Genomic DNA, 43,534 nt, shown 5'->3' with positions numbered 1-43,534 from the left:
GCGATGCTGATAATCTTGCGACTTCAGTCTTACAGCACAAGCACCCACACGAATTGCTTGATTCAGTTGTTAAAGAGCAGGTGGTTAAGATCTTTCGTCTCAACCGAGGCGCGCATTCTACAGCGTCTCTCGTATCTGTCAAGCGGTTATTTTAAGAAGTTTTCAAAGTTTCCTGATCAACTTCAACCACTTGCGCTTCGTTCGACTTGGCGTCTCACGTCAGCGGGAGGCGAATTCTACAGCGTTACAACCTGCTGTCAACAGCCTTTTTCACCGCTGTCGATTCAAGCATCTGAACCGAAGCATTCCTCGCTGCTTACTTCGTCCAACTCTTTGATTATCAAGGAGTTTTCCGTTTCGTCTGCGCCGGAAGTGGGGCGAATTATAGACAGATCCAGAGGGGCGTCAAGCACTTATTTGAACTTATATCGCAATCACTGATATTTGGCGCCTTTGCTGCTTAACAGACCGTTAGCCGTGGGGTCTTATAGGGAGCGCGAGCCTCGTGACCCGCTGCGCATGCGGCTCCGAATCGCGAGCTACAGCACTGCCATCGACGCGATACACGATGTCACTGGCATTTGTCTCACTATTGAGCGATGTTTAGCCCGTGCGCCTTAACATGGTGCCCCTGCCCCACATGGACGTGAAGGTCGGCGGCGGCATGCGAATTCTGGATAGTCACTGACCGCAATGTGCCGGTCAGGTAAGGATATGAATGAAGTACTTTTTGATGGCACTGGCAGCATTGGCTGTCGCTGGTTGCGCAGCGACGTCTAAACCGGTCATGGGCAAACGCGGGATTCATATCAACTGCTCGGGGCTTTCGTCCTCATGGGAGCAGTGCTATGACATGGCGACCAACTCCTGCGTGTCCAAGCAGTACCGGGTGATCGCCAAATCCGGTGACGGCGCCGAAGACACTGGAGGCTACCCGCTCGGTCTCAATCCTGCGGGGTACACCAGTCGCAGCATGATCATCGTGTGCAAAAAACCGACGAATCCCTAGTCGGCCACCGGCATACCGGCATCTGATGACCCGGCGGTGTTTGAAAGGCGTCTATATAGATAGAGGACGCCAGGCGCAGGCCCGTAAGTGATGCCACCGCCTACGCAACGGTGGCAGCGGCATCAGACCGCTTGAGTACGACCGTTCAGCCAGGCCAACGCGGCGCCCTCCACTAATGGAGTGAGGCGCTGTCTGACCTGAGCGTGGTATTCATTAAGCCATTCACGCTCCTCATGCGTGAGCAAACCGATTTCAAGGCAGCGCGTGTCTATCGGGCACAGCGTGAGGGTCTCGAACTTGAGAAACTCGCCGAACTCGGTCTTGCCCGCCTCTTGGTTAATCACCAGATTTTCAATACGGACCCCCCACTGTCCCGGCCGATACGTACCCGGCTCGATCGACGTAATCATCCCCGGCTGCATTGCGGTCTGCGGCGTGGCAGCAGCCTGATAGGCAATGACCTGCGGGCCTTCGTGCACGTTAAGGAAATAGCCGACGCCGTGACCGGTGCCGTGGCCATAGTTGACGCCGTCGGCCCAGATCGGCGCGCGAGCAATTGAGTCAAGCAATGGCGAAAGAATGCCCCGGGGGAAGTGCGCGCGGGACAGCGCGATGACGCCCTTCAGGACACGCGTGCAGTCACGCTTCTGCTCAGCCGTCGGCGTGCCCACGGGCACCATGCGGGTGATGTCGGTCGTGCCGCCCAGGTATTGGCCGCCGGAATCGATCAGCAGCAAGCCGTCACCTTCGATTTGCGCGTGCTCTTCTTCGGTGGCGCGGTAATGAGGCATGGCCCCGTTGCCGTTAAAGCCGGCGATGGTGGCGAAGCTCTGGGACACATAGCCCGGCCGACGGGCCCGCGCCGCGCTGAGTTTCTCGTCAATCGTCAGTTCGCTGACGGGCTCTTTGCCCAGCGCTGAATCCAGCCAGGCGAAGAATTCGCACAGCGCTGCGCCATCCTGCTCCATCGCCTGGCGGATATGCCGGGTGTCGGCGGCGCTTTTCTGCGATTTGAACAGCGTGGTCGGGTTGAGGCCTTCGACCAGCGTCACTTCGCTGTCGAGATAATCAAGCAGGCCACAGGTGACGCGTGCCGGATCGACCAGCAGCTTCGCATCTTTAGGCACGTTGCGCAGCGCGCTGCCGATGCGCGTGTATTCATGCAGGGTGATGCCCTCCTGTTCGAGGGTACTGCGTAGCGCGGCGTCGACTTTCTCTGACGCGACAAACAGGTTGACACTGTTCGGGCCGATCAGGGCGAAAGAAATGAACACCGGGTTGTAGGAGACATCGGCCCCGCGCAGGTTAAACAGCCAGGCGATGTCGTCCAGCGTGGCGATGAAATGCCAGTCCGTGCCACGCTCGGCCATCACTGCGCGCAGTCGAGTGAGTTTGTCGGCACGGGTTTCGCCAGCGTGGGGCGTTGAGTGCTCATAAACAGCCTGAGCCGGCAACGCAGGCCGGTCGTCCCACAGTTCAGTCAAGGGGTCGAGGTCCGTGCGCAGCCGTGCGCCTTTCTCGTACAGATTCGCAGCCAGCGTACGCGACGACGCCACGGCCAATACCGCGCCATCCACTGCGACGACGGAATCCGTCCTGGCTTGCTCGGCGAGCCAGTCAAGTGGGCCGGTCTGACCCGGCTGCAGTTTGACCAGCTCGATGCCGCTGCCTGCCAGCTCCTTGCTCGCCTGCTCCCAATAACGACTGTCAGCCCAGACACCGGCGAAGTCCTGGGTGATGATCAAAGTGCCGACGGAGCCGTGGAAGCCGGACAGCCACTGCCGCCCTTGCCAGTAACCCGGCAGATATTCAGAGAGATGAGGGTCGGCCGACGGCACCAGCCAGGCGTCGATGCCTTCACGGCTCATCAGGGCGCGCGCTTGCGCAAGGCGTTGCATCGCCACTCCAGTGGTTTTCGACTGCGTATTCATTGAATCTCCTGGTGACCCGAATTGTTTGCATCGCAGACCCGGATAATGGAGCAGCGATCAAGGCTGAGCAACCGCAGCGCCGCATCCACCCAACGCATGGGAATTGAGCGCTCGGACAACGGCATCGAGCACCTGCGTAATCCTCGGGCCTGTCACCCACTCAGCCACATTGATTTATATATAACCCAACACTGTTCTTTGTATAAAACTGCAACACCGCCGTGATCAGTTGATGGGGCAATTCAAACTCAGGTGGTTAGTTAACTCGACGCATAATGACCACTGAATGCGCCATTCAAAAATCGAGCGCCATAAAACCGTTGCCCCCGGTCCACGCCCAAGTTCTGACGTTGGAAATACGTCTTCCCTGTCATTTCTGGTTGTCAAAGCGCCGGTCTTGGCGAGCGCCTAAAAAGCGTCGCGCACCAGGACAGGGCAGTGATGTTTTATTGACTGTTATTAAAATCAATTACTTAGAGAGACTGATCGCCCGCTGATCAAAAAATTAACAGAATGATGGCGAAATAATTTGACAGAAAGTCCGCCTCCGTCGATATATACGCATGTCCAATGTTTTCCCGTTTTTGCAGCGCGACCTTAGAGCCGTGCGCCGAGAGCATTCCGACTTAATTACCCTGCGGCTGCCCATGAAATTAACGATTCCAACGGTGTGAAATCAGCGCCGGTGGGCAGTTTTTGGTTTAAAGAAAGCTTTTCCGAATTACTGAATATGCTCGGTGGGGCGGTAGCTTTGCCCAACGGTTTAGTCAGCCAGTGATGTATGAAGCAACCGTTTGAATGCACATATTAATGAATACAACGGCAGGATCTGCAGATTCGGGCGGTAGCGTGCCTGAAGCGTAATTCTCTCCCCTCCCCTGCACTCCTCACTCCCTACGAGGGCCTGATGCAATGCCTTTATCTTTCGACATGGATGAGCAGTTGGTTCAGCGACTGGCTGACGAAATCGATACCAACGGCTTTGCAAAACTGAACGCGGCCGTGCCTGACACGGACCTGCAGCAGTTGCGGGCCTGGACTGACGAACAGGCGCAGAAACACCAGGGCGAATACTTTGCCTACCACGGTGAGGCGGCCCTGAGCGAAAGCCTGCTGGCGAGCTACTGGTCCGACCCGCGCTTCAAGACACTGCTGGGTCGCCTCTATCACCATGCGGCCCGCCGCGACGCCGCCAGTGACCGCATCTTTCCGGTGCTGCGCTGCGTGCAGGGCAACCAGGGCAAGCGCGAGTCCAACAGCTTTCATTACGACGCCAGCCTGGTGACTGCACTGATCCCGGTGTTCATTCCCAGTGAAGGAGAAGGACGCGGCGATCTGATGCTGTTTCCGAACATCCGCCGGGTGCGCTCATGGGTGGTGTTCAACGTGATCGAGAAAGCCCTGCTGCAGAACAAGATCTCCCGCAGCTGGATCATCAAAGGCATGCAGCGCAACTGGCTCAAGCCGTACGTCCTGCGCCTGGAGCCGGGCAGCGTTTATTTCTTCTGGGGTTATCGGAGCCTGCACGCCAACCAGGCCTGCCGGCCAGACGTGAAGCGCGCCACCGCGCTCTTCCACTTCGGCGATCCCCATGCAGGCAGCCTGGCCACCCGATTGATCCTGAAAATCAATCAGGGCCGCGCCCGGCGGATGAGCACCAAGGCAGGCAACCCGCCGCCGGCCTCCACCCCCAGCTGATTTCGCTCGAACCTGGCGTTGATGGCCCGGCGCCACACCGGCGCCACCGCATCACGGTCCGGAAAGCCTTTTAAAAGCTGTGCATCTGAAATGGAGAATTCGATGATCAACGTCACCAAGACCTACCTGGGCGATATCGACAAGTTCAAAGGATACGTCGAGGGCATTTATGCACGCGGCTGGCTGACCAACCACGGGCCGCTGGTGTGCGAGCTCGAACAACGCCTGAAAGATTATCTGGGCGTCAAACACGTCATCCTCACCAACAACGGCACCCTGGCCCTGCAAGTCGCCTACCGCGCGCTGGGCCTGAGCGGCAGCGCCGTGACCACGCCGTTCAGCTTCGTGGCCACCAGCAGTTCGTTGCAGTGGGAAGGCATTCGCCCGATCTTCGCCGACATCGACGCCCAGACCTGGAACATTTCGCCCGAGCACATCGAAAGCCGCATCGTCTCCGACACCACCGCCATTGTCGGCACCCATGTGTTCGGCAACCCGTGCGCGGTTGAGCGCATCGAAGAGATCGCCCGTCGGCGCAATCTGAAAGTCGTGTACGACGGCGCCCATGCCTTCGCCGTACGCCACGCCGGCCAGTCGGTGCTCAATTGGGGTGACATCAGCACGCTGAGCTTTCACGCCACCAAGTTGTTTCACACCATCGAAGGCGGCGCGATCATCACCAACGATGACGAAACCGCGCGCCGTGCTCACCTGCTGTGCAACTTCGGCATCGCCGACGTCGACAAGATCGACGGGATCGGCATCAACGCCAAGCTCAACGAATTCTCCGCCGCGATGGGCCTGTGCATTCTCGACGACATCGAGAACATTCTTCAGGAACGCGCTGAAATCGCTGACCGCTACACCACCCGCCTGGGGGATTATGTCGACCTGCAGCGGCCGGAAAACAACAGCGAACTCAACCACAGCTATTACCCGATCGCCCTGCGCGACGAACAACAACTGCTGCGTTTGCGTTCGGCGCTGAACACCAACGGGATCAACCCGCGCCGTTACTTCTACCCGTCCCTGGACACCCTCGAGTACCTGCAGCCGCAAGCGGCACAAACCGCTTCGCGTTCCTTGAGCGAGCGCGTGCTGTGCCTGCCGATTTACCCGGGCCTGCTGCACGACGATCAGGATCGGGTGATCAACACGGTGATCGCCGAAACCAGCGCCGCCCACTCGCCGTACCGTGTGCCGTCCCTGGCGAAGGTCATGTAACCCCGCCGCGCCATTCATCCCGTTACGCCGGAAGGACTTTCGATGTCAACCAAGCGCTCAGTCATACGCAACACTGCGTTGAGCTATGCAGGCCAGGCCTACACGCTGCTCGTGGGGATCCTGATCATGCCGTTCTACCTCGGCCACATGGGCGCCGAGGCATACGGGCTGATCGGATTCTTCTCGGTGCTGCAGGCCTGGCTGCAATTGCTGGACGCAGGGATGTCGCCGAGTCTGGTCAGGGCGGTGGCCCATCGTCAGGGCAGCGATGGACTGGATCGCTACACCGGGCGCCTGCTGCGTTCGTTCGAAATCATCTTCCTGCCACTGGCGGGCCTCTGCTGCGTGGCGATGTATGCCGGCAGCGGATGGATCGCGGTGCACTGGCTCAATGCCCAGGAACTGACGACTGAGACGCTGGTGCAGTGCATCGGGCTGATGGGCATCGTCATCGCCCTGCGCTTGTTTTCAACGCTGTACAAAAGCGGGATTCAAGGCCTTGAACAGCATGCATGGCTGAACATCGCTAACGTGATGATCGCCACGCTGCGCTACTTCGGCGGCCTGCTGCTGGTGAGCACGATTTCCAACGACCCGGTGCACTTCTTCGAATTCCAGGCGCTGGTGGGCTTGATCGAAGCGTTGATCTTCGCGGGCCGTGCCTATCAGCAGATGCCGACGCCGTCGGCGCTGACCGGTTTCGACTGGGAGCTGGTCAAGCCGATCATCCCGTTCGCGGCCAGCATGTCCGGCACTGCGGTGCTGTGGATCGTGCTCACCCAGATCGACAAAGTGTTGCTCTCCGAGCTGCTGCCGCTCAATGAATACGGCTACTTCTCGCTGGTGGCGTTGATCACCACCGGGATCATGATGCTCTCCAACCCGCTGGCGCAGACGCTGCTGCCGCGCCTCACCGTGTTGATGGCTGAAGGGCGCCGGGACGACATGCACCAGCTGTATCTCGCGGCCAACCGGTTTGTGTGCACGTTCCTGTTTCCCCTCGCGGCACTGATCGCGCTGCACGCCGACGAGATGGTGTTTGCCTGGTCGGGCGACCGGCCTGCCGCCGACTGGAGCCGGACGATTCTGCCGTGGTACTCGCTGGGCAGCGCCATCATGGCGGTCAGCGCGTTCCAGTTTTACCTGCAATACGCCTATGGGCGCATGCACCTGCACGTCTGGTACAGCGTTGTTTCAGCGCTGATCACGGTGCCGGTGATGTTTCTGGCGATTCGCGGCTACGGCGCTTACGGCGCGGCGATCGCCTGGTTCGTATTGCGCGTCGTGTCCTTCGCCATCTGGCCTGTGATCGTGCACCAGCGTCTGGCCCCGGGGATTCACAGCCAATGGCTGCGCGACATCATCCGCATCAGCGTGATGACCGGCGTGGGCCTTGCGATCACCGAGCCGCTGCTGCGCCTGATCGCCAATGAGAACCGCATCAGCATCTTCCTGGGTCTGGCCGTCTGCGGCCTGCTCACGCTGCTGATGGTGGCCGCCAGCTACAAGCCGCTGGTGATGAAGATTTCCGTTTTGTTCAGCAAACCCAGTGTTTAACTCCGAGTACTCAAGCCATGGATGCTACTAGCAATAAGACGAGCGCCTCGCCGTGCGCCGCGCCCCTGGTCAGCATCGTCTGCCCAGCCTACAACCAGGAGGCCTATGTCGCGCAGACGCTGGAAGGCTTCCTGATGCAGCAAACCACGTTCGCATTCGAAATCCTGGTGAACGACGATGCCTCCACGGACGGCACCGCCCGCATCATTGCCGATTACGTCAAACGCTTCCCGACGCTGATACGCCCCTTCTACCACGAGACAAATCAGTACTCGCAGAACAACCCGCCGGTGCCGCGTCTGTTCGGCGAAGCACGGGGCCGCTACATCGCCTACTGCGAAGGCGACGACTACTGGACGGACCCGCGCAAGCTGCAGATCCAGGTGGATTTTCTCGAGAACAATCCGGATTACGTGCTGACCTACCACGACGCGATCCCCTTCGACATCAGCGGCCAGTACCCGATCCAGCTGCAAGGCAAGCTGCGCGGGGACGCCACGGCGCTGGAGCTGCAGAAGGCGCGGCCGGTGTCGACGCTGACCACGGTGTTCCGCAACGTGTTCGAGTCGTTGCCCCCCGAGCTGCGCGCCGCGCCGCTCAATGATCTGGTCTGGTGGTCGCTGCTCGGCGCCTACGGCAAGGGCAAATTCATGGGCGAGGTCAAGCCGGCCATGTACCGATTGCACCCGGGCGGCGTGTTTTCCATGCGCTCCAACAAACGCAAGCTGCACATGGCGCTGCAGACCTCGGGCGCCCTGGCCAACTACTACAACCGGCTCGGTCATCAAGAGCTGTATGAGCATTTCCTGATGGAGCTGGTCGAGTACTCGCTGTCGGCGATTACCCCCAAACGCAAGATGCAGACACTCCTGGCCGTTGGGCAGAACTTCACCGCAAACATCAGCAAGAGACTGATGACGACCCTCAGCAAAGGTCATGTTCAGTAACGTCCTGGTGGTCTGCGTCGGCAATATCTGTCGCAGCCCCATGGCCGAAGCCATGTTCCGACAACGGGTGCCGAACGCGCGCGTCCAGATCTCGTCGGCCGGCACCCACGCCATGCTCAGTTCCACCATCGACCCGCTGGCTCAGGCCGTGCTGCACGTCAACGGTGTCCCCGCCCACAAACATCGAAGCCGTCAGATCGATCGGCAGATGCTCCACGAAGCTGAGCTGATCCTGGTCATGGAGCATCGTCAGACCCAGAGCGTCCTCAAGCTGGCCCCCGAGGTACGCGGCAAGACGTTTCTGATTGGCAAATGGCAACAAGCGCTGGAAATCGCCGACCCCTACCGGCGCCCGAAACTAGCCTTTGAACAGACCTACGAGCAGCTTTCGCGTTGTGTCGACGACTGGCTTCCTTATCTTCAGTCAGGAGATCCAAGATAAATGACCGCTATGAACCGTACATCTCTGGACGAGGTCCAGGACTCCCGGATCGATTTGGCGACTATCTTGCGCACACTTTTCGATCACAAAGGATTGATTGCGTCGATTGTCGGCATCTGCGTCCTGCTCGGCGCCACCTACGCCATTCTGGCCACGCCGATCTTCCAGGCCAACGCGATGATTCAGATCGAGCCGCGCAAAGTCGGCATCGAAGGCCGCACCGAAATTTCCAGCAAGCCGCTGTCGGTGTCCCAGGCGACCACCGAAATCGAGCTGATCAAATCCCGCGCAGTGCTGGGCAAGGTCGTCGATGACCTCAAGCTGTACATCGTGCAGAAGCCCAAGTACATCCCGGGGCTGGGCAGCTACATGGCGCGCCGGTTCAAGCCGGAGCGTGAAGGCGCAGTGGCCGATCCAATGTTCGGCTTGAATAGCTACGCCTGGGGTGGCGAGAAAATCGACGTGTTCCAGCTGGACGTGCCGGACGCGCTGCTGGGTGAAAAGATGACCATGGTGGCGGGTAAGCCTGGCACCTTTACCCTCTATGACGAAGACCGCAACAAGCTGCTCAGCGGCCCGGTCGGCCAGACTGTGGAAGGCAGCGGCATCAAAATTCAGGTGGCGGCGCTCAATGCCCGTCCGGGCACCGAGTTCACCGTGGCGCGTCAACGCACCCTGACCACCGCGCTGGATTATCAGGACCGTCTGAAAATCATGGAAGCGGGCAAGGACTCCGGGATCGTCTATCTGTCGATCCAAGACCCCGACCCGGCACTGGCCAAACGCATCCTCAACGAAGTCAGCCGCCTGTATGTGCGTCAGAACGTCGAGCGCAGTTCGGCCGAAGCCGCCCAGCGTCTGGAGTTCCTGCGTTCGCAACTGCCTGCCGTGCGCAAGCAGCTGGAGCAGTCGGAAATCGCGCTGAACAACTTCCAGATGGGCGCCAAGTCGGTTGACCTGAGCGTTGAAACCAAGTCCGTTCTGGATCAGGTGGTCAAGCTGGAAGGCACCCTGTCAGACCTGAAAATGAAGCGCGTCGACGTCGAGCGTCTGTACACGCCGGAGCATCCGACCTACCGCGCCCTGATGACGCAGATCGGCCAGGTTGAATCGCAGAAAGCCGCGCTGCTGAAGAAGATCGAAGCCCTGCCGGCCACGCAACAAGAGTTGCTGCGGCTGAACCGGGACATGCAGGTCACCTCGCAGACCTACACCCTGTTGCTGGACAAGAGCCAGGAGCAGGACATTCTGCGCGCGGGCAGCATCGGCAACGTCCGCATCATCGACAACGCCGACGCCAACGTCGAAGAGCCGGTCAAGCCGATGCGCAAAATCATCGTGCTGGTCGCCGCCCTGATCGGTCTGCTGCTGGCCGTTGCCACCGTGTTTGTGCGCCAGGCGTTCTATCGCGGTGTGGACAACCCGGAAGTCATCGAAAACCTCGGCATGCCGGTGTACGCATCGCTGCCGTATTCGCGACTGCAGGAACGCATGGAGAAGGCCGCCCAGAGCCGTTCGGCGAGCAAGGAGCCGCGCCTGCTGAGCGTCAGCGCGCCGACGGAACTGGCGATCGAAGCGTTGCGCAGCCTGCGCACCAGCCTGCACTTCGCCATGCTTGAAGCCCGCAACAACGTGCTGATGATTTCCAGCCCGACGCCGGGCGTGGGCAAGTCGTTCGTCTCCAGCAACCTGGCGGTGATCATTGCGCAGACCGGCAAACGCGTGTTGCTGATCGACGCCGACATGCGCAAAGGCTACCTGCACAAGATGTTCAACCTGACGCCCAAGCATGGTTTGTCGGACACCCTCGCCGCGCGTCTGGGCAGCAAGGAAGTCATCAACCACACGGAAGTGCGCAACCTGGACTTCATCTCCTGCGGTTACGCGGCGCCGAACCCGTCCGAGCTGTTGATGCACGACAACTTCAACAAAATGATCAGCGAGCTGTCGCCGCTGTACGACCTGGTGATCATCGACACCCCGCCGATTCTGGCCGTGACCGATGCTACGCTGGTCGGCCGCCAGTCCGGCACCTGCCTGCTGGTGACCCGCTTCGGCCTGAGCACCGCCAAGGAAATCGAAGCGTGCAAGCGCCGCTTGATGCACAACGGCATTCTGATCAAGGGGGCGATCTTCAACGGTGTCCTGCGCAAGGCGTCGACCGCCGACTACGACTGCGCCGCCTACGGTTACGACTACACCACGGTCCGCAAGTAAATCGATACGCACGCCAAGGAGACACACATGGCCAGGACCCTTGCAGTGATGCAGCCGTATCTGTTTCCCTACCTGGGTTACTTTCAGCTCATTGCCGCCGCAGACGTCTTCGTCCTGGGAGACGATCTGCAGTATGTGCGGTCCGGCTGGGTCAATCGCAACCGCATCCTGCACAACGGCGAAGCGAAGCTGATCAGCTTCCCGTTGCAGAAAGACCGCTTTGAGCTGCAGATCAATCAACGTCAACTCTGCAACCACTTCAGCGATGAAGCGCTGCGGCTGATTGATCTGCTCGCCGAGAGCTATCGCGAGGCGCCCTGTTTCGCGCAGGTCATGCCGCTGCTGGAGCGGTTGATCCGTTTTCCGCAGCAGAACATCGCGCTGTATGCCGAACACGCCATCCGTGAAATCTGTGCTTATCTACACATCGTGACGCCGATCCTGCGCAGCTCGGACCTTATACTGGGTAGCGCTGCGGACAAGCAGGAGCGCATCATCCGCATCGCTCACACGTTTGAAGCCACCACGTTCATCACCCCGGAAGGCGGATCGGTGCTCTACGACCGTGATCACTTCGCCCGCAACGGTTTGCTGGTGCGGTTCTTCCGGATGAACCCGGTGGTGTATCGGCAGTTTCGGCAACCTTTTGTCGCCAACCTGTCGATCATTGATGTGCTGATGTTCAACTGCGTCGAGCAGGTGCAGCAGATGTTGACCGAATACGGGCTGGACAAGCATCCATCCTGCGCCGGGCCGGGCATAATGCGCGGGCTGGCACAAAAACCTGACGTTGTCCTGACCGGGTCGCACCGGATCGCAGTGGAGTGAAATGTATGTCTGAAGTCGTCAACAGCGCCTGTGGTTCCGCGCGGTGGTACCTCATCCAGACCAAACCCCGCCAGGAAGCACGCGCGGCAGAGCACCTGCAACGTCAGCAGTTCGAGTGCTACCGCCCGGTCAAGCACGGCGAGAAAAAACGCGGCTCACGGGCACCGGCCGAAGAAGAGCTCTTCCCCGGCTACCTGTTCATTCACATGGATCAAGCCAGCGACAACTGGTACCCGATCCGCTCGACCCGCGGCGTGGCACGCATCGTCACCTTCGGCGGCATGCCGGTTCCGGTGCAGGATGCGTTGATCGAGCAAATCCGCCAGCGTCTGTTGGCGCCGTTGGCGCCGCCGGCCAGGGTCGCCTTTCAAGAAGGTGAAACGGTGCGGATCACCGCCGAGGGCTTCAACGACGTCGAGGCGATCTTCCTCGCCGCCGACGGTGATGAACGCGCGGTGATTCTCCTTAACCTGCTGCAACGCGAGCAAAAGGTCAGCCTGCCGGTCAGCAGCCTGTCGCGGATGCAAGTCCAGGCTTGAACCGAGCCTTACTGCCCTTCAACTTCTTGCACCTCTGATCCACACATCCTGATTCCCACGGGGCTGATGCTTTCAGCCTCTTGACCCCCCTTCGCCCGGAACTCGCCATGACCCAGAAAACCACACTGGTGACGCTCACCTATGGTGATCGTTTCAACTACCTGCACACGCTGGTCAGCCGCTCCCTGGAAAGTCCGCTGATCGATCGCGTGATCATCGTCAGCAACGCGTCCACCGCGCCGCTGGACACCCTGCGGCGCACCTGGCCGAATCAGGTCAGCGTGATCTACATGCACGAGAACACCGGTTCGGCGCGGGGCTATTCGGTGGGAATCCAGGCCGCGCTGGACGCCGGTGCCGAGCACATCTGGCTGATGGACGATGACAACGCGCCGACCATCAACGCCATCGCCACACTGCATCAGGTGCTCGAAGAACGTAAACGCATCGACGGCGAAGACAAGGCCGCCGTGCTGGGCTTTCGTCCAACCCATCAGGCGGACATCGCCGCCGGCGTGCCGAACCGCTTCGCCATTCAGCGGCGCTCGAGCTTCTTCGGTTTTCACATCGCGCAGCTGCCTTACAAGATCTGGCGCCGACTGCCGTGGGGCGCGCCGCAAAGCCCGCACCGCAAACTGCCCATGGTGCAGTTGCCGTTCGCCACGTACGGCGGCCTGCTTGCCCACCGCACTCTGTATCGCCGCATCGGCCTGCCGCTGGACGCGTTGATGCTGTACGCCGACGACAGCGAATACACCTTTCGCATCACCGCCGGTGGCGGCCGGATCTTTCTGGTGCCGGACGCCTTGCTCGACGACCTGGAAAGCTCGTGGAACATCAAGGCGCGCACCAACAACATCTACGAGAGCTTCCTGCTGGGGGGCTCGGACTTGCGCGCCTACTACGGCGCACGCAACCAGGCCTGGTTCGACAAAAACATCTGGGCCAATTCGTCGCTGCTGTACGGCCTCAACCGCTGGGTGTTCTTCCGCCTGCTGCGGCTGATCGCCAAGCGGCGCGGTGCCGATGAGCGCCTCGGCCTGATCGAACAAGCCATCCGCGACGGTGAGTCCGGGGTACTGGGTCTGAATCAGTCGTATCCATTATGAAAATACTGTTCATCAGCAGCCTGTATGCCCCTCACATTGGAGGCGGCGCGGAAATCATTCTTCAGCGTACCGTCGAAGGCCTGCAGCAGCGCGGCTGTGAAGTCAGCGTGCTGGTGACCGGCCCCGACGCGGGCTTGAGCGTTGAAGCGGTGAACGGCGTCAAGGTCTACCGGGCCGGCCTGCGTAATTTCTACTGGCATTTCGGCGCACAACGGCCTGGCCGTCTGGCGCGCCTGGGCTGGCATTTGCGGGATCGCTACAACGGCGCAATGCGCCGATACGTGAAACACGTCATCGGCAACGAGCAGCCGCAACTGGTGGTCTGCCACAACCTGGCCGGCTGGTCGGTGTCGGTCTGGGACGAGATCACTGCAGCAAAACTGCCGATCGTGCAGGTGCTGCATGACATGTACCTGATGTGCCCGAGCAGCAACATGTTCAAACGCGGCCAGTGCTGCCAGGAGCAATGTGGCAGCTGCCAGACTTTCCGCAAGGGCCACGACGCGCGCTCGGCCCAGGTCGCGGCGGTGGTCGGTGTCAGCCGCTTCATTCTGGAAAAGCTGCAGCAGCGCGGTTATTTCAGCGCCGCCAGTCCGTACGTGGTGCACAACGCCAGCCCGTTCACGCCGCCGACCGCCTCGCCCCATCAGCGGCGGCAAGCGGACCTGGCGACGAAAAAAGCGCCGTTGCGATTCGGCTACATGGGCACGCTGTCCCATCAGAAAGGCGTGGCCTGGCTGATTGAGCAGTTTCAGCGATTGCCCTTCGACGCCACGCTGCAGATCGCCGGGCGTGGCCAGACGGATGACGAAGCCACCTTCAAGGCCCTGGCGAATTCGTCGAAGATCAGCTTCGTCGGTTACCAGACGCCTGAAGCGTTCTACCGCCAGATCGACGTCGCCGTGGTGCCGTCGCTGTGGAACGAGCCGTTCGGCATGGTCGCCGTCGAGGCCTGCGCCCACTCGGTGCCGGTGATTGCCAGCCGCATGGGCGGTTTGCCGGAGATCATTCAGGACCCGCTCAACGGCTTGCTGTGCGACCCGCAGGACCCCGACTCACTGGGCCAGGCGATGTTGCGTTTGCACCAGAACCCGGAATTGCTGGCGCGCCTGAGCGGTCAAGCGCGGGTCAGCGTGGCGTCATTACTGAACCTTGAGTTGATGCTCGACAGTTACCAAAGCATTTTTGCCCAGACGCTGCTGGACGACATTGCCCAGCCCAACCGGGACACGCTGCCCCACCCGGTCTGAACACAGCGGCATGCCTGCACGTGATGCCGACACTAACGCCGACGGCCCGAGACCTACCTGAGCAAGTGCTCCGGACCGTGCCTCTTCACTGAGACAAGCCATGCTCATCCCATACCTGACCCGGTTACGACGACCCTCGGCCGTCCTGTTGCTGGGCTTGTTGATCAGTTGCGCCACGCGGGCTGACGAAGCGTTCATCATCGGCGTCGACACGCACTTGATGAACAAACCCGGCACCTCCGGCCGCGCGCTGCAGCTGCTCAAAGCGGCGGGAGTCGACTCGGTGCGCGACGATGCCTATTGGTCCAGCGCCGAGCCCCGACGAGGGTTATTGAAGATTGAGCCTGCGTGGCAGTCATTCCTGAGCACCGCCCAGGAAAACCGCCTGCGACCGCTGTTGGTGCTGGGCTACGGCAACCCGTTTTACGAGAACTACGCCAAACCGCGTAAACCCTCAATGCGCGATGCTTACGGCAACTACGCCAGCTTCGTCACTCGCCAGCTCACCGACAGCGTGGACTTCTACGAGATCTGGAATGAGTGGGACAAGGAAAACCCGGTCGATCCTGGGTTCGCCGAAGACTACAGCCTCCTCATTGAACAGACCGCCAAGCGCATTCGTGCCAATCAGCGGCCGATGGTGATCCTGGCCGGCGCGGTGACGAGCCAGGGCATGGACCTGGGGTTTGCCGATCGGCTGGTGGAATCGGGGGTGCTCAACCATGTCGACGGGCTGTCGCTTCATCCCTATGTGTATTGCCGTTCGGATGAGCGCAACACCCCGGAAAACTGGATTGCCTGGCTGCGCAGGATCAGCGAGGACCTGACGGAAAAGAACCGCAATAAAGAGCCGGTGCCGCTGTACCTCACTGAAATAGGCTGGCCCAGTAACGACGGCCGCTGCGGCGGAGACGAGAAGATTCAGGCGGCGTTTCTGGCGCGCAGTTTCTTCCTGGCGCAGACGATGCCCAACATCAAGGGCATGTGGTGGAACGGCCTGCTCAACGATGGCCCCGACGGCACTGACCCGGAGCAGAACTTCGGTCTGCTGAATCAGGACCTGAGCGTCAAGCAGGCGTACCTGACGCTGAAGGCCATCAGCCCGACGCTGCATCAATTCCGCTACGACGCTGAAAAGAGTCGGGAAATCGACTCGCAATACCTGCTGCGGTTCGCCCGGGGTTCGGAACAGATCATGGTCGCCTGGACCGCCGGGCTGCCGCGATCGATCAAGGTGGACGCCAGCAGCGTGTTGCGCGGCAACGTGCAATACATCGACACCCGCCAGCCGCAACGCGGGCTGGTCGACAGCGGTATCCCGTGGAACTGCAACGACGGGCGTTGCTCGGCGCAAGTGCCGATTGATGACTTCCCGAAAATAATAAGCCTGGGCACACGCCCGGCACTGTTTGCCTTGCCCTGATTTCTGCCTTTTTTATTTCGGCCCTTCTTTTGGGCGCCCCTTCATCCAGGGCGCTGACGGCTCTGCGCACGACCCCTTTATCTCTTCTACAGGTCGACCACAATGATTGTGATCAATGCACGTTTCCTGACCCAGGAATTGCGTGGCGTTCAACGCTTCGCCGAACAGATCTGCCTGGCCCTCAAGCAGCTGCGCGACGACGTGGTGTTCGTTGCGCCCCACGGCATTCAGATGCACGAGAGCGCCAAGGCCCTCGACGTGCAATGCATCGGCAGCCACCGCGGCCACCTGTGGGAACAACTGGACCTGCCGCTGTACCTCCGCCGTCAGGGCAACCCGCTGCTGATTTCCCTGTGCAGCACCGCGCCGCTGTTTTACCGCAACCAGATCGCGACCCACCACGACGTCACCTATGTGCGTCACCCGGAAAGCTACACCCGCACGTTCCGAATGCTGTACCGGACCATGACGCCGATCATGCTGTCCCGGATCAAATCGCTGCTGACGGTGAGCGCCTTCTCCAAGGGCGAAATCTCGCAGTTCTACAGATTCCCGGAGAAGAAAATCTTCGTGGTGCCCAACGCCGTCAGCGGTGCGTTTCAACCGGGCCCGCCCCTTAAAGAGCAACAGGACTACCTGCTGGCGGTGTCTTCGCCCAGCGCGCACAAGAATTTCAGCCGGATGATTCAGGCGTTCCTCCTGCTGCGCGGTCACGATGATCTGCAATTGCGCATCGTCGGTGGCGCCAGCGGAATCTTCAGCGACGACAACCTGCAACGCCTGGCCAGCCGTGACCCACGCATCCGCTTTCTGGGCCGCCTGAGCGACGACGAACTGATCAGCCAGTACCAGGGCGCAACGGCCTTTGTGTTTCCGTCGCTGTATGAAGGCTTCGGCATTCCGCCCCTGGAAGCCCAGGCGTGCGGTTGCCCGGTGCTGGCGGCGAACGCGGCGTCGATTCCTGAAGTGCTGCAGGCCAGCGCGCTGTATTTCGACCCGCTGGACATTGAGCACATGGCCGCCGCCATGGAGCGCATTCTGACTGACATGCCGTTGCGGCTGTCGCTGCGCCGACGCGGACTGAACAACGTGGCGCGGTTCTCCTGGGAAGAATCGGCGCGCCAGGTTTCCCAACGCATCGACGCGCTGCTGAGTCCGGCCAGAGACCGGCGCAGCAGCCAGGGCAGCGATGCCCTGGGTCGTGAATCTTCCAGCAAGCTCTGAGGCACTGCCATGAAACGCCTTGCCTACCTCGACGCGTTGCGCGGCATCGCTGCCTTGATGGTGGTCTTCACCCATTTGTACGCACCGGTGATCGGTCACGTCTGGGCGCTGGATTACCTGATCGACCCCGGCAAATTGGGGGTGCTGTGGTTTTTCATGATCAGCGGCGTAGTGATTCCCTACAGCCTCAAGCCGGTGCCCGACGGCGCCCGACGCTTTCTGATCTCACGCTTCATGCGTTTGTACCCGGCCTACTGGCTGTCGCTGGTGTTGTTTGTGCTCATGCTTCAGTTGACCGGCGCGCCGCTGCCGTCCTGGCCGCAGATCGTCGCCAACCTGACCATGGTGCAAGCGGCACTGGGTTTTGACGACGTGGTCGGCCTGTACTGGACGCTGTTCATCGAACTGGTGTTCTACGGGCTGTGTTTGGCGCTGTTCATCGCCGGCAAGCTGTACGACCTGGCATTCCGGGCGCGCTGTTCGCTGGTGTTTCTGCTCGCCGCGCTGGCAATGGGCATAGCCCGCGCATTGACCGAACACAAACTGCCGGTGGCGCTGCCCCTGGCGTTGTCGCTGATGTTCTTCGGCTCGTTATGGCGCCAGTGGTTGCTGGCCGAACACAGCGCGGCGCTGACGCGAAACCTGAACATGTTGTTCGTGGCCTTCGCCGTGCTGCTGCCGCCGACGCTGATCATGGCTTACAGCAAGGACATGGGCACCGGCGAAACCTGGGGCCGTTACTGCTTCACCTACGCCGTGGCCATCGTCAGCTTCGTGCTGCTGACCCGCAGTGTGCGTCTGAACCACCCGGCGCTGGTCTGGCTGGGCGCAGTGAGTTATTCGCTGTACCTGCTGCACCCGTCGATGGGCATGCTCAGCGAGTTTCTGCTGCGCGGGACCGACGCACCGGGCCTGCTGGTGGCGCTGGTCGCGACGGTGCTGACCCTGGGCGCTGCCCATCTGTGCTTTCGCTACATCGAACACCCTTTCATCCAGCTCGGAAAACGCCTCAATAACCGCAACGCCAAGACGCAGCCTGTGAGCGTCTGATTTAGCGCCTGCGAACATGGAAAGGTTCTGGGACCGCCCTCGCGAGCTTCGCTCGACGTGCCGGGCGTCCTTCGGCCGTTAATGCAGAGAATTCCAATGAAAATTGCAATCGTCCACGACTGGTTGGTGACGTACGCCGGTGCCGAAAGGGTTTTGGCATCGCTGATCAACATCTGGCCCGAGGCGGACCTGTTCTCCGTCATCGATTTCCTCAGCGACCAGGACCGCGCCCAATTGGGCGGCAAGGTCGCGACAACCACGTTCATCCAGCGCCTGCCCAAGGCCAAAACCAAATACCAGCGCTACCTGCCGCTGATGCCGATGGCCATCGAGCAACTGGACCTGTCCGGTTACGACCTGATCATCAGCAGCAGCCACGCCGTGGCCAAAGGCGTGTTGTGCGGCCCGGACCAGTTGCACGTCAGCTACGTGCACTCGCCGATTCGCTACGCCTGGGACCTGCAGCATCAGTACCTCAAAGAGGCGAACCTGAGCACCGGCCTGAAAGGCAAAGTGGCGCGGATGATCCTGCATTACATGCGCATGTGGGATCAGCGCACCGCCGCCGGCGTCGATGACTTCATCGCCAACTCGCACTTCATTGGCGCGCGCATCACCAAGGCCTACCGTCGCGAATCCACGGTGATCTACCCGCCCGTTGACACCCGCGGATTCGCGCTGCAGGAACAGAAGCAGGATTACTACTTCACCGCCTCGCGCATGGTCCCGTACAAGCGCATGCCGATGATCATCGAAGCCTTCGCGGCCATGCCGAACAAGCGGCTGGTGGTGATCGGCGACGGTCCGGAAATGGACAAGGCCAAGGCCGCTGCGGCCAACGCGCCGAACGTTACGCTGCTGGGTTATCAGCCGTTCGCGGTGTTGCAGGAACACATGAGCAACGCCAAGGCGTTCGTGTTTGCCGCCGAAGAGGATTTCGGCATCAGCCCGGTGGAAGCCCAGGCCTGCGGCACGCCGGTCATCGCGTTCGCCAAGGGGGGCGTGGTGGAAACGGTCTGCGGCCTGGATCACCCGCAGCCCACCGGCGTGCTCTACCCGGAGCAGAGCGTGGCGTCGCTGATGGCCGCCATCGAGACTTTCGAGATCAACGGTTCACGCATCACCGCGCAAGCCTGCCGGAGCAACGCCGAGCGCTTCAGCGAAGCCCGCTTCGAGCAGGAAATGCGCCAGTTCGTCGAGGCCCGCCTGACCGCTGCCCGTCAGAGCCGCCAGCCAGCACACACCCGGCCGATCCTGAGCGCGCCGACGCTGGTCAGCAGCGACCTCTCCGCCCGCGTTGTTCCGATCAAATCCGTCTGAGCGAGCACAGAATATGCGCACTCCATTACGGGGCATCCTGCATGCCCATTCATCGTCGCTGTCCGTCGCTCACCGGCTGCTCGATCTGGCGGTCATCGCGGTCGGCGGTTATGGCATCAACCTGCTCGCCGGCACGCCGATGAGCGCCGAAGCCTGGATGCAGATTCTGCTGGCGGCGGTGGCTTTCCACTGGCTGGCTGAATACCACCAGCTGTACGGCTCGTGGCGGGGCGAGCGCATCGTGCGCGAGCTGCTGAAGGTCGCCAATTACTGGGGCCTGGCCTTCGTGCTGCTGCTGTTCGTCGACTACCTGCTGTTACAGCCCGACCATCTGGCCGACAACAGCCAGATGGCCTGGTTTGCCGCCGTGCTGGTAACGCTGTGTGGCTACCGTCTGGCGATCCGCAGCGTGCTGCACAGTTTGCGCGCCCAGGGTTTCAATACCCGGCGTGTGGCGATCGTCGGCACCGGCCATTGCGGCGAGCGCCTGGCGATGTCCATCGAGCGCGCGCCCTGGATGGGCCTGAACTTGCTGGGCTTTTATGACCAGGCGCCGCAGCAGATCGACCTGGCGCGCATTGGCCGGCGCATTCCGGTGCTGGGCGATCTGGATCAACTGATCCAGGACGCCCGCGACGGCAAAATCGACAAGGTCTACATCACCCTCGAACTCGGTGCACAGGAACGTTTGCAGGCACTGATCAAAGGCTTAAGCGACACCACCGCGTCGGTCTACGTGATCCCGGACGTTTTCATGTTCGAGTTGCTGCACGCCCGCAGCGAGAGCATCAACGGCCTGCCCAGCATCAGCATTTTCGACTCGCCCATGGACGGCGCCTGGAGCGTGGTCAAGCGGCTGGAAGACATCGTGCTGTCGAGCATCATCCTGACCATGATCGCCCTGCCGCTGATCCTGATTGCCCTGGCGATCAAGCTCACCTCCCCCGGCCCGGTGCTGTTCCGTCAACGCCGTTACGGGCTGGACGGTCGGCCGATCATGGTCTGGAAATTCCGCAGCATGAGCGTGCAGGAAAACGGCTCGGTGGTGACCCAGGCCACGCGCAACGACAGTCGCATCACGCCGCTGGGCGCGTTCCTGCGGCGCACTTCGCTGGACGAGCTGCCGCAGTTCTTCAATGTGCTGCGCGGCGAGATGTCCATCGTCGGCCCGCGCCCCCACGCCGTGGCGCACAACGAGCAGTACCGCAAACAGGTGTCGGGTTACATGCTGCGGCACAAGGTCAAGCCGGGCATCACCGGCTGGGCACAGATCAACGGCTGGCGCGGCGAAACCGACACGCTGGACAAGATGCAGAAACGCGTTGAATTCGACCTGCAGTACATCGAGCACTGGTCGGTCTGGCTGGACCTGAAAATCATCCTGCTGACGCTCTTCAAAGGCTTCGTCAACAAGAACGCCTTCTAAAAGAAAATCTGCCAATAACCACAAACATGGCCAAGGGCTAGTAAGCTTGGCGGGAGGTGCACGGGTGCATGAACGAATGTGATCCGATGTTCGGTGTAAGTAAGGGATGCAAAGAAATCACTGCGGTGCCAGTACGCACCTATTAGTAGGATGAGAAGGAACATTCATATGAAAGTAACGTTAGCGGTCGTGCTGCTTTCCAGTCTGGTGTTGCAAGGCTGCGCATTCGCCCCCGGTCAGTACATGTCTTACAGCGATGTCACCGAGAAAGACCCCGACGGTCCCCAGGTCACGCTGATCAACATCACCCCTGCCACCCTTGCGCAGCAGCAGAAAACGGCGGACGCAGCGGCCAAACCACTGCCCCCGGAACTGCTGAACTACAAGACGCCTGAATACGTCGTCGGCCCGGGCGACGCCTTGCTGGTGACGGTGTTCGAACACCCTGAACTGACCGCGCCCGGCTCCCAGGAACAACTGGACGCCAACAGCCGCGAAGTGCTGAACGACGGCACCGTGTTCTTCCCGTACGTGGGCCGTATCCAGGCCGCCGGCAAGACCGTTTCGCAGATCCGCGATCAACTGCGCATGGGGCTGGCGCCGCAGTACACCGAAGTGAAAGTCGACGTCAAAGTGCTGCGTTACAACAGTCAGCGCGTCCTGCTCTCGGGTGCCTTCAAATCGGCTGGCCCGCAACCGATTACCAACATTCCGCTGAGCCTGGTTCAGGCCATCAGCCAGGCCGGTCTTGATTCGACCGACGCCAACCTTGCCGGCCTGACCCTGCGTCGCGATGGCAAGGATTACGTGATCGACGTGGACTCGCTGAACCGCAAGGATTCACAGATCAGCAAGATCTTCCTGAAAGACGGCGACTACCTGCACCTCAACAGCAATTCGAAGAACAAGATCTACGTGCTGGGCGAAGTTCAGCGCCCGCAGGTGATCTCCTTCAGCACCACCAGCGTGACCTTGCTGGAAGCGCTTGGCACCTCTGGCGGCCTGAGCCCTGACGCAGCCGATGGCGATGCGGTGTATGTGATTCGTGCACAAGACGCCACCCACGGCGCGACGGTCTATCACCTGGCCGCGAAGAAGCCGACCAGTTACGCGCTGGCGAAAGGCTTCGAGCTGGCCGCCCAGGACGTGGTGTTTGTCGGCCCGGCCAACATCACCCGCTGGAGCCGTTACGTGAGCCAGTTGCTGGGCTCGAACAACATCATCCAGACCGGTGCGATGTTCAGGAATTGATGGGGCAGGCAGCTTCAAGCGGCACGTTTGAAGCTGCAAGCTGACAGCAGAGCAACAGGGAAATCCCCGCAGTGGTCCGACTGCGGGGATTTTTTTTGGGTTTGATTTGATGAGGGCAAGTGTCGCTGGGGAAACAGTGGATCAACAGTCGCGTGCGCCTGGATCAACAGTTTGGGGTGGTTGGCAGGATTGCAGCTGTGTGTGATCGCTGGATTGACGGGGGCGGCGGGCGATGGAGAGCGCTGGCACGCATGCTGCTTGAGTACCGGCGAAGGGTCTTCACGCCCATTACTTCGCGTTGAACGCGGCCTGCTCGGTGCCTCGCACCTCGGGTGACTGACCCCAAGGAAACAACACATGTTGGTAGTTTCGATTTCAGGTAGCCCTTCCACCCGATCGCGCTCGGGCGTGGTGTTGCAGCATGCGGCGCACTGGCTCAAGGACCGTGGCGTCGAAGTCAGCGGTGTGCGCATTCAGGATTTTGCCGCCGAGGATTTGCTCTACGCCCGATTCGACAGCCCCCAGGTGGTGGCTTTCATCGACGCGGTGGCGAAGGCGGACGGTTTGCTGATCGGCACGCCGGTGTACAAGGCGTCGTTTTCGGGGGCGTTGAAGACGCTGCTCGACCTGCTGCCGGAGCGTTCATTGCACGGCAAAGTGGTCTTGCCGATCGCAACGGGGGGGAGCATTGCGCACATGCTGGCGGTGGATTATGCGTTGAAGCCAGTGCTGTCGGCACTGAAATGCCAGGAAGTGCTGCACGGTGTATTCGCCATCGACAGCCAGATCAGCTATGGCGAGAACGCGTTGGGCGGTGAGCTGGATGAACTGCTGACCCAGCGCCTGCATGACGGTCTGGACCACTTTTTACTGGGCCTGCAACACCGGACTCAGGCGCGTCACACGGAAGCGGGCGGGCACTTGAAGCTGGCGTTGTAAGTGTTCCGGCTCAACCCTGACGGGCTTTCGACGCGACGCTGACTTCGGCGTTCACTTCACCACGGTTATCGAACGCGTGGGCCCGTTGCAGCTGTGGCTGTTCGATCAGTCGGGCTTTGCGGGCCTGGAATTCGTCGTAGGACAAGCCACCACGATTGAGGTCTTCGAGGGCCAGCTGGTGGGTTTCTTCAGCGCTGTAGGCACGCAGCTCGGGATGATTGCCAGCGGCACAACCGGCGAGGAGGGAGGCGGAGAGTAACAGGGAGAGGACAAGAAGACGGTTCATTGGGAGCCTCCATTCGGCTCGTTTCCGGAATGAAGCCAAGGCTACGCCCCGGGCCTTTCCAGCAGAAATCAGTCGTCTTGATAGTGGCTATCGGGTTGGGCGGTGACTGGACTTTTTGCGTTCGAAGATCGAGATCAAAAGCTTCCCGGCTGAAGCCGGTCCTACAGACACCGCATACCCACTGTAGGACCGGCTTCAGCCGGGAAGAGGCCCGCATGACCGCCTTCAATTTTTTGGCAAATACCATTCCATAGGGCTGCTCACTCCGAAAAGGCTTCAGCGTTTGCTCTGGACATGGTCAGACCAAAAAGTGCCACAGCAGCGACGTGCCGATCAGACCCACCACCGACACAATGGTCTGTAGCACCGACCAGACCCAGATTGTCTGCTTCAGTTGCAGGCCGAAGTATTCGCGGACCATCCAGAACCCTGCGTCGTTGACGTGGCAGAAGAACACCGAGCCCGCCCCTATCACCAGCGCCACCAGTGACGCTTCCACCGGCGCCAGCCCGGCCATCATCGGCGCGAGAATGCCCGCCGTGGTGGTCGTTGCCACAGTGGCCGAACCGGTCGCCTGACGCAGCGCAACCGCAATCAACCACGCCAGCAGCAGGTACGGCATGTGCGCGCCTTCGGCCACTTTGCTGATGGTCTGGCTGACGCCGGCGTCCAGCAAGGTTTGCTTCAAGCCGCCGCCCGCGCCGATGGTCAACAGCAGCACGGCAATCGGCGCGAGGCTTTTACGCAGCGTGCCGCCCACGTGCTCGCGGGAGATGCCATTGGCCCAGCCCAGACACACCGTCGCCGCCAACACCGCAATGCCCAACGCCACCAGCGGCTCACCGAGAAATTTCAGCGTCAGGGCGGTGTTGCTTTCCGGCGCCATGGCGATTTTCGCCAGGGTGCTGCCGAGCATCAGGATCACTGGCAAGAGAATGATCAGCAACGAGATACCGAAGCTCGGTTGGCGGGAGGCAGTGGGTTTGGCCGAGAACAGCTCGCCCAGCTCTGCCGGCTCCTCTATGTGCATGCGCTTTGACAGCCAGTTGCCGTACAGCGGACCGGCGAGAATCACCGCCGGCACCGCCACGCAAAACCCCAGCAACATGGTCAGGCCCAGATCGGCGTGCAACGCAGCGACGGCGATCAGCGGCCCAGGGTGCGGCGGCATCAGCGCGTGCAGCGTGGTCATGCCGGCCAGCGCCGGAATGGCGATTTTCAGCAGCGGCTGGTTCGACTGGCGCGCCATGACGAAGATGATCGGCACCATCATCACCAGGCCCACTTCAAAGAACAGCGGCAGACCAATGACCATGGCCACCAGCGCCATGACCCACGGCAGCGTCTTGCCCTTGCCCAGCCCCAGCAACGTCGACGCGATGCGATCCGCCGCCCCTGATTCGGCCATCAGCGCCCCAAGCATGGCACCGAGGGCGATGATGATCCCGGCCTCACCGAGAATCCCGCCCGCGCCCTTGCTGAACGCCTTCGCCACTGCCTCCGCTGGCAACCCCGCGCCTATCCCTGCGATGAATGTGCCCACCAGAATCGACAGAAACGGCGGGAGCTTGGTGGCGCTGATCAGCACGATGATGGTGGCAATGGCGATCAGGCAGCAGATGATCAGGCGAGTGTCATGAAACACCCAGGCAGCAGACGACAGATCCAACGCGGAGCCCCTTACCGTTCGGTTTTTATCTCGGGATGTTTTGAAACAATATGTTTCAACCGGCCGAACCATACCGGATGCGGCATTGCGTCGCAGTTAAATTTTTACAGGATCTGGCCGTTTCGCCGCCGGTCTCCAACGTGGAATGCGGTATCACCCAGCGGGAGCGAGCTTGCTCGCGAGGGCGGCATTTGAATCCCGCGCGCATTCGATCAGCACCTCGCGCAACCCCTGGGCCGCTGCAGACAGTTGGTGATCCGCCTGGGTCATCAAACCAATACGACGCTCGATGCGCGGGCCTTCCAGGGCAATGCAGCGGGCGCCGAGTTCTTCCATCTGCGCGATGCACAGCGATGGCACCGCGCTGACCCCCAGGCCATTGGCGACCATGCGCCCCACCGTCGACAGCTGATGGCTTTCGAACGCCACCGACAGCTTGCCGTGCTGGCTCTGCAGGTCCTGCTCCAGCAGGAGGCGCACGGCGGACGGGCGTTGCAGGGTGATGAAGTCGTGACGCAGCAGCTCATCCCAACTCACTTCGCGGCGCGCGGCCAATGGCGAATCCTTCGGCACCACGGCGACAAACCGATCCATGTAGAACGGCGTGAAGATCAGGTTAGTGCCCGCCTCGGGCTCGAAGCCGATGCCCAGTTCCACGCGGCGATGCCCGACCATTTCCACCACCTGCTCGTTGATCACGTCGTGCACCGCCACGTTCACCCGTGGGTAGCGCTCGCGAAACACCTTCAGCGCGATGGGCAGCAGATTGCCCGCGTAGGACGGCATGGCGGCCACCGACACCTTGCCCATTTGCAGGGTGAAACGCTGACGCAGGAGTTCTTCGGTGTTGTCCCAGTCGGCGAGCAACTGCCGGGCCAGCGGCAGCAAGGCCTCGCCCTCCGGGGTCAGGCTGACATGGCGCGTGGTGCGGGTCAGCAACTGCCCGCCCAGGTCTTCCTCCAGCGCCTTGATGGTCAGGCTTAAGGCCGGTTGCGACACATGCAGCCGCTCGCCGGCCTGAGCGAAACTCAGGCACTGCGCCACCGCCAGAAACGCACGAAGCTGTTTCACGTTCATATATTTGGATTACTTATCAATCGATGAATAAATCAAAATTAACAAATCACTGCGTGCGAGAGAAGATGCGGCCAACGCTCTCCGATGCTTAGATTGTCGGACACAACTACAAATAAGGCGGGATCTCACCATGACTGGACTCGACAAACGCGTGGCAACCTACGCTGAAGCCCTCGCCGGGCTGACCGACAACATGACCGTGCTGTCCGGCGGCTTCGGATTGTGCGGCATCCCGGAAAACCTCATCGCAGAAATCAAACGCATGGGCGTGAAACGCCTGACGGTGGTTTCCAACAACTGCGGCGTCGATGGCTTTGGCCTGGGCATCCTCCTGGAAGACCGGCAGATCCGCAAAATGGTCGCGTCCTACGTCGGTGAAAACGCCCTGTTCGAGCGCCAGTTGCTCAGCGGCGAGCTGGAAGTCGAGCTCACCCCCCAAGGCACCCTGGCCGAAAAAATGCGCGCAGGCGGCGCCGGCATTCCCGCGTTCTACACCGCCACCGGCTACGGCACGCCCATCGCGGAAGGCAAGGAAACCCGTCAGTTCAACGGCCGCAACGTGATTCTGGAAGAAGCCATCACCGGCGACTTCGCCATCGTCAAAGGCTGGAAGGCCGACCACTTCGGCAACGTGGTCTACCGTCACACCGCGCAGAACTTCAATCCGGTCGTGGCCACCGCCGGCAAGATCACCGTGGTGGAAGTCGAAGAGATCGTCGAACCCGGCGTGCTGCTGCCCACCGAGATTCACACCCCCGGCATCTATGTCGATCGCGTGATTCTGGGCACGTTCGAGAAGCGCATCGAGCAGCGAACCGTCAGAAAAGCCTGACCCAAGCGCCGTACTCGCACCGATTTCCCCCTTTGTATCTCCGGCTTCCCACAGCCCGGACAGAATAAAAGAGACCCAAGACCATGGCACTCTCCCGCGAACAAATGGCACAGCGCGTTGCGCGCGAACTGCAAGACGGCTTCTACGTGAACCTGGGCATCGGCATTCCGACCCTGGTCGCCAACTACGTCCCGGACGGCATCGACGTGATGCTGCAGTCGGAAAACGGTCTGCTCGGCATGGGCGCCTTTCCGACTGAAGAGACCATCGATGCGGACATGATCAACGCCGGCAAACAGACCGTGACCGCACGCAAGGGCGCATCGATCTTTTCGTCGGCCGAGTCCTTCGCGATGATCCGTGGCGGCCACGTCGACCTGACCGTGCTCGGCGCGTTCGAGGTGGACGTCGAGGGCAACATTGCGTCGTGGATGATCCCCGGCAAGCTGGTCAAGGGCATGGGCGGCGCGATGGACCTGGTGGCTGGCGCCGAGAACATCATCGTCACCATGACCCACGCGTCCAAGGACGGCGAATCCAAGCTGCTGTCACGCTGCAGCCTGCCGTTGACCGGCGCCGGCTGCATAAAGAAAGTGCTGACCGACCTTGCGTACCTTGAGATCGAAAACGGCGCCTTCGTGCTGCGCGAAACCGCCCCGGGCGTGACCGTGGATGAAATCATCGCCAAGACCGCCGGCAAGCTGATCGTGCCGGATGACGTGATTGAAATGACGTTTTGATCGCCCCGCAATGGCGCGGTTCTGCAGGATCCGCGTCATGCCCCACGTTTTCGCCACAGCTTAAGCGTTTGCCACACCCGCACCTTTCGTCAGACCGCCCTGCCCCTTCAGCGATGAAGGGGCTTTGCTGTATCTGAACCGGTGCTTTTTTCGCGTCACCGCCAACACTTGAAACTGCCGTCCAAAAAAAAACCTGAACAATAACTAAAAAGAGGTAACACACGTGGCCGCCGATATCGAAGAAAGCCGCTCCGCCCGCTTTGCCCTGCGTTGCGCCAAATGGGCGGAACGCTGGTTCCCGGACTCGTGGGTGTTCGCCGCCCTGGCCGTGGTCATCGTCACCCTCGCCACGCTGGTCATCGGCGCCAAACCCGCCGACACCGCCAAAGCCTTCGGTGACGGTTTCTGGAGCCTGATCCCGTTCACCATGCAAATGGCCTTCGTGGTCATCGGCGGTTACGTCGTCGCCAGTTCGCCGCCGGCGGTCAAACTGATCGACCGCCTGGCGCGCCTCCCGAAAAACGGCCGCTCGGCCGTGGCCTGGGTCGCGCTGATCAGCATGGTGGCCTCCTTGCTCAACTGGGGGTTGTCGCTGGTGTTCGGCGGCTTGCTGGTGCGGGCCCTCGCCCGTCGTACCGATCTGAAAATGGACTACCGCGCCGCCGGTGCTGCGGCTTATCTGGGTCTGGGCGCGGTGTGGGCCCTGGGCTTGTCGTCGTCCGCCGCGCAGCTGCAAGCCAACCCGGCCAGCCTGCCGCCGTCGATCCTGGCGATCACCGGGGTGATTCCATTCACCCAGACGATCTTTCTCTGGCAGTCCGGGGTAATGCTGCTGGCCCTGGTGGTGGTCTCGATCATCGTCGCCTACGCCACGGCGCCCGGCCCGGCCAACGCCCGCGATGCCAATGAATGCGGCATCGACCCGAGTTTCAGCCTGCCACCGCTGCCGCCGCGCACCCGCCCGGGCGAATGGCTGGAATACAGCCCGCTGCTGATCATTCTGATGGTCGCGCTGGCGTCCGGCTGGTTGTACAACGAGTTCAGCACCAAGCCCGCCATCACCGCGATTTCCGGCCTGAACACCTACAACTTCCTGTTCATCATGGTCGGCGCGCTGCTGCACTGGCGTCCGCGCAGTTTCCTCGATGCCGTCGCCCGCGCCGTGCCGACCACCACCGGCGTGCTGATTCAGTTTCCGTTGTACGGCTCGATCGCCGCGCTGCTGACAACCGTCAAGGGCGGTGACGCGCAAACGGTCGCGCACCACATCTCGACGTTCTTCACCAGCATCGCCTCCCACGACACCTATGCGCTGCTGATGGGTGTGTACTCGGCGATTCTCGGGTTCTTCATCCCGTCCGGCGGCGGCAAGTGGATCATCGAAGCGCCGTACGTGATGCAGGTCGCCAACGACCTCAAATACCACCTCGGCTGGGCGGTGCAGATCTACAACGCTGCCGAAGCCCTGCCGAACCTGATCAACCCGTTCTACATGCTGCCGCTGCTGGGCGTGCTCGGCCTGAAGGCGCGGGATTTGATCGGCTTCTCGTTCGTGCAGTTGCTGGTGCATACGCCGCTGGTGCTGTTTCTGTTGTGGGTGCTGGGTACGACGCTGGCGTACATCCCGCCGGTCATGCCTTGATTAGATAATTAGGACCGGCTCTAGCCGGGAAGACGTCATTCGCCACACCGCAAAATCGAGGGTGCATGTGAAGGCCCCTTCCCGGCTGAAGCCGGTCCTACAAAAGCAGTGTGGGCAGTCAGTGAAATTGGGGTTGACTCACAAAGGGGACTCACAAAGGGGACTGATTTATTTACAGCGCTTCACCGTAAATCAATCTGTCCCCGGCTACGGTACTTCAACTGCCAAAGCTGTACTCCCGCTCCACCCTGGAAACCCGCGTCGTACATTGCCGATACCAGGTCGACCGGCCGCGCTCACGGATTGCTCGATGTTCCGGATGTTCTTTCCAGGCCAGGATCGCGGCTTCATCCGCCCAGTAAGACACGGTGATCCCCAGCCCATCGTCGCCGCGTGCCGACTCCACGCCAAGGAAACCCCGCTGCTGACGAACGAGCTCAAGCATCCGCCGGGCCGCGTCGTCATATTCCTGTGCTTCGAGCTCAGTGCGGATCGAAGTGAAGATCACCGCGTAATACGGCACACCAAACGTGTTGGCCATCATCATGTCAAATCAACTCCGCCGCGCAGGCCAGCACAAAAGCCTTCACCAGCGGCGGGGTGCTGCCCTCCAGCGCGGCGCGTTCCGGTTGAAACAACGTGGCGACGAAAAACGGATGACCATCGAGTTCCACAGCCCGGACCTCGTCGTTTTTGTCGTAACCCGACACTTTCAGCGGGCCGGCAAACACGTCGGCCTCCAGTTCCTTGCGCAAACCATAACGGCAGCGGTAGCGCTCCCGGGTTTCGAGCGAGTTGTACGCAGCAGCAATCCGCGACCCGGCCCGCAGACGAATCGGTGCGAAGGCCTCGACCAGCGAGCAACTCAAGGGCGTGATGATGGCGTTCTCCGATTCCGGCGCGGTTTCGGCGTGCTCGGCATCGGCCCAGCCCAGATAATTGCGCGCGTACTCCAGCAACGCATGCTGAAAGCCGCCGCACGTCCCGAGGAAGGGCACCTGCCGCTCCCGGGCGAAGCGAATAGCCGTCAGCGCGCCGTCCATGTCGAGGTAGGGGCTGGCCGGCACGCACCAGATGCCCGCGAACGCCTGCAGGCTCGCGCCATCCCCGATGTCCGTCGTCGGGACCCACGTTGCCTGGACGTCGAGCCCCGTTTCGTTCGCCACCCTGTCCAGCGCCACGGGTATCGCCTGATGCGCTGGCACGCTCGGGTCGTAGTCTCCCACCAACGCGATTCGGATTTTCTGCCGCTGAGTCATGTGTGCTCCCTGATATCAAAACGCTTTGCATGAGGTCCGGGGGCGACTATAAGCTTGTCGTTCTGCAATCAGAATTGGCGTCCAGGCAAGTGATCAATGCAGCTGCGCACTATCGAATCAATCATGCCGACCTCACCCTCATCCTCGCGCTGGTGCGTGGGCGGACGCTGGCCAAGGCCGCTGAACTGCTGAGGGTCGATGTCTCGACGGTGTTTCGCGCGGTGCGTCGGATGGAAAAGGCGGTGGGCACGGCGCTCTTCGACAAGAGCCGCGCCGGCTATGTGCCGACCAGCGCAGCACTGGCGCTTGCCCAGCAGGCCGAAAGTGCCGAGAACGCGCTGGCCCTCGCGCAATTGAGCCTTGAGCAGGGCCGGCAAGTCGTCAGCGGCACCGTGCGCCTGACCTGTACCGAAGCTGTTCTGCAAAGCCTGTTGCTCCCCGCCCTGAGCCGCTTCATGCCGGACTACCCGGGCCTGCGCCTGGAACTGAACACCTCCAGCACCTTTGCCAACCTGAGCCGCCGCGACGCCGACATCGCGCTGCGTCTGACCAACACACCGCCTGAGCACTTGGTCGGGACTCGCCTGGGCACGGTTGTGTATCGGGTCTGTTCGAGCGAGGCCTACGCGCAACGCTGCGGTGATCGGGCCCTCGACGACATGGCCTGGATCGCCCCCGACGATTTCCTCCCCGATCACCCGACCGTGATGTGGCGGCGGCAGCATCTGCCCGGCGTGAACCTCGCTTATCGCTGCAGCTCCATGGTGGCAGTGGCGCAACTGGTGCGCGCAGGCATGGGTGTGGCAGCGCTGCCGGATTTCATGGTTCGGGACAGCGAGGTTCAGCCCATTACTGAAGCGCTCGCAGGGCATGACACCGGGCTGTGGCTGCTGACCCGGCCGGATTGCCGGGCGCTGCGCTCGGTGTCGGCGCTGTTCAGCGAGCTGACCAAGGCGATTGAGCTGTAGGTTAGACGGCGCCAGATTGATGCCAGCTGTGTCGACGCCTTCCCGGCTAAAGCCGGTCCCACTAAGTAGGCGGTGTTCAGGTGGCCTGGGTTCAGGCAGGAAAGAAGTCAGCACATTGAGATTGAGCGGGCAAGATGCTTTCAGTGGGACCGGCTTTAGCCGGGAAGAGGCCAGTCCCGGCGCCATCACTTTCTCGCTCGAACGGGGACAGATTAATTTACGGTGAAGCGCTGTAAATAAATCAGTCCCCTTTAAAACCGTTCCAAACCCTCTTCAACCACCCCGCCGCTCCCGGCGAAACTGCCCCGGCGGCATGCCGTGGGCTTTGCGAAAACGCCGCGAGAAATAGGCTTCGTCGGTGAACCCGCAGATCTCGGCGATGTGGCTCAAGGGTTTGCTGCTGTTCATCAAATGCGTGCGCGCCAGCCGCATGCGCCGCTCCAGGACCAGTTCGGAAAAGCTGCTGCCGGTTTCCTTGCGCAGCAGGTGGGTCAGGTAATTGGGCGACAAAAAGGCCGCCGCCGCGGCATCGGTGAGGGTCATGGCCGGATCGGCGATGTGCGCGCGAATGTAGTCGATCACCCGGCCCATCGCATCGCGCCGTCCCCGCCGCTCGGCCTTGTTCGCCGACAGCGCCAGCAACTGCGCTTCGTAGCGATTGCACACCGTGCCGATCAACTGCAGCAGACACCCCCGCAGGATCGCGCCTGAACCCAATGGCCTGGCGCGATCCATGTCGCGCATCCGCATCAACAGCGCGGTTACCTCAGCGAAGTCAGCGTCGTCGAGTGTGAAATCCACATGCTCCTGAAACCGGAACGGCGCCAGCTCGGGTGCCTCGGCCACAGGCACATCTTCAAGGTCCATCGGATCGCACTGCAGATGCTGCAGGAGAAATTCCTGAGAGAAATTGATCAGCACAAAATTGCCGTCTTCGGGGTGCGGAATCACGTGCAGTCGATGGGGCAGGATGAACGCCAGGGTGTTGGGCGGAAATGGCCTGACCGCGCCACCGATGTACTGCACGGTGTCGCCGCCGAGGTTGATCTGGATCTGGAAATATTCATGGCGATGGGGCGCTGTCAGCGCGGGTCGGGCGGACTTGTCACGGATGTAGAAATCCATGCGGTCGCTGCGCTGCTGCATGCCATAGGTCTGGATGCGGGACGGATGGGCCATCGCTGAAACACCTGAAATCGCTGGTTCGGACTGCCCCATGGTAGGGCAACGGCAGCAGCCGGACCAATCGATTATCAGGCGGGCATCCACATCGGATCAGCCAATTGTCACACTGAGTTCGGCAATGCCTTCGATCCCGGCGGTGAGCACATCGCCACGCTGCAACGCACCTACACCGGCCGGCGTGCCGGTGTAGATCAGGTCGCCCGCCTTGATCCCCACCGACTGCGACAGGTGCGCAATCACGTCCCGCACAGCCCAGATCTGGTCAGACAGATCGCCGCGCTGACGGCGCTCGCCATTGATGTCGAGCCAGATCGCCCCGGCTTCCGGGTGGCCGATCTCGCTGACCGGACGCAACGGTGTGGCAGGCGCAGAGGCGTCGAAGGCTTTGGCCCACTCCCACGGCCGGCCCATTTTCTTGGCCTGCGCCTGCAAGTCGCGGCGCGTCAGGTCCAGACCGACGCCGTAGCCCCAGACGTGGCCCAAGGCATCCTGCGGGTCGATGTTCACGCCGTCCTTGCCGATCGCCACGACCAGCTCGATCTCGTGATGCAGGTCCTCGGTGAGCGGCGGGTAAGCAATCCGGCCTTCGGCGGGCACCACGGCATCGGCGGGCTTCATGAAGAAGAACGGCGGCTCGCGGTCGGGGTCGTGGCCCATTTCCCGGGCGTGGTCGGAATAATTGCGGCCGACGCAGAAAACCCGACGAATCGGAAAGCGGCCGGACGTCCCGGCGACGGCCAGGGACGGTGTGGCAACGGGGGCGATAACGAACTCGGTCATGGCAGTGTCCTCGATTGAAGGTGGCGCGGCATGGGTTGAGTGTGGCGATTGATCCTTCAGCCGGGTTGGACGGATCCCGCCAGCTTTTGGACAAAACAACGCAACTCAACGGAACGAGCCGCCCCGGTCAATCAGCCACGTCCCACAAACGGCATGCTGCTGGCCATGACAGTCATGTTCAGCACGTTGGCCGACAGTGGCAGCCCGGCCATGTAGCTCACTGCTTCGGCCACGTGCTGCACATTCATGGTCGGCTCGACTTGCAGCTCACCGTCGGGCTGCAACACGCCTTTGGTCATGCGGTCGGTCATTTCAGTCAGGGCGTTGCCGATGTCGATCTGACCGCAGGCGATATTGAATTGCCGGCCGTCCAGCGCGGTGCTTTTGGTCAGGCCCAGCACGGCGTGTTTGCTGGACGTATAAGGCGAGCTGAAGAGACGTGGCGTGTGCGCGGAAATCGAGCCATTGTTGATGATCCGGCCGCCTTGGGGCACTTGGCGCCGCATCAGCCCGAACGCTGCACGCACGCACAAAAACATCCCGGTGACGTTGGTGTCGATGACGTTCTTCCACTGCTCGACCGACAGCTCATCCATCGGTACAGCAGGTGCGCCGATGCCGGCGTTATTGAACGAAACGTCCAGCCGGCCGAAAGTGCGTTCAATGGTGGCGAACAGCGCCTCGACACTGGCCGGATCGCGCACGTCCGTCGGCACCGCCAGCGCCTGCTGACCGGCAGCCTCGGCCTGTTCAACCAGCGCCTGCAACGGTTCAGACCGACGACCGGCCAGCACGACAGCAAAACCGTCGGCCAGTAATTGCAGCGCCACAGCACGGCCAATGCCGCTCCCGGCGCCCGTCACCAAAGCAACTTTCAAACCTGAAGATGAAGACATGCGCGACTACTCTTGTTATTGGAGAGGGTTATGGGGCCGATCGTCAGCTGTGAACAGGGGTCAGCACTGGCTTGCCTGCGTAAAACGCCAGCAGGTTGTCGGCGACCCTTTGCACCGTGTCGCGCGATGCCTCCGGCGACAACCCTGCCAGATGCGGGGTGAGGACCACGTTGTTCAAAGCTTTCAGGGCGTCGGGAACCTGCGGTTCATCGTCGAACACGTCCAGCGCCGCCCCAGCCAGGCGGCCCTGCTTGAGCGCGTCGATCAGCGCATCGGTGTCGACAACACTGGCCCGGGCGATGTTGACGATGAAGCCGTCAGCGCCCAACGCTTCGATGGCGGCCTTGTCGATCAGGTGCCGCGTCGACCCGCCGCCCGGCGTTGCCACCACCAGAAAGTCAGACGCTTCCGCCAGCGCCAGCGGCGTCGCGCAATAGTTGAAATCCACGCCCGCCCGGGGCGAACGGCTGTGATAGTTGATGACCATGTCAAACCCCAGCGCGCGTTTGGCGATGGCCATCCCGACCGAGCCAAGGCCGAGAATGCCCAGGCGTTTGCCGGCGAACGAGGGCCGTGTGACCTTGCGCCATTCGTTGCGGCGCACCGACGCGTCGGCCTGGGGAATGTCGCGGACCGCCGCCAGCAGCAAGGCCATCGCGTGGTCCGCCACCGTCGGGGCATTTACCCCTGCCCCGTTGGTCACCACGATGCCTCGCGCTTCGGCGGCTTCGAGGTCGACGCGCTCGTAGCCCGCCCCGATCACACAGATGATGCCGAGGTTTGGCAGCGCGGCCATTTCCTCGGCGGTGAACCCCAACGGGCCACGGGTCAACACGGCGTCAATCTCCTCGCCCCCGTTCGCCACCGCCTCGGCGCGCATCGCCGGCGTCGGCGCCAGAATCAGGCGAAAGCCGCTGCTTTCCAGAATCGGCAAATACATGTTCACGCTCTCAACCAGCACCAACACTGTTTTCATCATCCCTCCGCTGCGCGAAATTCGTGGAGCTGACAGTAGCGCGAGTAAGAGCGGTTGGGCAGAGTCCCAAGCCTAAAAAACGGTAGGCCAGAACGATGCACCACCTTCTGCAACCTCCCGGTCAACTTTTGTGGCTGTTGAGTTCTGGTTCATCGCACGGATCCACGTTCAACTCTGTTGGCCGCAGATGGACCGTTGATCACGTTGAGCGACTGTGCGCCATCAGGATCTTCGCAAAACAGGTCGTCGGTGCGTAAACTTAAAACCTAACGGATGGGTTAAAGATGAGGGTGTGCAGTCATAAAGGTTTCGTGATCGCGGTTTTTACAAGAGATGAACACTGTCCGCCTCATGTTCACGTTGGCACTAACAGGTGGGACGCGCGGTTTTTATTCAGTTTCTGGCATAACAGCGTGAAGCTTTGGGACGTCACTCCCTCAAAAAACGAGCCATGCGTCCGTGTACTGGAAGAGTTACGTCGCGTTATCAAGCGCCGGGATAATCTGCGCAAGGCAAGGGACTGCTGGTGGCGTAGCCGCAGCACACTTTGCCTGGAGAATATGGGATGGAGCTCACGGTCCGAAGAAGTCGTCTCTAACCACCTTGATCAGCCTCAGATATCAAAGATCGTCAAAAGCACCTATGACCCTTACACCTATAAAACGCAGCTGTACCTCGCAGGGTACGTCGATCCACTGGAGATTGAGTTATGAAGACGATCAAAGCGCGGGAACATGATGATCAGCCCGTTACCCAGCGGGTCCTTAATCAGGCCATCGATCAGGGCCGCAAACACACTGCGCAGAGCATTCAGCCGACAACATTACGTTTTCTGAGTGAGCTGAATGCTTTGGCCATCGGTTTTTCTGACCAGACAGCCCTCCTCCTCCCTGTCGCCAATTACCGCGAGCTGCGCGAGCTCTCAGTCGACGAGCTCGGGCAGATCGAGTTGGGCTTCGGCGGCAAGGCTATCTGCCTTGCGCATCGCGATTTGCACCTGTCGATCTCGGGCATGATTTCGGCCAGCGAGTCGCTTATGGGCGTTGCCGGTAGCCTGATCGCGGCGCGGAACGGGCGGCGCGTCAGTGCGGCAAAAGCTACCGCTTCGAAGGCTAACGGGGCAAAAGGCGGGCGACCGCGCAAGAAAGTCGCCGAGACGTAGTCGACCGTTAGCGCCCGTCGGCACCTCAATGTCATAAAAAACCCGGAAACTGGTGGCGCTCAATCGCCACTCAAACCGACAGCAACCCCCCGCATAACGACAACCCAGGTTGCCCGTCATGCCCGTTGCTGTTTAAGGTCTGCCCCCTGCGACACCCGATTTCGTCACGACAAAACGATGTGCCACGCGGTGCGGCAACGGCTGCGCCATGAACGGACATGCAGAAAAGGAACGTCAGAACTATGTTGAAAGGATTATCCAGAACGTTGAGCGGCGCCGCGATTGCCGGCGTGTTGTTGTCATCTGCCGTGGCCCTGGCCGCCGCTGACACCGGCAACGCACCGGGTCGGGCGCTGGCGGCGAAGATCGGTGTGCCGTGGCCGGCGGTGATCGCCCATCGCGGTGCTTCGTTCAATGCGCCCGAAGAAACAGTGCCTTCGTACACGCTGGCCCGCGAACTGGGCGCGGACTACCTGGAGATGGACATTCAGCGCACCAAGGATGGCGTACTCATCGCCCTGCATGACAACACGCTGGAACGCACCACCAACATCGCCGAGGTCTACCCGCAACGGGCCAAGGACCCGCTGAACACCTTCACGCTGGAAGAAATCAAGCGCCTTGACGCCGGCTCCTGGTTCAACAAGGCCTACCCCGATCGCGCCCGCGCCACCTACGCCGGGCTGAAGATTCTGACGCTGGACGAAGTCATCGACATCGCCGAAGGCGGCAAGAACAAGCCCGGTCTGTACATCGAAACCAAGGTGCCGGCACAGTTTCCGGGCATCGAAGAAGATTTGAAGAAGAAACTCGATCAGCGCGGTTGGCTGAGCCAGCGCCCTGCCGCCGAGAAAGGCTACGTCAACGTCGCCCACATGCCGGGCCGCGTGGTCCTGCAGACCTTCGAAAAACCAAGCCTGGAATTGCTGCAAAAGAGTATGCCCGACACGCCGAAAGTCCTGCTGCTGTGGCTGGGTGACGGCTCGATCGAAACGGCTTCGGGCAAGACATTCAAGGATTCGGGCGCAAAGGACAAGGCCAGCTTCTACGCCAGCCAGCAGGTGAAATCGAAAGAGGAGTTCGCCGCCTGGATGGACTGGGCCAAAGCCCACGGCGCCGTAGGGACCGGGCCGTCGGCAGCGCTGAAGAACGGCGGGGACCAGAGCTACAGTGACCTGGTGCAGCCTTGGATGAACAAGATGGCCCACGATCGCGGAATGATCGTTCACCCGTACACCGTGGATGACGCGGTGGACTTCAAAGCGATCAGCGAACAAGGGGTGGACGGGTTCTTCACCAACCGGGCTGCGGAATTGCTGAAGTTCTACGGCCGGCCGTCGAAGGAGAGCATGGAGTCGATCCTGAAACGCAGCGGTTTCTAACGTCGAAACCAGTGATCAGGATGTGGGAGCGCCACCCTGGTCACTCCCACAAATGCCCGACGGTTTTAAGCCAGCTCTGCCACCACCGCAGCCAATGCTTTCGCCGGATCGGCCGCCTGGCTGATCGGGCGGCCGATAACCAGATAATCAGACCCCGCATCCAGTGCCTGACGCGGCGTCAGGATGCGGCGCTGATCATCCAGCGCACTGCCAGCCGGACGAATGCCCGGGGTCACCAGTTGCAGTGACGGATGCGCGGCTTTCAACGCCTGGGCCTCCAGTGCGGAACACACCAGACCGTCCATCCCGGCTTTTTCAGCCAGCGCCGCCAACCGAAGCACTTGCTCCTGGGGCTCGATGTCCAGACCGATCCCGGCCAGATCCTCGCGTTCCATGCTGGTCAGCACGGTAACGCCGATCAACAGCGGCTTGGGGCCGGTGCGCTGATCCAGCACGTCACGGCAGGCCGCCATCATGCGCAGGCCGCCTGAGCAGTGCACGTTGACCATCCATACGCCCATCTCAGCAGCGGCCTTGACTGCCATCGCCGTGGTATTGGGAATGTCATGGAATTTGAGGTCCAGAAACACGTCGAAGCCCTTGCCGTTAAGGGTTTCGACGATGTCCGATGCACAGCTGGTGAACAGCTCCTTGCCCACTTTGACCCGGCACAGCTTGGGGTCCAGCTGATCAGCCAGATTCAACGCGGCTTCGCGGGTCGGGAAATCCAGGGCGACGATGATGGGGGTCTGGCAGGCGGACATGAGCGGGTTCTCTGGCAAGTCGAAATCGGCGCGCATTGTAGCCGAACATCCCGCAGGACGGGACCCGGCAATCAGTAAATGCCTGCCCGACACGCGCCAGGCGTCGGGCATCTTCTACAATTGAACCACTGGGCAGCGTCGCTGCTCCAACCTCTATCACAAGAAGGAGAGCGTTATGCCCTGGTATGCCTGGTTAATTCTGGTCGTTGCAATCGGCTCGATCGTCGGCGGTCTGCTGATGCTCAAGGACTCAGCGAAGAAACTGCCCCTGACTGATGAACAGCTCAAGCGTGTCCACGAGCGCAATGCCGAGATGGACGCAAAAGAAGCGCGGGACCGCTGAGTCAGCCCGCCAAACGATACGGTTAAAGCCCATTGCGGGAGCACGCTGCCAGCGCTCCCGCATCGCGCCCCCCCTCTGGCGCCGCGCTTCCTCCGCCGGTAATAGGTGCCCTCGTCAGTCCCCCTCCTTCCTGTCGCCCAACGCCACCGCGCGACGGGTGGACTGCGGTGTCACCGCGATTCGAAACGGCTGAAAGATTTTGAACATCTCCCCGTTCTCCCGGAGCTGCCGCAGCAGTTCGCTGAAGCGTTCGCCGCTGATGGGCGCATCCGGACGCAACAACGCGTAGTGGCGATAGACCTGATCCACCCGGTCCGAGATCAGAAACTGATCGGCGTCCTGCGGGTTGTTCGACATGAACGTGCTCAGGTAGGAGCGCGTCACCAGGGCGATGTCCGCACGGTCACGCAGCACCATCAGCAAGTTGCTGTCGTGGGAATAGGTCAGCGTGGCGTTGTAGTTGTCGGCAAGAAATTTAGGGTCGGGGTCGAACCCCGCGAACGCATAGTGATAGCCGCTGAACAGCGCAAGGCGCTTGCCATGCAGCTCATCGAAATAGGTCTGGGTCCTGCCCTTCAAGCGATGGGCCACAAACACTTCGGCGTCTTCGAGGCCCATATCGACCGCTTCGTGGGGAATGCCTTTCCAGCCCCAGTCGGGGTTTTCGAAAATGGCCATATCGAAGCGTGCCTGCTGGAAATCGCGAAACCGGCGCGGGATGGACGTGGGCACCGCTTCGAAGCGGTATTCGGTCTGCATCGCGTTCAGTGCGCTGATCATCTGCGGCAGCAGCCCGGTGTCTTCGCCGCGCTCGGGACGAATCGTATACGGCGGGAAATGCGCTGCACCAATGCGCACGATCTGGGTCGCACCGACCTGCCAGGCCCACAGCGTTGTGGTCGTGAAGAGCAGGGTTTTAAAAACCATCCGCATCGGCGTGGATATCAAGAAAAGGCACCTCAGGCGAAACGGAGTACGTAAGCTATGCGTTCGCGATCAATTAGACAACGGTCAAACGGAAGCTAAATCGCCTCTGTCGTTCCAACTCTCGCCCTCCTTGCGCCTTGCTGCCCCCTTTCCCTTTTAGCCCACATCCCGGCTGAAGCTGTCCTTGTCCTGTGCATTATCGACCGCGCAGCGCTTTATGTGAGGACCAATGCGCCTGCAATTTATGCCGAGGGATGGGGGCCAGGCAAGCGCTGTCCCGGCCATATGCAAGTCAGGCGCTACAAAAGACGCTGGCCCGGCAAACCTTCCTGCCCGCCGCGAGTCCCAATCATGGATCATCTGCGCCGGCAGTTGGACGTAAGGGCCGTGATGTGGCTACGCTCCAGGGCGCTGCCGCAGGTTATGAGACAGGAGTTCGAAATGCCCTACTGGCTGGTGATAGACCTGGAGGCCACCACCGAAGAGGGCGGGTGGCCGGTGGCGGAAATGGAAATCATCGAAATCGGTGCGTCGCTGGTCAATCAGGACGGGCGCGAAATCGACCATTTCGAACGTTACGTGCGGCCCATGCGCCGGCCGTTGCTCACGCCCTTCTGCCGCGAGCTGACGCACATTCGGCAGAGCGTCATCGACAGCGCCTTGACGCTGCCCGCCGTATGGCCACAGTTCGAACGCTGGATCGCCCAACACCGCGAGCGACTGGTGGCCTGGACCAGTTGGGGCGATTACGACCGCCAGCAACTGCAACAGGATTGGCATCAGCACCGGCTCGCCAGCGAACTCGCCACCCTGCCCCACATCAACCTGAAACAACGCTTCGCCAAAGCCCGTCACCTGCAAAAGCCCTGCGGCCTGAACACCGCGCTGCAACTGGCGGGAATGCATTTCAACGGCCAGCAGCACCGGGCGTTGTCAGACGCGCGCAATACCGCACGGTTGTTACCGCTGGTGATTCCCGGCTAGGGCGTGACGCATTTATCAAAGCGGATGACGGCCTTTTATACGTTCGGCATACTGTCCGGCCCTTTCCAGCCCTTCCCAAGGAATTCAGCCATGTTCAAGGTCAACGAGTATTTCGACGGTACCGTCAAATCCATCGCCTTCAAGCAAGCAGCAGGCGACGCGACCATCGGCGTCATGGCTCCCGGAAAATACAACTTCGGCACCGGCGACCGGGAAATCATGCACGTGATCTCAGGCGAGCTGAAAGTGCTGCTGCCGGGCGCCAATGATTGGGAAACCTTCAAAGCCGGCACGGATTTCAAGATCCCGGCGAACGTCAAATTCGACGTCGAAGCCACCGAAGAAACCGCCTACCTCTGCGAATACCGCAAAGACTGATACGCAGATTCAGGCCGGCGCTCAGCCGGCCTGCTCCACCCCGGCATTGAACTGCAAGGCTGCCAGCCGCGCGTACAGCGGGTTGCTGGCAATCAGCTCGCGGTGGGTTCCCACCGCGACCAATCTCCCCTGATCCATGACAGCAATTCGGTCTGCGTTCTGCACCGTCGCCAGTCGGTGGGCGATCACCAGGGTCGTGCGGCCCTTCATCAACGTTGGCAACGCCTGCTGAATCAGGTACTCGCTCTGGGCATCCAGTGCGCTGGTGGCCTCGTCGAGCAACAGAATCGGCGCATCGGCCAGCAAAGCCCGGGCGATCGCCAACCGCTGACGCTGCCCGCCCGACAAGCCCATGCCGCCGTCACCCAGATGCGTCTGATAACCCTGGGGCAGCAGTTGAATGAACTCATGGGCATGGGCAATCCGCGCCGCGGCCTCCACCTGCTCGACACTCGCCGCCGGGTTGCCGTAGCGAATGTTGTCCTCCACCGAGCCGAAAAACAGCGCAGGCGTCTGCGACACCCAGGCGAAGCACCGGCGCAGGTCCAGGGGATCAAGGCGCTCGGCGGGGATGCCTTCAATCAACACGCGGCCCTGTTGCGGGTCATAGAAGCGCAACAGCAGGTCGAACAAGGTCGACTTGCCCGCGCCCGAAGGCCCGACCAGCGCCAGGGTTTCCCCCGCTTCGACGCTCAGGCTCAAGCCGTCTACGGCATTGCGTTCCGGGCGCGAGGGGTAGGCGAAACTGAGGTTTTCCAGCGCCAGGCGACCGCTGATGCGCTCGGGCAGCGTGAGCAGATCACTGGCGGGCGCGGTGATTTCACTGCGCGCCTGCAGCAACTCGCTGATCCGCTCTGCCGCGCCCGCCGCCCGTTGCATTTCCCCGATCACCTCGCTGACGGTGCCGAACGCGCTGCCGACGATCAGGCTGTAGAACACGAACGCTGCCAGCTCGCCCCCGGAGATGCGGCCGGCAATCACGTCCATCCCGCCGACCCAGAGCATCACACCCACCGCGCCCAGCACCAGCACGATCACCAGAGTAATCAGCCACGAGCGCTGCAGAATACGCTTGCGTGCCGTCTCGAAGGCGCCTTCGGCGGTCTGCGCGAAACGCTGTCGATCCTGCTCCTGATGGTTATAGGCCTGGACGGTTTTGATCTGCCCAAGGGCCTCGGACACGTAGCTGCCGACATCCGCCACGCGGTCCTGGCTCTCCCGCGACAGGCTGCGCACACGCCGCCCGAAAATCAGAATCGGCGCGATCACCAGCGGCAATGCCACGACGACGATGCTGGTGAGCTTGGGGTTGGTGAAGAACAGCAGGATGATTCCGCCAATGACCATCAGCGCGTTGCGCAGGAACATCGACAGCGACGAGCCGATCACCGATTGCAGCAGCGTGGTGTCGGCGGTCAGGCGCGACTGGATTTCCGAGCTGCGGTTGTTCTCATAGAAGCCCGGGTGGAGGCTGACCAGATGGTCGAACACCTGCTTGCGCAGATCGGCGAGCACCCGTTCGCCGATCCAGGAGACCAGATAAAACCGCGCGAAGGTGCCGATAGCGAGGGCGACCACCAGCCCCATGAACAGGCCGATGGTTTCATTGAGCAGCGTCGGCGAACGGGTCATGAACCCCTGATCGACCATCAGCCGGATGCCTTGCCCCATCGACAGCGTGATGCCGGCGGTGACCACCAGCGCGAGCAACGCGCCGAGGGCTTGCTTGCGGTACGGGGCGATCATGCGCAAGGCAAGACGAATGGCATGCCGCTGACGCCCGGAAAAAACTGAAGCCATGGAGAACACTCGCAAGACGAATCAGTCGCAGAGCGTACACCTCCCTCCCCGCGCACGCTCGTCAGCTTTCGCTGAACTCTGCGCGCCGTCGTCAGTCATG

Annotated in this window: 40 protein-coding genes; 27 read left to right on the top strand and 13 right to left on the bottom strand. The window is 61.3% G+C overall.

The window, feature by feature from the left end:
• Positions 1–718 precede the first annotated feature (718 nt).
• Positions 719–1,009 (top strand): hypothetical protein, encoded by a 291-nt coding sequence (locus tag IFT99_RS20955; protein WP_065986263.1) that lies wholly within the window; start codon positions 719–721, stop codon positions 1,007–1,009.
• A 122-nt stretch (positions 1,010–1,131) separates the two neighbouring features.
• Here IFT99_RS20955 and IFT99_RS20950 read toward each other — a convergent pair whose 3' ends face one another.
• Positions 1,132–2,940: an aminopeptidase P family protein gene (locus tag IFT99_RS20950; protein WP_192134834.1), complete on the bottom strand. Its 1,809-nt coding sequence runs from the start codon at positions 2,938–2,940 to the stop codon at positions 1,132–1,134.
• Between the two features lie 912 nt (positions 2,941–3,852).
• Between IFT99_RS20950 and IFT99_RS20945 the strand changes: the two genes are divergently transcribed.
• From IFT99_RS20945 to ssuE, 17 genes are all read left to right on the top strand, one after another.
• Positions 3,853–4,638, top strand: a complete 786-nt coding sequence (locus tag IFT99_RS20945; RefSeq protein WP_192134832.1) for a hypothetical protein — start codon at positions 3,853–3,855, stop codon at positions 4,636–4,638.
• 102 nt (positions 4,639–4,740) lie between these two features.
• The gene (locus IFT99_RS20940; RefSeq protein ID WP_192134830.1) at positions 4,741–5,862 is read left to right on the top strand and encodes a DegT/DnrJ/EryC1/StrS family aminotransferase; all 1,122 of its coding nucleotides are present in this window, start codon (positions 4,741–4,743) and stop codon (positions 5,860–5,862) included.
• 42 nt (positions 5,863–5,904) lie between these two features.
• Entirely contained in the window at positions 5,905–7,419 is a 1,515-nt protein-coding gene (locus IFT99_RS20935; RefSeq protein WP_192134828.1) for a lipopolysaccharide biosynthesis protein, read from the top strand.
• Between the two features lie 17 nt (positions 7,420–7,436).
• A complete protein-coding gene (locus IFT99_RS20930) occupies positions 7,437–8,366 on the top strand; it encodes a glycosyltransferase family 2 protein (protein ID WP_192134826.1) in 930 nt (309 codons plus the stop codon).
• A complete protein-coding gene (locus IFT99_RS20925) occupies positions 8,356–8,808 on the top strand; it encodes a low molecular weight protein-tyrosine-phosphatase (RefSeq protein WP_065986257.1) in 453 nt (150 codons plus the stop codon). Before IFT99_RS20930 ends, IFT99_RS20925 begins: the two co-directional genes overlap by 11 nt.
• Entirely contained in the window at positions 8,809–11,025 is a 2,217-nt protein-coding gene (locus IFT99_RS20920) for a polysaccharide biosynthesis tyrosine autokinase (protein WP_065986256.1), read from the top strand.
• A 27-nt stretch (positions 11,026–11,052) separates the two neighbouring features.
• A complete protein-coding gene (locus tag IFT99_RS20915) occupies positions 11,053–11,853 on the top strand; it encodes a WbqC family protein (RefSeq protein WP_192134824.1) in 801 nt (266 codons plus the stop codon).
• A 5-nt stretch (positions 11,854–11,858) separates the two neighbouring features.
• Complete coding sequence (gene rfaH / locus IFT99_RS20910) at positions 11,859–12,392, top strand: transcription/translation regulatory transformer protein RfaH (protein ID WP_192134822.1); 534 nt, start codon at positions 11,859–11,861, stop codon at positions 12,390–12,392.
• Between the two features lie 107 nt (positions 12,393–12,499).
• Entirely contained in the window at positions 12,500–13,501 is a 1,002-nt protein-coding gene (locus IFT99_RS20905) for a glycosyltransferase (protein WP_192134820.1), read from the top strand.
• Positions 13,498–14,751, top strand: coding sequence for a glycosyltransferase family 4 protein (locus tag IFT99_RS20900; RefSeq protein WP_192134818.1), 1,254 nt, complete (start codon positions 13,498–13,500; stop codon positions 14,749–14,751). The genes IFT99_RS20905 and IFT99_RS20900 overlap by 4 nt, the downstream gene beginning before the upstream one ends.
• Positions 14,752–14,851: 100 nt before the next feature.
• Complete coding sequence (locus tag IFT99_RS20895; RefSeq protein ID WP_192134816.1) at positions 14,852–16,174, top strand: hypothetical protein; 1,323 nt, start codon at positions 14,852–14,854, stop codon at positions 16,172–16,174.
• A gap of 102 nt (positions 16,175–16,276) precedes the next feature.
• Positions 16,277–17,398: a glycosyltransferase family 4 protein gene (locus IFT99_RS20890; RefSeq protein WP_065986251.1), complete on the top strand. Its 1,122-nt coding sequence runs from the start codon at positions 16,277–16,279 to the stop codon at positions 17,396–17,398.
• 9 nt (positions 17,399–17,407) lie between these two features.
• Complete coding sequence (locus IFT99_RS20885) at positions 17,408–18,448, top strand: acyltransferase family protein (RefSeq protein WP_192134815.1); 1,041 nt, start codon at positions 17,408–17,410, stop codon at positions 18,446–18,448.
• A 96-nt stretch (positions 18,449–18,544) separates the two neighbouring features.
• The gene (locus tag IFT99_RS20880) at positions 18,545–19,768 is read left to right on the top strand and encodes a glycosyltransferase family 4 protein (protein WP_065986249.1); all 1,224 of its coding nucleotides are present in this window, start codon (positions 18,545–18,547) and stop codon (positions 19,766–19,768) included.
• A 13-nt stretch (positions 19,769–19,781) separates the two neighbouring features.
• Complete coding sequence (locus IFT99_RS20875) at positions 19,782–21,194, top strand: undecaprenyl-phosphate glucose phosphotransferase (protein WP_192134814.1); 1,413 nt, start codon at positions 19,782–19,784, stop codon at positions 21,192–21,194.
• Positions 21,195–21,362: 168 nt separating this feature from the next.
• Positions 21,363–22,445, top strand: coding sequence for a polysaccharide biosynthesis/export family protein (locus IFT99_RS20870; protein WP_065986247.1), 1,083 nt, complete (start codon positions 21,363–21,365; stop codon positions 22,443–22,445).
• 357 nt (positions 22,446–22,802) lie between these two features.
• Complete coding sequence (ssuE, locus tag IFT99_RS20865) at positions 22,803–23,384, top strand: NADPH-dependent FMN reductase (protein WP_192134813.1); 582 nt, start codon at positions 22,803–22,805, stop codon at positions 23,382–23,384.
• 10 nt (positions 23,385–23,394) lie between these two features.
• Here ssuE and IFT99_RS20860 read toward each other — a convergent pair whose 3' ends face one another.
• From IFT99_RS20860 to IFT99_RS20850, 3 genes are all read right to left on the bottom strand, one after another.
• A complete protein-coding gene (locus IFT99_RS20860) occupies positions 23,395–23,670 on the bottom strand; it encodes a hypothetical protein (RefSeq protein WP_192134812.1) in 276 nt (91 codons plus the stop codon).
• A gap of 298 nt (positions 23,671–23,968) precedes the next feature.
• Complete coding sequence (locus IFT99_RS20855) at positions 23,969–25,339, bottom strand: GntT/GntP/DsdX family permease (RefSeq protein ID WP_192134811.1); 1,371 nt, start codon at positions 25,337–25,339, stop codon at positions 23,969–23,971.
• A gap of 153 nt (positions 25,340–25,492) precedes the next feature.
• Complete coding sequence (locus IFT99_RS20850) at positions 25,493–26,416, bottom strand: LysR family transcriptional regulator (RefSeq protein ID WP_065986243.1); 924 nt, start codon at positions 26,414–26,416, stop codon at positions 25,493–25,495.
• A 130-nt stretch (positions 26,417–26,546) separates the two neighbouring features.
• Here IFT99_RS20850 and IFT99_RS20845 point away from each other — a divergent pair, with 130 nt between their 5' ends.
• From IFT99_RS20845 to IFT99_RS20835, 3 genes are all read left to right on the top strand, one after another.
• Positions 26,547–27,248, top strand: a complete 702-nt coding sequence (locus IFT99_RS20845; protein WP_192134810.1) for a CoA transferase subunit A — start codon at positions 26,547–26,549, stop codon at positions 27,246–27,248.
• Between the two features lie 83 nt (positions 27,249–27,331).
• Positions 27,332–27,988, top strand: a complete 657-nt coding sequence (locus IFT99_RS20840; protein ID WP_065986242.1) for a CoA transferase subunit B — start codon at positions 27,332–27,334, stop codon at positions 27,986–27,988.
• A 223-nt stretch (positions 27,989–28,211) separates the two neighbouring features.
• Positions 28,212–29,630, top strand: coding sequence for a TIGR00366 family protein (locus IFT99_RS20835; protein WP_192134809.1), 1,419 nt, complete (start codon positions 28,212–28,214; stop codon positions 29,628–29,630).
• Positions 29,631–29,847: 217 nt separating this feature from the next.
• On the opposite strand, the gene IFT99_RS20830 is transcribed toward IFT99_RS20835, so the two are convergent.
• Both IFT99_RS20830 and IFT99_RS20825 read right to left on the bottom strand, forming a co-directional pair.
• Positions 29,848–30,174, bottom strand: coding sequence for an antibiotic biosynthesis monooxygenase family protein (locus tag IFT99_RS20830; protein WP_192134844.1), 327 nt, complete (start codon positions 30,172–30,174; stop codon positions 29,848–29,850).
• Between the two features lie 4 nt (positions 30,175–30,178).
• Complete coding sequence (locus IFT99_RS20825; RefSeq protein ID WP_192134808.1) at positions 30,179–30,889, bottom strand: CTP synthase C-terminal region-related (seleno)protein; 711 nt, start codon at positions 30,887–30,889, stop codon at positions 30,179–30,181.
• Positions 30,890–30,978: 89 nt separating this feature from the next.
• Between IFT99_RS20825 and IFT99_RS20820 the strand changes: the two genes are divergently transcribed.
• Positions 30,979–31,857 (top strand): LysR family transcriptional regulator, encoded by an 879-nt coding sequence (locus tag IFT99_RS20820; RefSeq protein WP_342214637.1) that lies wholly within the window; start codon positions 30,979–30,981, stop codon positions 31,855–31,857.
• 273 nt (positions 31,858–32,130) lie between these two features.
• On the opposite strand, the gene IFT99_RS20815 is transcribed toward IFT99_RS20820, so the two are convergent.
• From IFT99_RS20815 to IFT99_RS20800, 4 genes are all read right to left on the bottom strand, one after another.
• Positions 32,131–33,036: an AraC family transcriptional regulator gene (locus IFT99_RS20815; protein ID WP_192134805.1), complete on the bottom strand. Its 906-nt coding sequence runs from the start codon at positions 33,034–33,036 to the stop codon at positions 32,131–32,133.
• Positions 33,037–33,132: 96 nt separating this feature from the next.
• Complete coding sequence (locus IFT99_RS20810; RefSeq protein WP_192134803.1) at positions 33,133–33,822, bottom strand: fumarylacetoacetate hydrolase family protein; 690 nt, start codon at positions 33,820–33,822, stop codon at positions 33,133–33,135.
• A gap of 131 nt (positions 33,823–33,953) precedes the next feature.
• Positions 33,954–34,718 carry an SDR family oxidoreductase gene (locus IFT99_RS20805; protein WP_192134801.1) on the bottom strand — a complete coding sequence of 255 codons (765 nt, stop codon included), beginning with the start codon at positions 34,716–34,718 and terminating at the stop codon, positions 33,954–33,956.
• 43 nt (positions 34,719–34,761) lie between these two features.
• The gene (locus tag IFT99_RS20800) at positions 34,762–35,694 is read right to left on the bottom strand and encodes a 2-hydroxyacid dehydrogenase (RefSeq protein WP_192134799.1); all 933 of its coding nucleotides are present in this window, start codon (positions 35,692–35,694) and stop codon (positions 34,762–34,764) included.
• Positions 35,695–36,403: 709 nt separating this feature from the next.
• Between IFT99_RS20800 and IFT99_RS20795 the strand changes: the two genes are divergently transcribed.
• Positions 36,404–36,856 (top strand): DUF2442 domain-containing protein, encoded by a 453-nt coding sequence (locus tag IFT99_RS20795; protein WP_192134797.1) that lies wholly within the window; start codon positions 36,404–36,406, stop codon positions 36,854–36,856.
• A 242-nt stretch (positions 36,857–37,098) separates the two neighbouring features.
• Entirely contained in the window at positions 37,099–38,238 is a 1,140-nt protein-coding gene (locus tag IFT99_RS20790) for a glycerophosphodiester phosphodiesterase (protein WP_244657040.1), read from the top strand.
• A 65-nt stretch (positions 38,239–38,303) separates the two neighbouring features.
• Here IFT99_RS20790 and pyrF read toward each other — a convergent pair whose 3' ends face one another.
• Positions 38,304–39,002, bottom strand: coding sequence for an orotidine-5'-phosphate decarboxylase (pyrF, locus tag IFT99_RS20785; protein ID WP_192134842.1), 699 nt, complete (start codon positions 39,000–39,002; stop codon positions 38,304–38,306).
• 175 nt (positions 39,003–39,177) lie between these two features.
• Between pyrF and IFT99_RS20780 the strand changes: the two genes are divergently transcribed.
• Positions 39,178–39,345, top strand: a complete 168-nt coding sequence (locus IFT99_RS20780; protein ID WP_065986232.1) for a DUF2897 family protein — start codon at positions 39,178–39,180, stop codon at positions 39,343–39,345.
• Between the two features lie 114 nt (positions 39,346–39,459).
• Here IFT99_RS20780 and IFT99_RS20775 read toward each other — a convergent pair whose 3' ends face one another.
• Positions 39,460–40,272, bottom strand: coding sequence for a substrate-binding periplasmic protein (locus IFT99_RS20775; RefSeq protein WP_244657039.1), 813 nt, complete (start codon positions 40,270–40,272; stop codon positions 39,460–39,462).
• A 441-nt stretch (positions 40,273–40,713) separates the two neighbouring features.
• Between IFT99_RS20775 and IFT99_RS20770 the strand changes: the two genes are divergently transcribed.
• The gene (locus IFT99_RS20770) at positions 40,714–41,256 is read left to right on the top strand and encodes an exonuclease domain-containing protein (protein WP_065986231.1); all 543 of its coding nucleotides are present in this window, start codon (positions 40,714–40,716) and stop codon (positions 41,254–41,256) included.
• A gap of 90 nt (positions 41,257–41,346) precedes the next feature.
• Complete coding sequence (gene ppnP / locus IFT99_RS20765; RefSeq protein WP_065986230.1) at positions 41,347–41,634, top strand: pyrimidine/purine nucleoside phosphorylase; 288 nt, start codon at positions 41,347–41,349, stop codon at positions 41,632–41,634.
• Between the two features lie 21 nt (positions 41,635–41,655).
• Here the strand turns inward: ppnP and IFT99_RS20760 are convergent, their stop codons facing one another.
• A complete protein-coding gene (locus IFT99_RS20760) occupies positions 41,656–43,434 on the bottom strand; it encodes an ABC transporter transmembrane domain-containing protein (protein ID WP_192134793.1) in 1,779 nt (592 codons plus the stop codon).
• Positions 43,435–43,534: the final 100 nt, after the last annotated feature.

The sequence above is a fragment of the Pseudomonas sp. CFBP 8772 genome (assembly GCF_014841665.1).
Taxonomy (GTDB): Bacteria; Pseudomonadota; Gammaproteobacteria; order Pseudomonadales; family Pseudomonadaceae; genus Aquipseudomonas; species Aquipseudomonas graminis_B.
This window is presented reverse-complemented; position numbering and strand designations above follow the sequence as displayed.

Bases quoted from the DNA above. Each gene is read 5' to 3' on its own strand.
- IFT99_RS20955 (WP_065986263.1), top strand. From the start codon at position 719: ATGAAGTACTTTTTGATGGCACTGGCAGCATTGGCTGTCGCTGGTTGC.
- IFT99_RS20950 (WP_192134834.1), bottom strand. From the start codon at position 2,940: ATGAATACGCAGTCGAAAACCACTGGAGTGGCGATGCAACGCCTTGCG.
- IFT99_RS20945 (WP_192134832.1), top strand. From the start codon at position 3,853: ATGCCTTTATCTTTCGACATGGATGAGCAGTTGGTTCAGCGACTGGCT.
- IFT99_RS20940 (WP_192134830.1), top strand. From the start codon at position 4,741: ATGATCAACGTCACCAAGACCTACCTGGGCGATATCGACAAGTTCAAA.
- IFT99_RS20935 (WP_192134828.1), top strand. From the start codon at position 5,905: ATGTCAACCAAGCGCTCAGTCATACGCAACACTGCGTTGAGCTATGCA.
- IFT99_RS20930 (WP_192134826.1), top strand. From the start codon at position 7,437: ATGGATGCTACTAGCAATAAGACGAGCGCCTCGCCGTGCGCCGCGCCC.
- IFT99_RS20925 (WP_065986257.1), top strand. From the start codon at position 8,356: ATGTTCAGTAACGTCCTGGTGGTCTGCGTCGGCAATATCTGTCGCAGC.
- IFT99_RS20920 (WP_065986256.1), top strand. From the start codon at position 8,809: ATGACCGCTATGAACCGTACATCTCTGGACGAGGTCCAGGACTCCCGG.
- IFT99_RS20915 (WP_192134824.1), top strand. From the start codon at position 11,053: ATGGCCAGGACCCTTGCAGTGATGCAGCCGTATCTGTTTCCCTACCTG.
- rfaH (WP_192134822.1), top strand. From the start codon at position 11,859: ATGTCTGAAGTCGTCAACAGCGCCTGTGGTTCCGCGCGGTGGTACCTC.
- IFT99_RS20905 (WP_192134820.1), top strand. From the start codon at position 12,500: ATGACCCAGAAAACCACACTGGTGACGCTCACCTATGGTGATCGTTTC.
- IFT99_RS20900 (WP_192134818.1), top strand. From the start codon at position 13,498: ATGAAAATACTGTTCATCAGCAGCCTGTATGCCCCTCACATTGGAGGC.
- IFT99_RS20895 (WP_192134816.1), top strand. From the start codon at position 14,852: ATGCTCATCCCATACCTGACCCGGTTACGACGACCCTCGGCCGTCCTG.
- IFT99_RS20890 (WP_065986251.1), top strand. From the start codon at position 16,277: ATGATTGTGATCAATGCACGTTTCCTGACCCAGGAATTGCGTGGCGTT.
- IFT99_RS20885 (WP_192134815.1), top strand. From the start codon at position 17,408: ATGAAACGCCTTGCCTACCTCGACGCGTTGCGCGGCATCGCTGCCTTG.
- IFT99_RS20880 (WP_065986249.1), top strand. From the start codon at position 18,545: ATGAAAATTGCAATCGTCCACGACTGGTTGGTGACGTACGCCGGTGCC.
- IFT99_RS20875 (WP_192134814.1), top strand. From the start codon at position 19,782: ATGCGCACTCCATTACGGGGCATCCTGCATGCCCATTCATCGTCGCTG.
- IFT99_RS20870 (WP_065986247.1), top strand. From the start codon at position 21,363: ATGAAAGTAACGTTAGCGGTCGTGCTGCTTTCCAGTCTGGTGTTGCAA.
- ssuE (WP_192134813.1), top strand. From the start codon at position 22,803: ATGTTGGTAGTTTCGATTTCAGGTAGCCCTTCCACCCGATCGCGCTCG.
- IFT99_RS20860 (WP_192134812.1), bottom strand. From the start codon at position 23,670: ATGAACCGTCTTCTTGTCCTCTCCCTGTTACTCTCCGCCTCCCTCCTC.
- IFT99_RS20850 (WP_065986243.1), bottom strand. From the start codon at position 26,416: ATGAACGTGAAACAGCTTCGTGCGTTTCTGGCGGTGGCGCAGTGCCTG.
- IFT99_RS20845 (WP_192134810.1), top strand. From the start codon at position 26,547: ATGACTGGACTCGACAAACGCGTGGCAACCTACGCTGAAGCCCTCGCC.
- IFT99_RS20840 (WP_065986242.1), top strand. From the start codon at position 27,332: ATGGCACTCTCCCGCGAACAAATGGCACAGCGCGTTGCGCGCGAACTG.
- IFT99_RS20830 (WP_192134844.1), bottom strand. From the start codon at position 30,174: ATGATGGCCAACACGTTTGGTGTGCCGTATTACGCGGTGATCTTCACT.
- IFT99_RS20825 (WP_192134808.1), bottom strand. From the start codon at position 30,889: ATGACTCAGCGGCAGAAAATCCGAATCGCGTTGGTGGGAGACTACGAC.
- IFT99_RS20815 (WP_192134805.1), bottom strand. From the start codon at position 33,036: ATGGCCCATCCGTCCCGCATCCAGACCTATGGCATGCAGCAGCGCAGC.
- IFT99_RS20810 (WP_192134803.1), bottom strand. From the start codon at position 33,822: ATGACCGAGTTCGTTATCGCCCCCGTTGCCACACCGTCCCTGGCCGTC.
- IFT99_RS20805 (WP_192134801.1), bottom strand. From the start codon at position 34,718: ATGTCTTCATCTTCAGGTTTGAAAGTTGCTTTGGTGACGGGCGCCGGG.
- IFT99_RS20800 (WP_192134799.1), bottom strand. From the start codon at position 35,694: ATGAAAACAGTGTTGGTGCTGGTTGAGAGCGTGAACATGTATTTGCCG.
- IFT99_RS20795 (WP_192134797.1), top strand. From the start codon at position 36,404: ATGAAGACGATCAAAGCGCGGGAACATGATGATCAGCCCGTTACCCAG.
- IFT99_RS20790 (WP_244657040.1), top strand. From the start codon at position 37,099: ATGTTGAAAGGATTATCCAGAACGTTGAGCGGCGCCGCGATTGCCGGC.
- pyrF (WP_192134842.1), bottom strand. From the start codon at position 39,002: ATGTCCGCCTGCCAGACCCCCATCATCGTCGCCCTGGATTTCCCGACC.
- IFT99_RS20780 (WP_065986232.1), top strand. From the start codon at position 39,178: ATGCCCTGGTATGCCTGGTTAATTCTGGTCGTTGCAATCGGCTCGATC.
- IFT99_RS20775 (WP_244657039.1), bottom strand. From the start codon at position 40,272: ATGGTTTTTAAAACCCTGCTCTTCACGACCACAACGCTGTGGGCCTGG.
- IFT99_RS20770 (WP_065986231.1), top strand. From the start codon at position 40,714: ATGCCCTACTGGCTGGTGATAGACCTGGAGGCCACCACCGAAGAGGGC.
- ppnP (WP_065986230.1), top strand. From the start codon at position 41,347: ATGTTCAAGGTCAACGAGTATTTCGACGGTACCGTCAAATCCATCGCC.
- IFT99_RS20760 (WP_192134793.1), bottom strand. From the start codon at position 43,434: ATGGCTTCAGTTTTTTCCGGGCGTCAGCGGCATGCCATTCGTCTTGCC.